Annotated in this window: 58 protein-coding genes, 1 tRNA gene and 1 pseudogene (2 of these 60 only partly in view); 25 read left to right on the top strand and 35 right to left on the bottom strand. The window is 64.5% G+C overall.

Annotated elements, in window-relative coordinates; translation table 11 throughout:
• The 3 genes in view from JQ627_RS23630 to JQ627_RS23620 are tightly spaced (at most 44 nt apart) and all read left to right on the top strand, a layout consistent with a single transcriptional unit that may run on beyond the window.
• Window positions 1-681, top strand: partial view of a bifunctional 3-(3-hydroxy-phenyl)propionate/3-hydroxycinnamic acid hydroxylase gene (locus tag JQ627_RS23630; protein WP_212486498.1) — the 3' end only. Its footprint begins 828 nt before the window's first position; 681 of the gene's 1509 nt are visible here — the last part of the coding sequence; its start codon lies off the left edge, out of view; it ends in the stop codon at window positions 679-681.
• A gap of 22 nt (window positions 682-703) precedes the next feature.
• Window positions 704-1555: a fumarylacetoacetate hydrolase family protein gene (locus tag JQ627_RS23625; RefSeq protein WP_212486497.1), complete on the top strand. Its 852-nt coding sequence runs from the start codon at window positions 704-706 to the stop codon at window positions 1553-1555.
• A gap of 44 nt (window positions 1556-1599) precedes the next feature.
• Window positions 1600-2811, top strand: a complete 1212-nt coding sequence (locus tag JQ627_RS23620; protein ID WP_212486496.1) for an ABC transporter substrate-binding protein — start codon at window positions 1600-1602, stop codon at window positions 2809-2811.
• A 4-nt stretch (window positions 2812-2815) separates the two neighbouring features.
• Here JQ627_RS23620 and JQ627_RS23615 read toward each other — a convergent pair whose 3' ends face one another.
• The 3 genes from JQ627_RS23615 to JQ627_RS23605 form a co-directional block, all read right to left on the bottom strand.
• The gene (locus JQ627_RS23615) at window positions 2816-3658 is read right to left on the bottom strand and encodes a hypothetical protein (protein WP_212486495.1); all 843 of its coding nucleotides are present in this window, start codon (window positions 3656-3658) and stop codon (window positions 2816-2818) included.
• 206 nt (window positions 3659-3864) lie between these two features.
• Window positions 3865-4356 carry an SRPBCC family protein gene (locus JQ627_RS23610; protein ID WP_212486494.1) on the bottom strand — a complete coding sequence of 164 codons (492 nt, stop codon included), beginning with the start codon at window positions 4354-4356 and terminating at the stop codon, window positions 3865-3867.
• Window positions 4356-4745, bottom strand: a complete 390-nt coding sequence (locus tag JQ627_RS23605) for a helix-turn-helix transcriptional regulator (protein ID WP_212486493.1) — start codon at window positions 4743-4745, stop codon at window positions 4356-4358. Before JQ627_RS23605 ends, JQ627_RS23610 begins: the two co-directional genes overlap by 1 nt.
• Window positions 4746-5022: 277 nt before the next feature.
• Here JQ627_RS23605 and JQ627_RS23600 point away from each other — a divergent pair, with 277 nt between their 5' ends.
• A complete protein-coding gene (locus tag JQ627_RS23600) occupies window positions 5023-6078 on the top strand; it encodes a serine hydrolase (protein WP_212486492.1) in 1056 nt (351 codons plus the stop codon).
• Window positions 6079-6146: 68 nt separating this feature from the next.
• Here JQ627_RS23600 and JQ627_RS23595 read toward each other — a convergent pair whose 3' ends face one another.
• Both JQ627_RS23595 and JQ627_RS23590 read right to left on the bottom strand, forming a co-directional pair.
• Complete coding sequence (locus tag JQ627_RS23595; protein ID WP_212486491.1) at window positions 6147-6980, bottom strand: outer membrane protein; 834 nt, start codon at window positions 6978-6980, stop codon at window positions 6147-6149.
• 278 nt (window positions 6981-7258) lie between these two features.
• Entirely contained in the window at window positions 7259-7963 is a 705-nt protein-coding gene (locus tag JQ627_RS23590) for an SDR family oxidoreductase (protein ID WP_212486490.1), read from the bottom strand.
• Window positions 7964-8075: 112 nt separating this feature from the next.
• On the opposite strand from JQ627_RS23590, the gene JQ627_RS23585 reads away from it, so the two are divergent.
• Window positions 8076-8918, top strand: coding sequence for a GNAT family N-acetyltransferase (locus JQ627_RS23585; RefSeq protein WP_212486489.1), 843 nt, complete (start codon window positions 8076-8078; stop codon window positions 8916-8918).
• Between the two features lie 66 nt (window positions 8919-8984).
• On the opposite strand, the gene JQ627_RS23580 is transcribed toward JQ627_RS23585, so the two are convergent.
• The gene (locus tag JQ627_RS23580; RefSeq protein WP_212486488.1) at window positions 8985-9458 is read right to left on the bottom strand and encodes a hypothetical protein; all 474 of its coding nucleotides are present in this window, start codon (window positions 9456-9458) and stop codon (window positions 8985-8987) included.
• Between the two features lie 232 nt (window positions 9459-9690).
• On the opposite strand from JQ627_RS23580, the pseudogene JQ627_RS39800 reads away from it, so the two are divergent.
• Both JQ627_RS39800 and JQ627_RS23575 read left to right on the top strand, forming a co-directional pair.
• Window positions 9691-9873: pseudogene (locus tag JQ627_RS39800) on the top strand (hypothetical protein); the annotation flags it as partial.
• Between the two features lie 305 nt (window positions 9874-10178).
• The gene (locus JQ627_RS23575; protein WP_212486487.1) at window positions 10179-12035 is read left to right on the top strand and encodes an alkaline phosphatase family protein; all 1857 of its coding nucleotides are present in this window, start codon (window positions 10179-10181) and stop codon (window positions 12033-12035) included.
• Window positions 12036-12146: 111 nt separating this feature from the next.
• Here JQ627_RS23575 and JQ627_RS23570 read toward each other — a convergent pair whose 3' ends face one another.
• Window positions 12147-12719, bottom strand: a complete 573-nt coding sequence (locus JQ627_RS23570; protein ID WP_212486486.1) for a hypothetical protein — start codon at window positions 12717-12719, stop codon at window positions 12147-12149.
• A gap of 381 nt (window positions 12720-13100) precedes the next feature.
• Between JQ627_RS23570 and JQ627_RS23565 the strand changes: the two genes are divergently transcribed.
• Window positions 13101-13760, top strand: a complete 660-nt coding sequence (locus JQ627_RS23565) for a peroxiredoxin (RefSeq protein WP_212486485.1) — start codon at window positions 13101-13103, stop codon at window positions 13758-13760.
• A gap of 134 nt (window positions 13761-13894) precedes the next feature.
• Here the strand turns inward: JQ627_RS23565 and JQ627_RS23560 are convergent, their stop codons facing one another.
• A complete protein-coding gene (locus JQ627_RS23560) occupies window positions 13895-15625 on the bottom strand; it encodes a methyl-accepting chemotaxis protein (protein ID WP_212486484.1) in 1731 nt (576 codons plus the stop codon).
• A gap of 114 nt (window positions 15626-15739) precedes the next feature.
• Here JQ627_RS23560 and JQ627_RS23555 point away from each other — a divergent pair, with 114 nt between their 5' ends.
• Window positions 15740-17185, top strand: coding sequence for a deoxyribodipyrimidine photo-lyase (locus JQ627_RS23555; RefSeq protein ID WP_212486547.1), 1446 nt, complete (start codon window positions 15740-15742; stop codon window positions 17183-17185).
• A 66-nt stretch (window positions 17186-17251) separates the two neighbouring features.
• Window positions 17252-17557 carry a histone gene (locus tag JQ627_RS23550; protein ID WP_212486483.1) on the top strand — a complete coding sequence of 102 codons (306 nt, stop codon included), beginning with the start codon at window positions 17252-17254 and terminating at the stop codon, window positions 17555-17557.
• Window positions 17558-17613: 56 nt separating this feature from the next.
• Here JQ627_RS23550 and JQ627_RS23545 read toward each other — a convergent pair whose 3' ends face one another.
• The 3 genes from JQ627_RS23545 to JQ627_RS23535 form a co-directional block, all read right to left on the bottom strand.
• The gene (locus JQ627_RS23545; protein WP_212486482.1) at window positions 17614-18360 is read right to left on the bottom strand and encodes a hypothetical protein; all 747 of its coding nucleotides are present in this window, start codon (window positions 18358-18360) and stop codon (window positions 17614-17616) included.
• A gap of 97 nt (window positions 18361-18457) precedes the next feature.
• Window positions 18458-19330 (bottom strand): DMT family transporter, encoded by an 873-nt coding sequence (locus tag JQ627_RS23540; RefSeq protein WP_212486481.1) that lies wholly within the window; start codon window positions 19328-19330, stop codon window positions 18458-18460.
• 119 nt (window positions 19331-19449) lie between these two features.
• A complete protein-coding gene (locus JQ627_RS23535) occupies window positions 19450-19896 on the bottom strand; it encodes a hypothetical protein (RefSeq protein ID WP_212486480.1) in 447 nt (148 codons plus the stop codon).
• Between the two features lie 300 nt (window positions 19897-20196).
• On the opposite strand from JQ627_RS23535, the gene JQ627_RS23530 reads away from it, so the two are divergent.
• On the top strand, window positions 20197-20460 hold the full coding sequence (locus JQ627_RS23530; protein WP_212486479.1) for a hypothetical protein: 264 nt from the start codon (window positions 20197-20199) through the stop codon (window positions 20458-20460).
• 30 nt (window positions 20461-20490) lie between these two features.
• Here JQ627_RS23530 and JQ627_RS23525 read toward each other — a convergent pair whose 3' ends face one another.
• Entirely contained in the window at window positions 20491-20952 is a 462-nt protein-coding gene (locus tag JQ627_RS23525) for a host attachment protein (RefSeq protein ID WP_212486478.1), read from the bottom strand.
• A gap of 314 nt (window positions 20953-21266) precedes the next feature.
• On the opposite strand from JQ627_RS23525, the gene JQ627_RS23520 reads away from it, so the two are divergent.
• The 4 genes from JQ627_RS23520 (at window position 21267) to JQ627_RS23510 (ending at window position 23327) form a co-directional block, all read left to right on the top strand.
• Window positions 21267-21545, top strand: coding sequence for a hypothetical protein (locus JQ627_RS23520; protein WP_212486477.1), 279 nt, complete (start codon window positions 21267-21269; stop codon window positions 21543-21545).
• A gap of 141 nt (window positions 21546-21686) precedes the next feature.
• Window positions 21687-21875, top strand: coding sequence for a hypothetical protein (locus tag JQ627_RS39135; RefSeq protein ID WP_249143306.1), 189 nt, complete (start codon window positions 21687-21689; stop codon window positions 21873-21875).
• A gap of 145 nt (window positions 21876-22020) precedes the next feature.
• Window positions 22021-22986: an AraC family transcriptional regulator gene (locus JQ627_RS23515; protein ID WP_212486476.1), complete on the top strand. Its 966-nt coding sequence runs from the start codon at window positions 22021-22023 to the stop codon at window positions 22984-22986.
• A gap of 188 nt (window positions 22987-23174) precedes the next feature.
• Window positions 23175-23327: a hypothetical protein gene (locus JQ627_RS23510; protein WP_167768065.1), complete on the top strand. Its 153-nt coding sequence runs from the start codon at window positions 23175-23177 to the stop codon at window positions 23325-23327.
• Between the two features lie 50 nt (window positions 23328-23377).
• On the opposite strand, the gene JQ627_RS23505 is transcribed toward JQ627_RS23510, so the two are convergent.
• The 3 genes from JQ627_RS23505 to JQ627_RS23495 all read right to left on the bottom strand — a co-directional run bounded on the left by JQ627_RS23505 (window position 23378) and on the right by JQ627_RS23495 (window position 24829).
• A tRNA-Arg gene (locus tag JQ627_RS23505) sits at window positions 23378-23454 on the bottom strand.
• A gap of 152 nt (window positions 23455-23606) precedes the next feature.
• Complete coding sequence (locus tag JQ627_RS23500) at window positions 23607-24095, bottom strand: hypothetical protein (protein WP_212486475.1); 489 nt, start codon at window positions 24093-24095, stop codon at window positions 23607-23609.
• Window positions 24096-24256: 161 nt separating this feature from the next.
• Complete coding sequence (locus JQ627_RS23495; RefSeq protein ID WP_212486474.1) at window positions 24257-24829, bottom strand: hypothetical protein; 573 nt, start codon at window positions 24827-24829, stop codon at window positions 24257-24259.
• 177 nt (window positions 24830-25006) lie between these two features.
• On the opposite strand from JQ627_RS23495, the gene JQ627_RS23490 reads away from it, so the two are divergent.
• A complete protein-coding gene (locus tag JQ627_RS23490) occupies window positions 25007-25390 on the top strand; it encodes a VOC family protein (protein WP_212486473.1) in 384 nt (127 codons plus the stop codon).
• Between the two features lie 49 nt (window positions 25391-25439).
• Here JQ627_RS23490 and JQ627_RS23485 read toward each other — a convergent pair whose 3' ends face one another.
• Window positions 25440-25934, bottom strand: a complete 495-nt coding sequence (locus JQ627_RS23485; RefSeq protein WP_212486472.1) for a hypothetical protein — start codon at window positions 25932-25934, stop codon at window positions 25440-25442.
• Between the two features lie 259 nt (window positions 25935-26193).
• Between JQ627_RS23485 and JQ627_RS23480 the strand changes: the two genes are divergently transcribed.
• Window positions 26194-26547, top strand: coding sequence for a GrlR family regulatory protein (locus JQ627_RS23480; protein WP_212486471.1), 354 nt, complete (start codon window positions 26194-26196; stop codon window positions 26545-26547).
• Window positions 26548-26555: 8 nt separating this feature from the next.
• On the opposite strand, the gene JQ627_RS23475 is transcribed toward JQ627_RS23480, so the two are convergent.
• From JQ627_RS23475 to JQ627_RS23435, 9 genes are all read right to left on the bottom strand, one after another.
• Complete coding sequence (locus tag JQ627_RS23475) at window positions 26556-29243, bottom strand: PAS domain S-box protein (RefSeq protein ID WP_212486470.1); 2688 nt, start codon at window positions 29241-29243, stop codon at window positions 26556-26558.
• A gap of 123 nt (window positions 29244-29366) precedes the next feature.
• The gene (locus JQ627_RS23470) at window positions 29367-30281 is read right to left on the bottom strand and encodes a DMT family transporter (RefSeq protein WP_212486469.1); all 915 of its coding nucleotides are present in this window, start codon (window positions 30279-30281) and stop codon (window positions 29367-29369) included.
• 81 nt (window positions 30282-30362) lie between these two features.
• Window positions 30363-31157, bottom strand: coding sequence for an NUDIX hydrolase (locus JQ627_RS23465; RefSeq protein ID WP_212486468.1), 795 nt, complete (start codon window positions 31155-31157; stop codon window positions 30363-30365).
• A gap of 4 nt (window positions 31158-31161) precedes the next feature.
• The gene (locus tag JQ627_RS23460; protein ID WP_145660294.1) at window positions 31162-32115 is read right to left on the bottom strand and encodes a dihydrodipicolinate synthase family protein; all 954 of its coding nucleotides are present in this window, start codon (window positions 32113-32115) and stop codon (window positions 31162-31164) included.
• 145 nt (window positions 32116-32260) lie between these two features.
• A complete protein-coding gene (locus JQ627_RS23455) occupies window positions 32261-33139 on the bottom strand; it encodes an SDR family oxidoreductase (RefSeq protein ID WP_212486467.1) in 879 nt (292 codons plus the stop codon).
• 162 nt (window positions 33140-33301) lie between these two features.
• Window positions 33302-34162, bottom strand: coding sequence for a MaoC family dehydratase (locus tag JQ627_RS23450; protein ID WP_212486466.1), 861 nt, complete (start codon window positions 34160-34162; stop codon window positions 33302-33304).
• A gap of 254 nt (window positions 34163-34416) precedes the next feature.
• On the bottom strand, window positions 34417-34806 hold the full coding sequence (locus tag JQ627_RS23445) for a Zn-ribbon domain-containing OB-fold protein (RefSeq protein WP_028154920.1): 390 nt from the start codon (window positions 34804-34806) through the stop codon (window positions 34417-34419).
• Entirely contained in the window at window positions 34806-35963 is a 1158-nt protein-coding gene (locus tag JQ627_RS23440) for a thiolase domain-containing protein (protein WP_039147548.1), read from the bottom strand. The genes JQ627_RS23445 and JQ627_RS23440 overlap by 1 nt, the downstream gene beginning before the upstream one ends.
• A 479-nt stretch (window positions 35964-36442) precedes the next feature.
• On the bottom strand, window positions 36443-39934 hold the full coding sequence (locus tag JQ627_RS23435) for an indolepyruvate ferredoxin oxidoreductase family protein (protein ID WP_212486465.1): 3492 nt from the start codon (window positions 39932-39934) through the stop codon (window positions 36443-36445).
• A 271-nt stretch (window positions 39935-40205) separates the two neighbouring features.
• Between JQ627_RS23435 and JQ627_RS23430 the strand changes: the two genes are divergently transcribed.
• On the top strand, window positions 40206-41414 hold the full coding sequence (locus JQ627_RS23430) for a cytochrome c (RefSeq protein ID WP_212486464.1): 1209 nt from the start codon (window positions 40206-40208) through the stop codon (window positions 41412-41414).
• A gap of 124 nt (window positions 41415-41538) precedes the next feature.
• On the opposite strand, the gene JQ627_RS23425 is transcribed toward JQ627_RS23430, so the two are convergent.
• Window positions 41539-42183 (bottom strand): trimeric intracellular cation channel family protein, encoded by a 645-nt coding sequence (locus tag JQ627_RS23425; RefSeq protein WP_212486463.1) that lies wholly within the window; start codon window positions 42181-42183, stop codon window positions 41539-41541.
• A gap of 165 nt (window positions 42184-42348) precedes the next feature.
• On the opposite strand from JQ627_RS23425, the gene JQ627_RS23420 reads away from it, so the two are divergent.
• Complete coding sequence (locus JQ627_RS23420) at window positions 42349-42741, top strand: hypothetical protein (protein ID WP_212486462.1); 393 nt, start codon at window positions 42349-42351, stop codon at window positions 42739-42741.
• Between the two features lie 166 nt (window positions 42742-42907).
• On the opposite strand, the gene JQ627_RS23415 is transcribed toward JQ627_RS23420, so the two are convergent.
• From JQ627_RS23415 to JQ627_RS23405, 3 genes are read right to left on the bottom strand one after another with little or no spacing between them, the layout of a single operon-like run.
• Window positions 42908-43717 carry an oxaloacetate decarboxylase gene (locus JQ627_RS23415; RefSeq protein WP_212486461.1) on the bottom strand — a complete coding sequence of 270 codons (810 nt, stop codon included), beginning with the start codon at window positions 43715-43717 and terminating at the stop codon, window positions 42908-42910.
• 51 nt (window positions 43718-43768) lie between these two features.
• Window positions 43769-44119: an antibiotic biosynthesis monooxygenase gene (locus JQ627_RS23410; RefSeq protein ID WP_212486460.1), complete on the bottom strand. Its 351-nt coding sequence runs from the start codon at window positions 44117-44119 to the stop codon at window positions 43769-43771.
• Between the two features lie 23 nt (window positions 44120-44142).
• Window positions 44143-44451 (bottom strand): NIPSNAP family protein, encoded by a 309-nt coding sequence (locus tag JQ627_RS23405; RefSeq protein WP_018647290.1) that lies wholly within the window; start codon window positions 44449-44451, stop codon window positions 44143-44145.
• A 150-nt stretch (window positions 44452-44601) separates the two neighbouring features.
• On the opposite strand from JQ627_RS23405, the gene JQ627_RS23400 reads away from it, so the two are divergent.
• The 3 genes from JQ627_RS23400 to JQ627_RS23390 all read left to right on the top strand — a co-directional run bounded on the left by JQ627_RS23400 (window position 44602) and on the right by JQ627_RS23390 (window position 47047).
• Window positions 44602-45300, top strand: a complete 699-nt coding sequence (locus tag JQ627_RS23400; RefSeq protein WP_212486459.1) for a helix-turn-helix transcriptional regulator — start codon at window positions 44602-44604, stop codon at window positions 45298-45300.
• A gap of 180 nt (window positions 45301-45480) precedes the next feature.
• Window positions 45481-46491, top strand: coding sequence for an alpha/beta fold hydrolase (locus JQ627_RS23395; RefSeq protein WP_212486458.1), 1011 nt, complete (start codon window positions 45481-45483; stop codon window positions 46489-46491).
• 304 nt (window positions 46492-46795) lie between these two features.
• Window positions 46796-47047, top strand: a complete 252-nt coding sequence (locus tag JQ627_RS23390) for a GCG_CRPN prefix-to-repeats domain-containing protein (protein WP_212486457.1) — start codon at window positions 46796-46798, stop codon at window positions 47045-47047.
• A 151-nt stretch (window positions 47048-47198) separates the two neighbouring features.
• Here the strand turns inward: JQ627_RS23390 and JQ627_RS23385 are convergent, their stop codons facing one another.
• Complete coding sequence (locus JQ627_RS23385; RefSeq protein ID WP_212486456.1) at window positions 47199-47489, bottom strand: twin-arginine translocation signal domain-containing protein; 291 nt, start codon at window positions 47487-47489, stop codon at window positions 47199-47201.
• A gap of 134 nt (window positions 47490-47623) precedes the next feature.
• Window positions 47624-47953 (bottom strand): hypothetical protein, encoded by a 330-nt coding sequence (locus JQ627_RS23380; RefSeq protein WP_038956409.1) that lies wholly within the window; start codon window positions 47951-47953, stop codon window positions 47624-47626.
• A gap of 106 nt (window positions 47954-48059) precedes the next feature.
• On the opposite strand from JQ627_RS23380, the gene JQ627_RS23375 reads away from it, so the two are divergent.
• The gene (locus JQ627_RS23375; RefSeq protein WP_212486455.1) at window positions 48060-50018 is read left to right on the top strand and encodes an alpha/beta hydrolase domain-containing protein; all 1959 of its coding nucleotides are present in this window, start codon (window positions 48060-48062) and stop codon (window positions 50016-50018) included.
• A gap of 189 nt (window positions 50019-50207) precedes the next feature.
• Window positions 50208-50855, top strand: coding sequence for a glutathione S-transferase family protein (locus JQ627_RS23370; RefSeq protein WP_212486454.1), 648 nt, complete (start codon window positions 50208-50210; stop codon window positions 50853-50855).
• Between the two features lie 142 nt (window positions 50856-50997).
• On the opposite strand, the gene JQ627_RS23365 is transcribed toward JQ627_RS23370, so the two are convergent.
• From JQ627_RS23365 to JQ627_RS23350, 4 genes are all read right to left on the bottom strand, one after another.
• Complete coding sequence (locus JQ627_RS23365; RefSeq protein ID WP_212486453.1) at window positions 50998-51750, bottom strand: protein-L-isoaspartate(D-aspartate) O-methyltransferase; 753 nt, start codon at window positions 51748-51750, stop codon at window positions 50998-51000.
• Between the two features lie 85 nt (window positions 51751-51835).
• On the bottom strand, window positions 51836-52321 hold the full coding sequence (locus JQ627_RS23360; RefSeq protein WP_212486452.1) for an adenosine-specific kinase: 486 nt from the start codon (window positions 52319-52321) through the stop codon (window positions 51836-51838).
• A gap of 163 nt (window positions 52322-52484) precedes the next feature.
• On the bottom strand, window positions 52485-52832 hold the full coding sequence (locus JQ627_RS23355; protein ID WP_212486451.1) for a hypothetical protein: 348 nt from the start codon (window positions 52830-52832) through the stop codon (window positions 52485-52487).
• A gap of 119 nt (window positions 52833-52951) precedes the next feature.
• Window positions 52952-54484 carry an acyl-CoA carboxylase subunit beta gene (locus JQ627_RS23350; protein ID WP_212486450.1) on the bottom strand — a complete coding sequence of 511 codons (1533 nt, stop codon included), beginning with the start codon at window positions 54482-54484 and terminating at the stop codon, window positions 52952-52954.
• 149 nt (window positions 54485-54633) lie between these two features.
• On the opposite strand from JQ627_RS23350, the gene JQ627_RS23345 reads away from it, so the two are divergent.
• Window positions 54634-54750: the beginning of a DUF4260 domain-containing protein gene (locus JQ627_RS23345; protein WP_212486449.1), read on the top strand. The gene runs 288 nt beyond the window's last position; only the first 117 of its 405 coding nucleotides appear in the window; its start codon is at window positions 54634-54636; its stop codon lies beyond the right edge, outside the window.

The following is a 54750-nucleotide window of genomic DNA, read 5'->3' as shown; positions in this document are numbered from 1 at the left end:
CATTCCGTCATTGCACAGCAATGGCGGAACGGACGGCTGCTGCTCGCGGGCGACTCCGCGCACCAGACCCCACCCTTCCTCGGCCAGGGCATGTGTGCCGGCATCCGCGATGCCGCAAACCTCGCCTGGAAGCTTGCTGCGGTCATACGCGAGGGCGTCGCGCCCGATCTGCTCGACACCTATCAGACCGAGCGCCAGCCGCATGTGCGCGAGTTCATCGAGCTTGCCATTCGCCTCGGCGGCGTCATCAACACCAAGGCGATCGAAGCGGGCCTTGCCGCCGGGCAAGCGCGTGAGAATGCGCCGGTCAAGCTCGAGGTGAAAAAGCCCCTGCTCGGCCCGGGGCTCGCGCTCGGCGATCTGCCTATTGCCGGACATCTCGCACCGCAATTCATACTCGGCGATGGCGCCCGCTCCGACGATCAGATCGGCTACAGCCATGTGTTGCTCGTCGAAAGCGCTGCCACCCTCCCGCCGCATCTGGCTCATTCGCAGGCAGGGCTCAATATCCTGACCAGCGATGATGCAGAAGGCATTGGCCCGTGGCTCCGCGAGCACGGCGTCATCGCCGCGCTCGTTCGCCCCGACCGCTACATCCGCGGCACCGCCCGCAACGAGACTGAACTTGGCCGGCTCATCGCCGCCATCACGCCTCCAACCCACGTGCCGTCCGCGGCCTGACCGAACCTCTCAAGGACATCCTATGAAGCTGCTCTCTTTCGTCGCCAATGGCCGCACCTCCTTCGGGGCCGTCAAGGACAACGGCGTCGTCGATCTCGGCGCGCGCATGTCGCCCTGCACCACGCTGCGACAGTTGCTCGAAGCTGGCCGCGTCGCCGAGGCGGCCAAGCTAGTGGCATCCACTGCGCCGGATCATCCGCTCGGCAGCATTGCCTTCGCTCCCGTGATCCCCGATCCCGGCAAGATCATCTGCGTCGGCCTCAATTATCGCGATCATGTCGCCGAGACCGGCCGCACCGTCACCGAGAAGCCGGCGCTGTTCGTCCGCTTCCCCTGCAGCCAGGTCGGCCATCTCCAGCCCATCGTGAAGCCGAAAGTGAGCGACGATTTCGACTATGAGGGCGAGCTCGCGCTGGTCATCGGCAAGGAGGGCCGGCATATCCCCGCAGGCCGCGCGCTCGATCATATCGCCGGCTATTCCTGCTACAATGAAGGCAGCATCCGCGACTGGCAACGCCACACCAGCCAATTCCTCTCCGGCAAGACCTTTGCCGAGAGCGGCAGCTTTGGTCCGTGGCTGGTGACGGCAGACGAGATTCCCGATCCGTCCAAACTGACCTTGCAGACACGGCTGAACGGCACCGTCGTGCAGGACACCACGACCGATCTGCTAATCACAGGCATCCCCGAGCTGATCGCCTACATCTCGACGATCTGTCCGCTCGTCCCCGGCGACGTCATCGTGACGGGCACGCCGGGCGGCGTCGGCGCCAAGCGCACGCCGCCGCTGTGGATGCGCCCCGGCGACACCGTCGAGGTCGAAATCTCCGGCATCGGCACCTTGCGCAACAAGGTCATCGCCGAACCGGCCTGACCGCCGACGCCGATCAATCAAACATAACAACATCAGGAAACGCCATGGTCCCCCTTCGCACGACATCCGCCGTCACTCTGCTCATTGCGCTGGCGCTCGCAGGCCCCACCGCGCGCGCCGAGATCAAGGGCGACGCCATCCGCATCGGCGTCCTCACCGACATGAACGGCATTTTCGCGACCGCCATGGGCCCAGGCTCGGTCGAGGCGGCGCGGATGGCGGCGGAGGAGTTCGGCGGCAGGATCAATGGCAAGCCGATCGAGATCCTGCAGGCCGATCACCAGAACAAGCCGGACCTTGCGGCCTCGCTCGCCCGCAAATGGTTCAGCGACGGTGTGCAGGCGATCGCAGACGGCGGCAGTTCCGGTGCGGCGCTCGCGGTGCAGGAGCTGGTGCGTGGCAACGGCAAGATCTTCCTGGTCTCCGGCGCCGGTGCCAACCAGCTCACCGACGAGGCCTGCGCACCGACCAGCGTGCAATGGACCCAGGACGCCTACTCCACCGCGACCGCCGTGGTCTCGGGCATCATGCAGACCAGCAAGGAGCCGTGGTTCTTCATCACCGGCGACTATGCTTTCGGCCATTCGATCGAGGCGACCGCGCGCGACCGCATCGCCGCGCTCGGCGGCAAGGTTGCCGGCAGCGTGAAAGCCCAGCTCGGCACGCCCGACTACTCGTCGTTCCTGCTTCAGGCCCAGTCGTCCGGCGCAAAAATCCTCGCGATCAACGTCGCCGGCGACAACGCCACCGCGATCAAGCAGGCGGAGGAATTCGGGCTCGCAGACCAGGGCATGAAGATCGTGCCGATGTCGTTCCAGAACGTCGACATCGAGGCGGTCGGCCTGAAGGCGACGCGCGGCGATCTCATCGTCACCTCGTTCTTCGAGGACGTCTCGACGGCCGCCCGGAAATTCTCGGACGCGTTCTATGCCCGCCGCAAGGCGATGCCGTCACAGATCCAGGCCGGCGTCTATTCCGCCGTGCGTCACTATCTGCAAGCCGTCAAGGACAGCGATACGGACGACAGCGCGGCCGTGATGGCCAAGATGAAAGCGACGCCGGTGTCGGATGCATATACGCCAAACGGTCGCATTCGCGAGGATCAGCGCATGGTGCACGATCTCTATCTGGTGCAGGTCAAGACGCCCGAGGAGTCCAAGGGCCCCTGGGACTTCGTCAAGCTGGTCGCGACCATCCCGCCCGACCAGGCTTTCCGCCCGCTCGACCGCAGCAAGTGCAGCCTGGTCGGTAAATAGCCGATTAGGCCAGATACCGCGTGAGATAGCCTTCCATCGCGTAGAGCGCGCAGAGCGCGAGGCTCGACCACACCGCTGCGCTGAAATACAGGAACATCCAGGTCAGCTCGCCCTTCCAGTGCGCGATGTCGTGGGTCACCACCCAGCGTGTCGAGACATCATGCAGGCCTTCGAGGAAGCCCAAGAACCGACTGCCCTCGGCATGCCCTGCCCGCCAGCGGCTGAGATACATCGGCACGTCGACGGTGATGAGGAAGGCGAGGAAGCAGGCGATGCCGACGATGCCTGACATCAGCGCCCAGCGCACCGGTCCCTGGAATTCCGGCATGAGGCGACACAGCGCGATGCCCGCGAGGAAGAAGGTCACCGCCCACAGCGAATTCTCGATCGCGTTGAAGAGGAAGTTGGTCGTCACCACCGCGTACCAGGAGAAGCACTCGGCGATGATGATGATCGGCACGATCACGAGCGCGATGTTCACCGCGGTCTCCGCCCCTGTCATCTGACCCAGCTGATGCAGGATGATCGCCCATTGCGCGACGAAGCACAGCTCGGCCACGGTCGCGACGGTGCGGCCGACGAAGACGCTGGAGAGCCAGGTATCGAACAGGCAGATGCGCTGCACGTCGGCGCGCGGCAGGAACGAGCGGAAGGCGCAGCCGAACACATAGCCGGCGCAGAGCAGGAACATCAGCCCGATGTCGGAGCCACCGCCGAGACTGCCGGCAGGCGTCGTATAGAATTCGCGGTACAGCATGAACCAGACGAGAATGTTGGCCGCACTGACAAGCGTCAGGGAGCCCCACCACCACGCGAGGGGATTTGACCGCGCCTGCCACTGCAACATGAATCGCTCCGCCGTAACCGATATGACATTTAGCGGTAGCAATTCTGTCATAAATCAGCGGCGCGACGCGACAAAAATCTACGTTATGGCGTTGTCATAATTGACCTGCGCGCTGTCATATTCGCGAAGGCGACCGTTCTCCCCATGCGTTTCCGAGCTTATTCCGGGGCGCCTCTTCGAGGCCCCCGGAATAACGCGGGGGGACTCTATCTCTTCATCCCACCCACATACGCCGCGAGCTTGTCCAGCGTCTGGTAGCCGTATTCGACGGCGCCGAAGCCGATCATGCCGTCGCGCTGCTCGGTGCTCGAGGCCAGCTGCCGCATCATCAGCACGGTCTTGCCGTTGCTCTGCTCGGCAAAGGTGACGGTGAAGCGGAACATGCCGGGATCGTCATCCTGGTCGGTGCCGTGATCCATCTCCATCAACGAGGGCCGCTCGATGCGGCGGAAGCGCATGCGGTTCGGATAGACGGTGCCATCAGGGCCGATCATGTTGAAGCGCCAGACGCCGCCGACGCGCACGTCGATTTCGAAGGTTTCGACCTTGAAGCCCTTCGGCCCGAACCATTGCGGCAGATGCTTCGGGTCGGACCACGCCTCGAACACCAGATCACGCGGCGCGTCGATCACGCGCGACATCACGATCTCGCGGTCGAGCGACCATTGCGACAGGGCAGCATTGGCAGAATTCGTCATCACTCGGAACCTTTCCGTTTGGTTGTACGGGACGGCCGTTTCGCAACCGCCCGCTCCTTCTCTTTCTTCAGCTTCATCACGTAGGCCTCGAACCGGTCGAGCCGGGCCTCCCAGATCGCGCGCTGCTGCTGGAACCAGTCCTCAGCGCCAACGAGCGCGTCGGGGCTGAGGCGACAGGTGCGCACGCGGCCGGACTTCTCCGACAGGACGAGCCCGCTCATCTCCAGCACATGGATGTGTTTCATGAAGCTCGGCAGCGCCATCTCGAACGGATCGGCGAGCTCGCCGACCGACGCCTCGCCGGCGCAGAGCCGCATCACGATCGCCCGCCTAGTAGGATCGGCAAGGGCTGCGAAGATCTGGTCGAGCTGGGATAATTGGTTAGCCATGAAGCTAACTATAGAGTCATCGTCGCCTGACGTCAACGATTGTTAGCCAAAAAGCTAAGTAATTTCGGCACGGTCCAATGGGAACCCACAACGCGGAATCGTGAATTGGGGTGCGGGGCCCTCCCCGCTAAAAGAATCTTGGGGGCGCATCGCATCATGCGTCAGAGCCGTGCCGACTGTTGTCACCTCATCGCACCTCACCCGGCGGGCCCTCGCGCGGGCTGCGCTTGTTCCCCTCGCGCTTGCCTGGCCGCGCCGCGCATCGGCGGATTCCGACATGATCGCGCAGATGCGTGACATCGTTGCGGGTGAGCTGGCCCCGACCATGACACCGGACCAGCCGGGCGGCCTCGCTGCCGCGCTCTACGCCGGCGGACATGTCGAATTCTTCAACTATGGCCTTGCCGACGACGCCACGCGAAGGCCCGTCACACCGGATACGTTGTTCAACCTCGGTTCCCTGAGAAAGCCCTTCGAGGCAACGCTTGTGGCGCTGGGCTCGCTCCGCGGCGAATTGCGGCTCGACGACGCGTTGCCAAAATATCTGCCCGAGCTGACCGGCGACTATGTCCGCCGCGTCACCGTCGGCCAGCTCGCCACGCACACGTCGGGCATGCTGTTGCCGACCGACCATCCGCCCTGGCCGAACGACTCTTTTTCGCGGGCGCAATTCATCGAGATGTTCAACGCCTGGAAGCCGCAGGCCGGCGAAGCGCCCGGCAAGCAGCGCATCTACAGCCATGCCTGTTACGTGCTGATTCAGCTCGTGCTCGAGCGCTGCTACGGCGCCCCGATCGCAACACTGTTCGATCAGCGGATCCTCAAACCGCTTGGCATGAATGCGACCTCCGTGCCCGAACGCGGCGAGGACGACCGCGCCGTCATGGATGCGGCTTGGATGCAGCGCGTGGTCCAGGGCTATTCGGATCAGGGCATGCCGATCGGGCCACCCGGCAACCAGCAAAGCTATTTTGACTTTCCCGGCACGGGCCAGATGTTCTCTTCGGCCCGCGATCTCGCGGCATTCGTCGCCGCCAACGTCGACGGCCGCTCGATCGATCCGCATTTGCGCGAGGCGTTGCGGCTGGCTCAACGCGAAGTTTTCCGGGTTGACGACAAGTTCGGTGAGGCGATGGCCTGGGAGAATGTGCGCCTTCCCGGCGTCACCATCGTCGACAAGCCGGGCGGCCTCAACAACGCCTCCGGCTATCTCGGTCTTGTGCCGGCGCGACGGATCGCCATGGTCCTGCTCGCCAATCGCGGCGAATATCCGCATGAGATCGTTCGCTACAAGATCCTGCCTGCATTGGCCAAGCTCGTGGCCTCGCGCTGAACATGCCCGCAGAAACAGAAAGCCCCGGCAGAGCCGGGGCTTTCCACGCCAGGATCGGAACGGGATGCTCAGTACCTGGCGACGACCGGTCCGCCGAACTTGTAGTTCACGCCGACGCGCACGATGTTCGACTTGAGATCGACCGAGTGGGTGTAGACATTGCTCGGAAATGGCGTCGTTCCGGCAAAGCCGACCAGATTGGTGCTGGTCGCCGTGGCGCGGCCGAGATCGACGTAGAGATATTCGGCCTTGAGCGACCAGCCGCCGCCGAAGGCATATTCGGTGCCGACGCCTGCGGTCCAGCCGAGGCGCGTGTCGCGGATCGTGGCGGACTCGGTCGCGGCTGAGAACGTGTCGGTGAAATTGAAATTGCCCTTCACCTCGGAGATCGCCGCGCCGCCCGTCGCATAGAGCAGCCAGGTCGGAGCCGCGAGGAAGCCGATGCGGCCGCGGATGGTGGCGAGCCAATCGGCCGAGACCGACGACGACACGGTAAAGCCTGTCGGGGCGCAGCAGGGATAGAGCGCAGAGCCCGTCGCGCTGCCCTTGAAACCGAAATAGTTGATGTCACCTTCGAGGCCGAGCACGGCGTGGTTGACCTGCCAGTTGTAGCCCGCGGTAAAGCCGCCGGTCACGCTGGAGCTGTTGACGCCCTGGGCGCCGACCGTGTTGATGGCGGGGACGCTGCTCGCCGCAAAATAGCCGGTCGGAGAGAACACCGTCGAGGTGTTCAGATCAGAGTCGCCCCACTGCCCGCCGACATTGCCGCCGACGTAGAAACCCGTCCAGTTGTAGACAGGCGCCATGATCGGCGCCTTGGTGTATTGCGCCGCGAGGTCGGCCGCCTGCACGGATGCGGTGCCGAGCACAATCGAAGCGACCGCCAGCAAAAGCTTCTTCATTCCAATCTCCATTCCCCCACGCGCTTGATCTCACGTTTTCGATGCGCGCTGGTGGGAGCCTTACCGCGCGGTTTGGGAATAGGCGGAGGACGTCCGTTCGTCTCGGCCTGCGGCGCAGTTCGTATGGACTGTGACGTAGTCGGTGACTTATCGCGCAAGACCAGTGGTGAGTGTGACCCAAACGCCACGCGCCGCCTCGCCGCAGCGGCGCACCGCGCAGGCCGCGCGTCGCGTTACGACAAGTGCACCAGAATGGCGGAGCGAAGCCGCGCGCCGACTCACACCGATCGCGTCAGTCCGCCGTCGACGCGGATATTCTGGCCGGTGATGTAGGCCGCACCGTCAGATGCCAGGAACGCGACCGTCGCCGCGATCTCCTCGACCTTGCCGTAGCGCTTCATCGGCACACTGTCGCGCCGCGCGTCGGTCTGCGGCAGGCTGTCGATCCAGCCCGGCAGAACGTTGTTCATGCGGATGTTGTCGGCGGCATGGGTGTCGGTGAAGATCTTGGTGAAGGCGGCAAGGCCGGCGCGGAACACCGCAGAGGTCGGAAACATTGCGCTCGGCTCGAATGCCCAGGCGGTCGAGATGTTGATGATGGCGCCGCTCTTCTGCGCCTGCATCACCGGCGTCACCAGCCGGGTCGGCCGGATCACGTTGAGGAGATACGTGTCGAGGCCGGTGTGCCACTGCTCGTCGGTGATCTCCGTGATCGCCGCGCGCGGCCCGTGGCCGGCGCTGTTGACGAGCACGTCGATGCGTCCCCATTTGGCCATCGCCCCGTCGACGAGCCGCTTCAGATCATCGTTCGACTTGTTGGAGCCGGTGACGCCGAGGCCGCCGAGCTCGACTGCCAGCGCCTCGCCCTTGCCGGAGGACGACAGGATCCCGACGCGAAAGCCGTCGGCCGCGAGCCGCCGCGCAACCCCTGCGCCCATGCCGCTGCCACCGGCGGTGACCAGTGCGACCTTCTCTGCTGCCATGACGGATCATCCCTGTGTTGAGGCGAGCCCCGAGCCCGGCCTATCATGAGGCCTTCTACCGCCGGACCTGCCGCCAGGTCCACCGCCCAAGGCATCCGTCAAGGCATCCGTCATGAGCGATCTGCAGATCCGCAACTTGCGCCCCGAGGAGATCGCCATCGCCGTCGACTGGGCCGCGGCCGAGGGCTGGAATCCGGGCCTGTCGGACGCCACCTGTTTCGCGATCCCGGATGCAAAGGGTTTCTTCGTCGGCGAGATCGACGGCGAGCCGGTCGCGACCGTCTCCTGCGTCAATTACGATGATCGCTTCGCCTTCCTCGGCTTCTACATCGTGCGCGCAGGCTTTCGCGGCGCGGGCCACGGCCTGCGCATCTGGAACGCGGCGATCGCGCATGCGGGCACACGCGTGATCGGGCTCGACGGCGTCGTGGCGCAGCAGGACAACTACAAAAAGTCCGGCTTCCAGCTTGCCTACGCCAATATCCGCTACGGCGGCATCGTCGCCGCGCCACTGAGGCCGCCCGCCAATATAGTCACGCTCGACAATATCCCATTCGCGCTCGTTGAAGCCGACGACGCGACCGTCTTCCCAGCGCCGCGCAGCGCCTTCCTGCGCGCCTGGATCAAGGCATCAGGCCATCTCGGCCGCGCGCTGCTGCGCGACGGCAAGCTCGCCGCATGGGGCGTGATCCGGCCCTGCCGGACCGGCCACAAGATCGGCCCGCTCGTCGCCGACGACCGTGGGGCGGCGGACGCGATCGTGCAGGCCCTGCTGGCAAGCACAGGCGGCGGCGAAGTCTTCCTCGACGTCCCCGCCGTCAATCGCGAGGCGATCGCGCTCGCGGAATCGCTCGGGCTCAAGCCGGTGTTCGAGACGGCGCGGATGTACACGGGCGCAATCACGCCGCTGCGGATCGACCGCGTCTTCGGCGTGACCAGTTTTGAGCTGGGCTAGAGCATGATCCGGAAAAGTGTGAAGCGGTTTTCCGAAGCGATCATGCTCAAAAAGCGACTACGCCGCTCAGTAGCAGCGCATGATATTGACGGTGTGCTCGCCGCCACCACGGCCGGGCACCGTCACCTGCTCCGTCGGGCAGCTCGGCACGTAAGGCCGGTCGGACGGCACGACGTTCGGCGGGAAGCGATGCGTCCAGTCCCAGGGAACGTCATAGGTGTAGGTGTAGCGCACGTCGGTGGAGACGGGCTGGCCGGCATCGACGAAGGGCTGGCTGTAACCAGGGTTGTCGTAGAAGAAGCCGCCGCCGCCCGGCCAATAGACCCAGGGTGTATTACGCCCGCGGAACCGGGCGCCCGGCGCCATCGGCGGCCGCGCCATCGGGCCGGATGGCGCAACGCCTGTCACGCCATGCGGCGCGGCGCCGCCGGGCCGTGCAAAACTGTCGCTGGGGGCAAGGAGCAGCGCGGCTGCGCTGAGCGAGGCGAACAAGGCCCCAAGTGATCTGCCAAGTGATCTGCCGTGTGATCTGGACATCATGATACGCACCAACTCGTTTGGCTTCGGCCGCTCCCCACCGCACGCTAGGCCGGGCTGTCACCCACCCGCAAACGTATAATTAATTGTTGGTTAAGGCACGGGATTACCAGGAAACGGGGTGCGGCAGAACGCCCGGAATTTCCCGTTGATTTCAGGCACTTCGCTCCAGAAGCGATACTTCATAACCAGTTGATCGGAGTTGATGGCGCGGATCCGAATGCGTCCGGAACGCTCCCCATCGCATGAGCCGGTTCGGCCGCGCGCGTATTATCGCGATGCGGCCGGATCGTACGGTGCGCTGAACGGCTCCGACCATCCGACACCGAGTTCAACTCAGGGCGATGTCGGACCGGAAGGAAACAACAACGGCACGCTGACGGGCGTCTATCGCAGCTGGTGGCGCGAATTTTGTTGAAGGACCCGCCGCTTGATCGAGCGGCGGGTCTTTCTTTTGCGGCGTGCGCATTGCCAGTTGCGAAACGCCACCGTCGCCTCGAACCTCCGTCATTGCGAGCGCAGCGGAGCAATCCAGAATGCCTCCGCGGAAAGACTCTGGATTGCTTCGCTGCGCTCGCAATGACGAGTCCGTGACAATGAGGCCCCTCCCCAGCCCTCTTGCATGCGCAGCGGGCCTTGTAACAAAACTGTCATACAGCAAAACTAAACGATTGCCGGGGGCCGCGGTCGGCGGCCAAGCCGCCTCACCGCTAGGAGATTTTGATGCGCCGTTCACTGGTGTTGCTGTCCGCCGGACTGACAGTGCTGTCCACCGGATTTGCCTCCGCCCAGAACAACACGCCCCGTAACCTGATCCTGTTCATTCCCGACGGTCTGCGCGCGCTGAAGGTCACTCCTGAAACGGCGCCGGCGATGGCCGAGGTCCGCGACAAGGGCGTCAACTTCAAGAACCCGCACTCCCTCTTCCCGACCTTCACCATGGCCAACGGCTCGGCGATGTCGACCGGCCATTATCTCGGCGATACCGGCGTATTCTCCAACACGATCTGGACCAACTACACGTCCGTCCCCGCTGGCGACACCGTGGTCCCCTTCATCGAGAACGACGCCGTGCTGGGCGACATCGACGAGCATTTCAAGGGCGACTATCTCAACGAAGAGACCATTTTGAAGATGGCCCGCGACAAGGGCCTCAGCACCGCGGCGATCGGCAAGGTCGGCCCGACCTATCAGTTCGACCACACCGACAAGCCCGAAAAGCCCGGCCTGCATTCGGTCGTGTTCGACGACTCCACAGGCGGCAAGAACGGCGTGGCGCTGTCGGACGAGGTGAGGGCGGCGCTGACCAAGGCCGGCCTGCCCCTCGCAACGCCCCCGCGCGGCGACAACAGCAAGGCCGGCGATGCCAAGACGCCCGGCACCATTGTCGCCAACGTCGCACAGCAGGCCTATTTCGCCGACGTCGCCACCAAGGTGGTGCTGCCGATGTTCAAGGCCCGCAACAAGCCCTTCGTGCTGGTGTTCTGGTCGCGCGATCCCGACGGCAGCCAGCACAACACCGGCGACAGCCTCAACCAGATCAAGCCCGGCATCAACGGGCCGACCTCGATGGCTGGCATCAAGAACGCCGACGACAACCTCGCCCAGTTGCGCAGGGCGCTGGACGAGCTCGGACTCGCCGCCAACACCAACATCATGGTCCAGGCCGACCACGGCTTCTCGACCATCTCCAAGGAAAGCAAGACCAGTCCCTCGGCCAAGCTCAGCTATGACGATACGCCGAAGGACTTCCTGCCGATGGGCTTTCTGGCGATCGACCTTGCGAAAGCGCTCGATCTGCCGCTGTTCGATCCCAACGACAAGAATGCGAAGGTTGAAGGCAACAAGCATCCGAAGGCCGGCAATGGCGTGCTCGGCAAGGATCCGGCCAAGCCCGACGTCGTCGTCGCCACCAATGGCGGTTCGGACCTCATCTATCTGCCGAGCAAGGACAAGAAGCTGGCGGCGAAAACGATCAAGGCGCTGCTCGAGCAGGACTACGTCTCCGGCCTGTTCGTCGAGGACTCACTCGGCCGGTTCCCGGGCACGCTGCCACTGTCGAGCCTCAATCTGCGCGGCAAGTCGGCGACGCCGACGCCGTCGATCGTCGTCAACTTCCGCTCCTATGCCAGCGATTGCGGCGAAGCACCGACCAACTGCTCGGTGCAGGTCGCCGACACCGTGCTGCGCCAGGGCCAGGGTATGCATGGCAGCTTCAGCCGCGGCGACACCATGAACTTCATGGCCGCGATCGGTCCGGACTTCAAAGCCGGCTATGTCAGCGAGATCCCGGTCAGCAACGCCGACGTCGGCATGACGTCCGCCCATCTCCTCGGTTTGCGCGGTTCGCAGAACGGCGGCCTCGTCGGCCGCGTGATGTCGGAGGCGCTGCCCAACGGCATCGTGCCGAAGGCGTACAAGAGCGTGGAGAGGTCGAAGAAGAAGTCGGAGAACGGTCTTGAGACCGTGCTCAACGTCCAGCGCGTCGGCAGCCAGCGTTATTTCGACGCCGCCGGCTTCCCGGGCCGTACGCTCGGGCTCGACCCGGACGCCGGCAAACAAAAAACGGCGGGGAAATAACCCCGCCGCTTGCTCTGGCGCCCCGCAAGGGGCGCGACGATCTGATTCTTATTTTAATGCGTTTTCTTCACGCGAGCCGGTATTCCAATTCGCTCGAAAACGCTTTCGTTCTTACATGCCGATGTCGAACACGTTCGGCAATTGGCCTGCCAGAGGCAGCGCGGTGGCGCCAAGGAAAGTCGCCACCATCGCCATCAGACGACGGTTGTTCTGGCGCTTGCCGCGCATCTGGCCGGCGATCCATTCCAGCATTTCGCTGTTGACCTTCGACGCGTAGGACGGCGCCCAGCTCTCGATGTCGGACTCTGCCGACAGCGCGACGCTGCGCGGCGGCACCTTCAAACCCGAGGCGCTCGCGGCATAATGGGCGACGGCCTTGGCCAGCAAATCGTCGAACCGGCCAGCATCGGTGCGCTCGGTCGCGGCTTCGTTGATCTCGAACAGGGCTTCGGCTTCAGCACGGCTGACCGGCTGGTCGTTGACCGCGGTGGCGGTGAGGATGCGCGCGCACCAGGCGGTGTCATCGGCATCGAGCGAGCGGGAAAAGTGGACCCGGCCCTTGGTGGTCGGGCCTTCGCCCGTGATCACGCCGTCGCGCACGACGGTCAATGCATGAGCCGCGGTATCGCGGCAGGACGGTTCGAGGGACGGCGAGTCAACGGACTTAGGCGCAGCGGCAGACATAGTTCACTTCCAGATTTCTTCTGATCGACCAGCATTTTCATGCCGGCGTAAAGGGGTGGTTAATGATTCGATACGGGGATCGCGACTTTTCTCAATGGTTGCCGATTAGTCGCCACGAGGACCATTTCGGTTCCGGAGAGCGTCGGGCGAGCGTGATGCGAGTCATAAAAGGCATTATCTGGGCAATCGAGACCGTGCGGCTCCGGTGGAGATGTTTCGCCGCAGGCGCCCCTGTAACAGAAAGGTGCTAGGAAATCGGCCGTTCAAAGAAGGAATTCACATTTTACTTGAAGCGGTTCACTTAGGGTCGCTGAGACCCTATACTGACCGCGACGACAAAAGATGAATTACCAAGTAAATTCAATGAGATGAGGTAGAACCATGACACTCCCGATCGGCACCACCGCGCCCGACTTCGAAGCCGAGACCACCGAAGGGAAGATCAAGTTCCACGACTGGATCGGCAATAGCTGGGCCCTCCTGTTCTCGCATCCCAAGGACTTCACGCCGGTTTGTACGACCGAGCTCGGCGCGCTTGCGAAGCTGAAGCCGGAATTCGACAAGCGCGGCGTCAAGCTGATGGGCCTCTCGGTCGATCCGGTCGACCGCCATTCCAAATGGTCGGAGGACATCAAGGAGACGCAAGGCGAGGCTCCCAACTATCCGATGATCGGCGACACCGACTTCAACGTCTCGAAGCTCTACGAGATGCTGCCGGCCTCGACCTCGGGCGATCCCCTCACCCGCACGCCGGCTGACAACCAGACCGTCCGCAACGTCTTCATCATCGGCCCCGACAAGAAGATCAAGCTGGTGCTGGTCTATCCGATGACCACGGGGCGGAATTTTCAGGAGATCCTGCGCGTCATCGACTCGCTCCAGCTCACCGCCAAGCATCGCGTCGCAACGCCGGCCGACTGGTCGCAGGGCGAGGACGTCATCATCGCCGGCTCGGTCTCCAACGACGAGGCCAAGACGATCTATCCGCAGGGTTGGAAGGAACCGAAGCCCTACATCCGGATCGTACCGCAGCCGAAGTGACTTTTGGCGGTTGCGCCTGGCAACCGCAAAAGTCATCCCGGTTCGCGCGAAAGCGCGAACCGGGGATCTCGAAATTCCCCAATGTGCAATTGCGCATTGGGGCCGGTCCTTCGACCGCCAGGACTAATCGCCCCTCAGGCCGCGTGCACGCGCTCGAGGAAGCCGTCGACCTCGGCCTTGAGATGCAGGCTCTCGCCTGACAGCGCCTGGGCGGAAGCAAACATCCGACTCGAGGTCTCGCCTGTCTCGCTCGCACCCTTGGCGGCATGACGGACATTGATCGCGACGTCGGCAGTGCCGGAGGCCGCAGCGCGGACGCTGGCCGCGATGTTGTGGGTCGCGCTCCGCTGCTGCTCGACCGCAGCCGAGATCGAGCTCGCGATGCCGCTGATGCGTTCGATGATCTGGCCGATCCCCTTCACGGCAGCTACCGACTCCTCGGTCGCAAGCTGCATGCTGGCGATCTGGTTCGAGATCTCGTCGGTCGCCTTGGCCGTCTGGCCGGCAAGCGTCTTGACCTCCTGAGCCACCACGGCGAAACCACGGCCCGCATCGCCCGCGCGCGCGGCCTCGATGGTGGCGTTCAGCGCCAGCAAGTTGGTCTGTTCGGCGATCGAGGTGATCAGCTTGACGACGTCGCCGATGCGCGCGCCCGCCTCGGAGAGCTGCGCGATGCGCTGGTCGGTCGCCTCGGCCTGCCGCACCGCTTCGGCAGAGATCTCGTTGGACTCCTGCACCCGGCGGGTGATCTCGGAGATCGACTGGGACAGCTCGTCGGAGGCTGAGGCCGCCGTGCGGACGTGCTCGGAGGCGTTCTCGGATGCGCCGGCCGACTGCGCCGACAGGTCGGCCGTGGAGCGCGCAGTGTCGGTGAGTTGCCGCGCCGCCCGTTCGAACTCACCGGAGGAGCTCAGCACCTTGTCGAGGATGCCGCCGACGCTGCCGCGGAATTCCTCAACGAAGTTGCGCAGGTCGGATTTGCGCTGCTCGACAGCGGCAGCCGAAGCCGCCGCCTGCTCGCTGCGCAGGCGCGCCCGCTCCAGCGAGTTGCTCTTGAACACGGCGACCGTGCGGGCGATCTCGCCGATCTCGTCGGCGCGATCCTCGCAATCGATCTCCACGTCGCTCTGGCCTTCGGCGAGCGCCGTCAGCGAGCGCGTGACCGAGGTGAGCGGCTTGGTGACGCGGCGGACGACCAGCAAGGTGAGGACCAGGACCAGGAGCGCGGCAAGGCCCGCGGCGGCCCCCATGCTCGATATCGCCTGGGTCAGCATGCTCTCGAACTGCGCCATCGGGATGCCGACATAGAGAATGCCGACGACCTTGCCGGTTGCATCCGCGACCGGGAAATAGGCGGTCATGAAGGTTTTGCCGAACAGCGTGGCCGGGCCCTTGTACGCCTCGCCGCGGCGCAGAACGGCCTGCCCGGGATGATCGGCGGCAAGCTGGGTCCCGACAGCGCGGTCGCCATTCTCCTTCTTCACGTTGGTCGAGCGGCGGACGAACTGCCCGCTCGCATCGTCGAACACGAACAGGGTCGCATTGCCGCCGACATAGGACACCGCGCGATCGACGATGGCGTGATCCTTGAAATCGGGCATCTTGGGGATCTCGGCGCGCGCCACCGCGCCATCCCGCATCGTGATCTTCGCGTCGGGAACGGTCTCGGCAAAGGCCAGCGCCAGCGTGCGCAGATTGACCTCGATGTCGCGCAGCGCGCGATCGTTGAAGGCGGAGGTGAGCGACCAGTAGCCGGCGCCGACCACGAGCGCCGTATTTACGGCGATCAGCAGCACGGCGCACAGGACGGACTTGGTACCCAGCTTGAATTGCGGCAGGAACTTCGCCGTCGAACGGTTAGACATGAATGGAACAACCCCCGTAATTCCTGCATATTCCTGCATCCGGCTTACGGTCGCATTAACGACGGTTCACACCGAGCCGCGCGGCATGGTTGCCAAATTGTAAACGAGGACACCCTGACTACGCCAAGCGCGCCGCCCATCATCGTCTGGTTCCGCGACGACCTTCGGCTGTCCGACCACCCCGCCCTCCACGCCGCCTCCAAGAACGGCACGCCGGTGATCTGCCTCTATGTGCTGGATGACGCGGCCGGGCGAGCAGCAGGCGCCGCGGCGCGCTGGTGGCTGGCGCAGTCGCTGCGGGCCCTCGGCACCGAGATCTCCGCGCGCGGCGGATCGCTGATCCTGCGCAAGGGACCGGCGGCCAGGGTGATCACTGAACTGGCGCGCGAGAGCGGAGCGAGCGCCGTCTACTGGAACGGGATCGCGCAGTCGCCGCATCAGGCGGCTGAGAGGCAGCTCGAAGCGGCGCTGGCAAAGCTCGGCGTGGACTCGCGGAGCTTCCCCGGCGACTTGCTCGTCCCGCCCTCGGCGATCCGCAACAAGGAAGGCCGGGGTCTTCGCGTGTTCACGCCGTTCTGGCGGCGGGTGCTGTCGCTGGGCGATCCGCCCAAGCCTCTGCCCGCACCGAGGGAGCTACGCCCTGCGCCGCAGCTCGCCAGCGACGCGCTGGAGAGCTGGAAGCTCGAGCCGGCAAAGCCCGACTGGGCTGGCGGCCTGCGCGAGAGCTGGACGCCGGGCGAAGCCTCGGCCCGCGAGCGCCTGCGCGACTTCCTCGAGCACACCGCGCGCTTCTATGTCGGCGACCGCGACCGCCCGGACCGCGAGGGCACTTCAGGTCTGTCGCCTCACTTGAGGTTCGGCGAGATCAGCCCGCGCCAGGTCTGGCACGCCGCGCGCTTTGCCGCGGCGGAGAATCCTGCGATCGGGCCCGGCGTCGAAAAGTTCCTGAGCGAGCTCGGCTGGCGCGAGTTCTGCCGCCATCTCCTCCACGATCATCCCGGCCTTGCCACGGAAAACCTGCAAACGAATTTCGATGGCTTCCCCTGGAAGGGCGACAAGAAAGCGCTCGCCGCCTGGCAGCGCGGACGCACGGGCTATCCCATTGTCGATGCCGGCCTGCGCGAGCTCTGGCACACTGGCGTGATGCACAACCGGGTGCGGATGGTGGTGGCGTCCTTCCTGGTCAAGCATCTGCTGATCGACTGGCGCGACGGCGAGAGCTGGTTCTGGGACACGCTGGTTGATGCGGATGCCGGCAGCAATCCGGCCAACTGGCAATGGGTCGCCGGCTGCGGCGCCGACGCCGCGCCGTATTTCCGCGTGTTCAATCCAACTCTCCAGGGCGAGAAGTTCGATCCTGATGGGGCCTACGTCCGGCGCTGGGTGCCGGAGTTGAAAGACGTGCCGGCCAAGCTGATCCATCAGCCCTGGCAGGCAACACCGATCGAGCTCGCGAGTGCGGGCGTCACGCTCGGCAAGACCTATCCGCAGCCGATCGTCGACCACGCGAAGGGGCGCGAGCGCGCGCTCGCCGCCTACGCAAAGATCCGCAAAGGTTGAGCGTTGCTTTGACACAATCTTGAAACCCGCTATCGTCATCGCTCCATACAAACCGTGGGGGACGATATGGACGACGAGAAGCCGATCACCGAACAGGCGATGGACACGATCACCACCGCCGTGGAAGCGACCGGGGAAGCCGCAGTCACGGCCGTCAAGAAGGTCGGGAAAGCCGCCAAGAAGGTCGCGAAGAAAGTAGCGCCGAAGAAGGCTTCCAAGAAGAAAACCAAGAAGGCGTCCAAGAAATCTGCGAAGAAGGCAAAAAAGTCGTCGAAGAAAGCGGCCAAGAAGGCTGCAAAGAAGGCCACCAGGAAGTCCGCGAAGAAGTCTGCCAAGAAGACCGCCAAGTCGAAAAAGAAGGCCAAGCGCTGATCGCCACGCTCGAGCAGGTCTCCGGGTGCGGGGGCGCCCGGAGACCTCTCTTATCCCTACCCTCGCCGCTTGGCTGCGCGCCGGCCCGGGTGATGCTCTCCCTTCGGATCGCGAAATTCGCTACGATGGCCGCGCCGGTCCTCCTTCGCGAAGCGCCTCCTCTTCTCGGGTGAGCCAAACTGCTTGATCACCTTCCGGCCGTTGACCTTCTTGATGACATAGCCGCCTTCCGTCATCGAGAACGGCGCCTTGAGCGATCCCATATGGTCGAATTTGGTGCCGCGGGGATGCTCGAACGGCTCGAACCAGGAGGGATAGACGAAGTTCGACATCGGAAAGCCGTTGACGAGAAAAGACTCCTCTTCCACGGCGTCGCAGACCTCGTAGGCATATTGGGTGTGCCGGGTCTTGTCGGCCCACAGATTGGCCATGGGATCGAGAACCATCTCGAACAGTTCGTGTGATGCCGCCAGGCTGACCGGATCGTCCTCGCCGAGTGCCTTCAGAAAGATCTTTGAGATCGGCTGGCCACGATGCGTTAGCTCGTGCCGCCCGAGGAAGTTCTTGTGGGTAGCGTCGTCAAAGTAGAGCAGCTGCCAGTCCGTCGGCTTCGGCTTTCGGGTGACGTCGAGGTCGATGGGATAACCCCAGACCGGTAGGAAATGCTCGTCGTAGCATTTCTGGAGCGCCGCCGTGAGCCTTCCCATCATCCGTTCGCTCATCATCTCCTCTGCGTAGTTGATGCAGGCAATCCGGACCGGCCTCAAGGATCTGCCGAGCAGTGCGCGCCGCGCTTTTTTCATGGAAATCACCGTGTGAAAGGGAAGCTGAAATCAGTCCAGCCTAACACGAGCGCGCGCCGCACGTCAGGGATGTATTCCGACGTACTAGCCTGCCTGCCTAGAAGCGCCGGTTGACCACGAACACCGCTGCCGCGCACATCGCCATGCCGGCAATCGCCAGCGCATCGAGCTTCTCGCCGAACAGCAGATAGGCCATCAGCGCCGTGACGGCGGGCACCAGGTAGAACAGGCTTGCAACCGAGGTCGCCGCAGCGTGCCGGATCAGCCAGTACAACAGCCCGATCGATCCGATCGAGAGCGCCACGGCGAGCCAGCCGAGCGCGAGCACGAACTCCCGCGTCCAGTGCACCACGCGGTCTTCGAACAGGAAGGCGCCGACCGCAAAGAAGACGGTGACGGCCACATATTGCACGAGATTGCCGGCGCGCCAGTCGATGTGGTTGCAGTAGCGGCGCTGATAGAGCGTGCCGAGCGTGATGCTGATCAGCGAGACCACCGAGGCGAGCCAGCCGAGCCCGGCTTCGCCGGTCATGGGGCGGCCGTGCAGGATCAGCATCACGCCGCCGAGGCCAAGCACGAGCCCCGCCCATTGCACCGGCGTCACGCGTTCGCCGAGCCAGCGGTTGGCGATGGTCGAGGTCAGGATCGGCTGAAGGCCCGGAATCAGCGCCGAGAGTCCGGCCGGGATCGAATGCGCGATCGCAATCGCCGTGCCGCCGAGATAGAAGCCGTGGACGAGAATGCCGGCAACAGCGCTATGCGCGACGTCGACACGGTCCGGCCATTTCGGTCGCGCAATGCTTGCGATGATCGCCATCAGGCCGACCACGATCGCCATGCGGATGGCGAGATAGGTCAAGGGATCGGCATTGTTGATGACGTATTTGGTGCCGATGAATCCGGTGCTCCAGAGCACGACGAACAGGATCGGCGCGGCGCGGGCGGTCAGGGCTTCTTGATTATGGTTCATTGCCGCCCTCATTGCCCGACCGGGGCCTGCGCGGCAATGCGAATTTCGGGGACCTGCGGCGGGTTTTCGTTCTTCGCGATGCTGCGCTGCGACGAACCGCGGCGGTTCAGCTCAGCCGCTCACCATTCTTCCGGACAGGGGTCGATGATCTTCCAGAGCTCGACCCCGTTCTTGATCTTCTTCATGTCGGTGGTGAGCCCGCCATTGCGGCGGATCCAGTCCTTCACCGCGCTGGGGTAGTAGGACATCAGGTCGGACGTCCCCTCCGCGCTGGTGACCTTGATGCCGAAGGTGAAGGCCTTGTCGTAATAGGCCTGGTGGAAGCCGAGGCTGGCGCGCGGCGTCACGCAGATCTTGTTCATTGGCACGATGCCGAGCACCAGGGTGCAAGCCGAATTGCAGATGCCGTCGATGATGACGCGCTCACCCTTCTCGCGGACGCGCTTGTACTTGGCCTTGTACTCCTCGACGTAGCCGCCGTGGTCGCGGGTGATATGCAACTCGGCGCGCGCCGGCGTGGCGGCGGCGATGGAGAGCAACAGCAGGCTCAAAAGCGTGATGCGCATGGTTGTGACGGCGAAAGCCTTCAGGAATGGACCGGCCTCGAAGGACCCGCGAGATGATCCCTGGGACCGGCGACAGGATTCTTAAGCGAATTCTCTTTGGTCATACTTGTGTGGGAATTTCGTTAAGCATCCCGAAAAGGCCAAAAATGGGCAGCCTTCGCCCCGGCTTCCGGCAATTCTGTCACACCTGCCCGGGAATCTGCGGGATTAGCCCCCATTTCCGGGCGCCGGACGGGTGTCCCGGCGGCCCGAAATGGCTATAAACAGCTAATCTATTCGCGCGGGTTCCGGAGAATCGAGATGAGCACGTTGAAGCTTGTTGCCGCGGTTGCTGCCCTGTCGGCCGCAATCCTCGCCCCCAGCCTCGCGGAGGCGCGGGGGCACCACCGGTACCACCGCTACTACACCAACCCGCTGCCCTACCCGATCAGCTATCTGCACAATTACGGACCCGGCCTGACCCCCGGCACCTTCGCCTTTTATGACGGTCCGTCGACCAACCACTGCTACCAGGGCGCGGCCGCCTATGTCGGCCAGGACCGCCGCCGGCACCCCTGCTTCTGAGGGGCGCTGGCGCGTCCTCTGCGGGTGCCGCTATTTAGCGGCGCCCGACAGCAGCAATTGCTTCTCGATCTCATAGACCGGCAGCTTGACGAGGTCCTTGCCGACCTCGCCCTGAAGCGCCTTGCGCACCACGGCCGAATAGTCGGCGCGGATCATGCCGAGCGCGCGTGGCGAGGCCACCATGGTCAGGGCCGAGGTCTCGCCCGCGCTGACAGCGGCATCGAGCCGGCCGGCCAGGCTCCGCAGGAAGGCGCGCTCAACCTCATCGTGCCAATCGGTCTGCTCGACCGAACTGCGCGCACCGCCGACGGCGGCGTTCAGCCGGCCCGGCGCGTCGGTCCCTTGCGCACTGGTCGAGGGATTGGGCTGCTCGTGCACCTCCCGGGTGTGGAGGTTTGGAAACATCTCGTCGCCGAGGTTTTCCAGAATGAGCGCCTTGCGCCCGTCGCACACGACCAGCCAGTCACCCTTGTCTATTCTCATCTTGTCCATTGCACAGCTCCAAGCAACCTCGCGAGCCTGCTCTTCGAATTGCTCGAAAGGCTGACTGCAGCGGCAAGACTAGGGACGAAGCCGTGCCGGCGAATTGCGCAGGATCAACGATGGCGGCGATGTCCTGCCGGACAGCGCCAACGCAAGCGCTGCATTGGTCATGCGCTCGAACCTGGGATGGTTTGGCCGAGCTAAAGGTCAGGCCTGCGGCGAACGAGCTGAAGATTTGTTCATCAGCATTACATTTCGGTTCTGCCACACTTTGATCAGAACAACTTCGATATCCTGCATTGCGTAAGCGGAAGGAAGACATCATGAATCTGAAGATTGGCCTCGTCGCCGGATCACTGTTCGGTGCCATCATGGCATCGCCGGCGGCGTCCGCCATGCCCATCGCGCCAGCACCTGCGACGCCGCAGGTCTCCGACGCCGAGCAGGTCCGCATGGTCTGCGACGCCTGGGGACGCTGCTTCTGGCGCCCGAACTATTATGGGTATTACGGCCCGCGGCCGTATTATGGCCCCCGATATTATGGGTATGGGCCGCGCTACTATGGGCCTCGCTATTATGGACCACGCTATCGCCGCTGGTGATCTCTGAAGGGGCCCCTCGGGCCCCTTCGCTTTTGCGAGTTCACGTATTGCCGTCCATTCGCGAGCTCGCGGTTTGCGTGGAGCGATTCCAAAACTGATCTAGATCAAAGATGAAATTCGCCGTGCCGTCATTCTACGTCGATGGCGGATTTCATCGTTTTCCGATGCCCCCAGACGGGCATGAATGTGCAAACGCATCTCGAGAAGCAGCCAAGGCTTGAGGGGCGGAGGCTCGAGGGGCGGAGCTTCGAGTCCTTCGCCTGTCCCGCCTGCACGCGCCTCCATTTCATCGACCTCGCCTCAGGCCAACCGATGAACCGAGACCGTTGACGGTGACATCGACCTGCCGCGCCGCGTGGCATGATGTCCGCAATACTACGGCCCGGAATCCAGTTTACTGAATCGTCATGTTTCGCCATTGATTGCGATGTATCGAATTTTATTTTTTGTCACATTGCAGCATCCGGCCAGACGCATGTTCTTCGACGCTCTCGCCCCATCCTCCGCCCTCCAATTGGTTCGATTCACCGATGTCGATGCGTTTCGGCCGGCCGAGTCGCTGGAAGATGCCCGGAGCATTCCTCTCGACGTCGCCAATTTCGCAGCGGCGCGCGCGATCGTGAACCTTCCGGACTGCCGGATCATCGTGGCAAGGTCCTTTGCGCGCATCCTCGATACCGCCTATCGCGCGCCGGGCGGCATGGTGATCCTCCCGATGACCGACGACTTGCGAGCCAGCTCGAGCGGGATGGATATCGACTCGCGCTTCTTCATAGCCCTACGCGGCAAGCACGAGTGCCATTTCGTCGAACCCCAGATCAATCATCATGCGCTGATCATGTTCTCGCCCTCACTCAGGGATCGCGGCTGGTTCAATCGCGCGGACGCATTGTGGGTTCGCGTCGCAGACCCGGCAGCGCATCTCTACGCGCGGCAGCTTGTGCAAGACATTCTGCGTACCGCGTCGGTCGAGCCGCACATGTTCGAAACCACAGAGGTCGCCGCGCATCTCCAGGAAGGCCTGCTGCTCGCCTTCGACGACCTGTTTCAAATCGACCCGTCGTCTGATCGCACCGCCCCGAATGCAGGTGCGCGATCGGCCAGGCTCGTGCAGCAGATCGACGATTACGTCGCAGCCTATCCGACCGCTCCGATCTACACGGCCAATCTCGCCGGAGAATTCGGTGTCTCGGTCCGAACGCTCGGCGGCGCGGTGAGCAAGGTGCGCGGCATGAGTCTGCATCAATACATCCGCCTGAAGCGGCTGTGGGCCACGCGCTCGCGGCTCCTCAAGGGCGGCGGCGCGACGGTCGCTACATGCGCTCGCGCCCAGGGATTTCATCACCTCGGCGAGTTTGCCGCGGCCTACCGCGCGGCGTTCCACGAAGCGCCCTCCGACACGCTGGCACGGGCCCGGCACACCTGCTTTTCCGCACGCTGACATCACAGCCGTAGCGCCGATTGCCCGCCCTGGGCTCGCGCGTTGGGTCGCCAGGGAACCAGTTCCTTCGAACCACGTTAGCAAGTCCGAGCAGTGTGCCGCGGCCAGCCCCGGGGCGCACCGAAGCACCCCGCGCCTCCCACACGCGGGGTTTTTCTCGCCGCCAACCAAGTGGTTCAGGGAAAAGAATGTCCATCAGCCGCAATCTGTTATTTCTGATCATCGGCGCTCTGGTCGTCACGGCAGCCGTGCTCGGCTACAATCTCTACCAGGCGAAAAAGCAGCCCGACGGCCTGCAGATTAATGTCGGGCCCAACGGGCTGAAGATCCAGGGTAAGTAAGGGAACCTGCGGATCGAGCCAGCCGGGCCTCGAGGCTCCGGCCTGGCAAGTGGCGCGCTCGGAGAGATTCGAACTCCCGACCCTCGGAATCGAAATCCGATGCTCTATCCAGCTGAGCTACGAGCGCCCTGGCCCGTGTATGGGGCCGCAACCGAGAAGCGTGGACCGCGGCTGGCATGCCAGCACATCGGGGCGCCGTTCGGACGGGTTCGAATTAGCAGAGAGACTGACCAATAAAAAGCCCTACCCGTCTCATTTCGAGACGGGCCAGAGGCGCCCTCACCAGGTCGTATTGAAGAGACCGAAATGGGGCTGCTGCGCCACCATCATCGGCCGGCCATACTGTGGCACACCATATTGATATTGCGGGGCTGGATGCGCTCTGGCGACCTTACGCTTGGGCTGAGCCTGGGCCTGCGGCTTCTTGGCGGCGTCGGCCTTCGAACCAGGCGTAAACTGGGCAAAGGTCTCGCGCACCCGCGCCTTGGCCGACATCTCTGCGAGGGCCGCTGCCGACGCGGTATCCGGCGGCTGAGGCGCAACGACGGCAGCGGTCTTCACCGCAGGCGGGGCGATCGTCGGCTGGCTGGTGTCGAACACGACACGCTCGGGCAGATGGCGATCGGACCGGATCCGGATCGACGGCTGGTCGTTGCTTGCGGTCGCGACGGCTGGCGCCAAGGGCGAGGCCGGCACGACGAAGTTCACCGCAAACAGCAGTGCGAGCAACGCTCCGCCGACAAACATGAAATACCGAAAGATGGGCATTGGCCGCACTCCGCCCCCCGCAATCCCCGCGTGGGCTCTCCGCCTTAACAGGCGATACTCTGATTGGTTCCTGAACCCGGCCCTTGGTTCAAATGGCAACGTCAAGTTTTTTGGCCAAGACGTGCGGACAGTAACTTTTCCGCTACCGGAACTGCCGGCCGTTACGCGCGCCGCGCTGCGACCAGCGAACACTTCGCCTGATCGGCATTAACGTTGATGAAGCCGACAGGAATACGCGCAAAGGTCTTGCGGCTCTTCATCATTACCGTGTCGGCCAGCATGCGGCTTCGATCGGTGAGATGACTGCCATCGCGCCGGGTGAACGCGCAGACGATCTCCAGATCCCTTACGGCATAGTCATTGTCGTTTCGCAGCGTGAACGTCACCAGCGCCTTCGAGCCGAGTCCACCACGGCGCCAGGTCTGCGATGAAATCTTGAGGCGATCGAGTTCTGCCGCAATGGGAGCCTGAGCTTCGGCAATCGGCGGGACCGCCGCTGCCGTACTGCCCGGAGGCGCCGGTTCGACCGCTGCCACGTCAGGCTTCACCGGCTCGGTGCTGTTGCCTTTGGAGAGCGGCAGCATCATCCACACACCGCAGCCGACGATGATCGCCGCCAGTAGCCAGAGCAGGCTTCGCCCAAACGTGACGCTCGCGATCGTCACAGCCCGCGCCAGGCGCTCGCCGCTCCCGGCGAAACGTCCCCACCCGATCCGGTCAAACCTGGCGTTCATGGTTGCGCACCGACGGCGGCAAAAGCTCGTTCGACGACGGCCTCGACCACTGCTTACCCTAATCCGGGAGACGAACTAAGGTTCCCGCAGTTGCGAATCGGCGAGGACGGTGGCGATCACCGGCCGGGGCCGCTAACATGCATTGCAACATCGAACACCCCGTTGGGAGAAAATGAAATGCCAGTCGTCACTTGGGATCACGTCCATCTGCGCAGCCCCGATCCGGAGGCCACGGCGGCCTGGCTGCGGGACATCCTCGGCGGCGAGGTCGTGCACGCACCGGGACGGATCGACGTGAACCTCGGCGGCGCCAAAATCTTCATCGCGCCGCTCGAGGGCGACAATGCCGTCAACCCACCGCCGCCGCACCCCCATCAAGGCCTCGACCATTTCGGTCTCACCGTGAAGGACATCGACGCTGTCGCGGCCGAGATCAAGGCCAAGGGCGTCACCTTCACGCGCGAGCCGACCACGATCCGGCCCGGCGTGCGCATCTGCTTCATCCGCGGTCCCGAAGGCATCTCGATCGAGCTGCTCGAGCGCGACAAGAAATACACCTGACGCGGCGCCGCATCTGATGTCGACGAAGTTGGGCGTGCCTGTCGCCCGGCTAAGTCATGCTGCCGGGCATAAAGCAGCGGATGGCGACGCCCATGTAGCCGTAGATCGGCCACACCATGGTGCGCCCGACCCGGTTCGGCTCCGAGATGACGGCCTCTTCGGGCACGTCAACCCAGATGAGCTCCTGCTGCTGGCCGTCGAGCACGTGGCCCAGGCGCGGGACGCGGACGCGATAGTGTCCGTCCTTGCTCTCCCAGTCGGTGTCCGAGAGCGCCGAGCCGTCGGCATCGGAGCAGCAAGGCCCCTTGCCGCTGCGCAGGCCGTCGAACCACGCCTTCAATTCGGCATTGGTGTTGACGAACTGGCCGCGGTCGCGCGCATGCCCCAAGGGGGCTGCGAGTGCGATCAAGGCCAAGGCGCAGGCAAGGCTCGCCACGCTTCGCCAGCGAGGCGCGCCGCCAGTCGACCGCTGTGTTTCGCAAACTGTGGGACGCACACTGTAGAGACGCGGCTCATCGCCGCCGGAATCGATCCAGTTGCTCACGTTTGTCTTGCTCCAGCACCCCGCGGCCAGTGCAACAATGGTTATGCATTTCGCGGGCCAACTTGATTCGCAACGACTGGCCTCGCGTCATGATCAGACCGTCATGGTGGTGTCATAGACAAGCCGGACAACTACGGCTTGCGGCGGCAAGATCGCACCGCCGGCCGGCAAACTGCCGCGTTGCGCGTGGGAACGCGCTTTGGCATAAAAGCTCTACCGGTTACGCCATTGGGCGATGGCGGCCGGCCCGTGGGACGTGATGAAGAACGGCCTCTATTCGATTCACGTGAACCTGCTCGATGGTCGAGTCGGCAAGGGCAGCGGCGTGATTCTTTTTCGCGACGGCAAAATTCTTGGTGGCGATGCCTACCTCTATTACACCGGCAGCTACGTGGTGAAGGACAACAACACCTTCAAAGGCGAGGTGCTTGTGCAACGGCACACCTCGCCTCGCGGCGATGACAATCCGCTGTTCGGCGGTCCGGCGCCGGTCGGCATCGGCGTCAGCGGGACCTACACGGACACCGGCGCTGAGATGACGGGCACGGCGCTCGTCGGCAAGGCCAGCCTGATTTTCGGCGCCACCCTGCACAAGCTCGCAGAGGCGGATTAGGGACACGCCTATTCCGCGGCCTGCTCGAGCGGCGCCGTGCGCGGCAGGATGATCTGGATGCGCGTCCCCTCGCCCGGCTCGGAATCGAGATCGAGCCGCCCGCCGAGGCGATTGGTGACGATGCTATAGACGATGTGCAGTCCGAGACCGGTGCCGCCCTGGTCGCGCCGCGTCGTGAAGAATGGATCAAAGGCGCGGCGGCGGACGTCAAGCGACATGCCGCAGCCGTTGTCGGCAAAGAGTATCTCGACATTGTCCTTGCCGGACTCGCGCACCTGGATGTCGATGGTCCCCGGCCGACCGTCCGGGAAAGCGTGCGCCACCGAGTTGAGGAACAGATTGGTCAGCACCTGCCCGTACGGGCCGGGATAGCTGTTCATGGTGAGGTCCGGCTGGCACTCGACGTTGAGCGTCAGATTGTGTTTGCGTAGGCCCGGCCGCAGGCTCATCACCACCTGCTCGGTGAGATCGCCGAGATCGAAGTTGCGCTGGTCCGAATAATTGCGGTCGGCGGCGACCTGCTTGAACGACTGGATCAGCTCGGCGGCGCGGTTGAGGTTGGAGACGAGCTGCGAGGACGCGTCGCGGCTGGTGTTGAGGAAGTCGTTGAGCGTGGAGCGACGGAGCTCGCCGCGCTCGACTTCGGAGGAGAACATCGCGGTCTTGCGTTCCAGCGCGGATGCGACCGTGAGGCTGATACCGACGGGATTGTTGACCTCGTGGGCGACGCCGGCAACGAGCCGTCCGAGCGCGGCGAGCTTCTCCGCCTCGATCAGCGAGGCCTGGGTCTCGCGCAGGTTTCGCAACGCCGTCTCGGCGGATTCCTTGGCTTTGCGCATCTCCTGCTCGCCGCGCTTGCGCTCGCCGATGTCGAGCGCCACGGTGACGATCCGCTCGATCTCGCCGTCGGCATCGAGCAGCGGCAGCTTGTTGACCAGCCATTGCCGCATGTTGCCGGAGGCGTCCTTGTACTCTTCTTCGTAGAAGCCGAGACCTTTTCGAAGCCTGAGCACCCGCTTGTCGTTCTCGTCGGTCTTGGCCGCGCCGTAGCGCGACATCAGATCCGCGGTGGTGCGGCCGAGCGCATCGGCAGGCTCGATGCCGAAGATGCCGGCCATGTAGCGGTTCATCAGCACGTAGCGCAGGTCGCGGTCCTTGACGTTGATGACCGCGGGCACGGTGTCGATGACCTGCTGGAGCAGGCGCCGGCCTTCGGCGATGGCGTCTTCCGCCCGCTTCTGGTCGGTGATGTCGCGCAGTGTGCCCTCGTAGCGGACGATGTTGCCGGCCTCGTCGCGCACGCCGGTGGCGCTGTCGGAGAGCCACAGGATGTTGCCGCTGCGCTGGCGCACCTGGTACTCGAACTCGCGCACCATGCCGTCGCGCGCCATCAGCCGCTGGTATTCGTCGCGCGCCTCGGGATGGACGTAGATGGTGTGGGCGATGTCGTTGATGCTGTCGATGAGCTGCTGCGGGCTGTCATAGCCCATCATCCGCGCCAGTGCCGGATTGGCGTTGAGGAGATCACCGGCCGGCGTCGTGACATAGATGCCGTCGACCGAGCCCTCGAACAGTTTGCGGTAGCTCTCCTCGGCGAGGCGCTGCTCGGTCAGCGCGCGAACCGCCGCCTCGCGCGCCGTGTCGGCCTCCTCCAGCGCGCGGCGGAACACTTCGGCCGCGCGCGCGATGTCGCCGATCTCGTTGTCGAGGTCGGCCGACGGGATCGAGGTGTTCTTCTCGCCCGCTGCGAGCGCGCGGATCGACCTTGCGATCTGGGCGAGCGGGCGGACGGTCCGCCGCACCACGAAGCCCGCCGCGAGAATGCCGATCAGCACGCCGATGGAGCCGAGCACGATGCTCTGCCAGCGCGCCTCCGTCAGCGTGCGGGCGAAGTCGCGCGACAGCACGTGGCCGCGCCTGGCGCTGACCTCGCGCAGCAGTTCCGTGACGCGGCCGATCAGGCGGCCCTCGGTGCCCAGCACCTCACGGTCGATATCGGCGATCTGCCGCTCCCGGACCGCCACCGCGATGATGGCCTCGGCGTAGTCGTTCACGGCCGTCTTCAGCCTGGCGTCCGCGATGTCCATCGCCCGCATCCCCTGCGCGGCCTGCTCGGCGGCGGATGGGTTGCGCGCGAGCAGCCCGAGTGCGATCTGGCTCTGCGCCTCCGACAAACGGGCGGCGAGCTCGCGGTCCGCCGCGGCTCCGACGGCCACATCGAACCGGTCGCGCAGCGGCGGCAGGCCGCCGAGCAGCTGGGCGCGGCGATCGATCAGGGTCGAGATCCGCTCGAGGCCATTGCGATAGGTCGCAAGGCGCTCGGTGACCCCGTCGATCATGTCCTGCTGCTCGGGCGCGAGCTCGATGCGGGTCTTCTTCAGGATGTCGCTGAGCGTCGAGGCCGCCTCGCCGACCTGCTTGAACTGGGTCCCGGCGCCGGGATCGGTGACGAAGTCGCGCGCGGCGAGCCGCAACTCGTTCATGCGGCGGTCGATATCCTCGGCGAGATCGCCGACACTCTGGAGCCGCTGCAACTCGGCGAAGGTCGTGTCGATGTGCCGGATCGCGATCACGCTCGCGGTGGAGGTGACGATGATCACCGCCAGCACCAGAAGGAAGCTGCCGAAGGTGAGCTGGCCGATGGAGAGCGAGAAGGTTCGCTTTTTCTCAGGGGTCGGCGTCAATTCGGCGGACATAGGGGCTTTGAGGACCGGGCTACTGGAGGCCCAATATACGATGGTTTGCGGCCCCGGGGGAACATGCCTCTCGCCGCCGAATATCCTTAATATCGCGGGCCCGCCGCCCTTCACCCCTCCCGATCATGACGTTTTGACGCTGGCCGGCCGCCGGGCCGGGATCGTCATGGCGGCAACGCCGAGGACGACGCAGGCCAAGCCGATCCAGGCCGTCTGGCTCAGGCTTTCGCCGAGGAAGGCGACGCTGATGGCGACCCCGATAGGGACGCGCAGATAAGCCTGCGCGGTGGTGCCGACCGAGCCAAGGGTCTGGATCAGGCGGAAGTAGATCGCGAACGCCGCGGCGGTCGAGAAAGTCGCCAGCGCGAGCAGCGCCAGCACGGAACTCAGCGAGGGCGATAGCGTCCAGGGCCGCTCGACCACAAGCGAGGCCGGGATCAGCGCCGCCGCCCCCGCCAGCAGCGAGCCGGCGGCCGGTGCCATCGGATCGAGGCCTTTAAAGCCGCGGCCGAAAATCGCGGCGCAGGCGTAGCAGATCGTGGCGGCGACGATGGCGACCTCCGCGACGAGGCCACTGCCGATGTCGTGGAAAGCGTCGACGCCGACGATCAGCAGGATGCCCGCCATGCCGGCGACCACGCCAAACAGCTTTCGTGGCGTCGTCGCCTCGTGGCGCGTGACGACGGCCGTGAGCAGGAAGGTGAAGATCGGCCCGGCCGAGTTGAGGATGGTGGCGAGCGCGGCATCGACGTGACGCTCGCCCCAGGCGATCAGCGTCCAGGGGATGACGCTGTTGAGCACGGCCTGGAACGCGAAGCGCTGCCAGGTCGGCCGGTCCGTCGGCATCCTGATGCCCCGCGCCCACATGACGACGAGCAGCAGCAGGCCCGCAATCGTGGTGCGCGCCGCGATCAGCGTGATCGGCGGGATGGTGGCGACGCCAAGCTTGATGAAGGTGTAGGAGCCGCCCCAGAGCGCTGCGAGGGCGACCAGCAGCGCCAGCTCGACGGCGATGTTGGTGTCCTGTCCCTTATCCATTTCGCACGTCCCGTCCATTCGCGATGGACAGAACCTTAGCGCGTCGCTGGCCTCCAATACTTCGTCTGGTATCGAAGTATCCTAGCCGACCGCACCGACCTCGAACACCTCGCCGTCATAGCCGGCTTCGCGGGGAATCCGGAGTTGGCGGCCGGTCTCGGTCTTGGTCATGACTGGCATCACCGTGACGACCGACATGCCGCGGGCGTGCTCCAGCGCGGCGCTCACGTTTGGCTGCTTGGCGAGCCGGATCAGGTTGCGCGTGGTCGGGAACGGCAGCTTGAAGCGGCCGCTCTCGCCGCCCTCCACCGCTTCGCGCGCCGACAGCCAGATCGAGTCGGTGGACTCGCGGCCATCGTGCGCACCGAGCTGGTCGGGTGGTGCCGCCGCGAGGAAGAACCAGGTGTCGAACCGCTTCGGCATGCCTTCCGGCGTGATCCAGTGCGCGTAAGGCACCAGCGTGTCGAGCGCGAGCTGGAGGCCGTTGTCGGCGAGAATGCTCAGGAAGCTGATCTTGTGCTCGTTGAGCGCAACGCGATGCGCATCGGCGATTTCGCCGGCGCGCTTCGCATCAACCGGCGCACCCGAGTCCTTCGATCGCGCCAGCAAGATGCCGCTCTCCTCAAAGGTCTCGCGGATCGCGGCGATCCGAAAACCGCGGTCCGCTTCACTCAAGGCTTCGCCGCCCGAGTACAGATCGGACCGCTTGACGATCTCCTGATCGCCGGCATCGACGCTGCCGCCCGGAAACACCAGCGCGCCCGAGTTGAACTCGATCTGATGATGGCGAACCATCATGAAGATCTCGACCTCCTTTGCGCCGTCACGGAGCAGGAGGATGGTCGAAGCCGGGCGTGATGCTGATGTCTCAGGCATTGACTTAACCTGCAGCGCTGGATTGCGGGCCGAGATTGGCGCGCTTGTCGAAACGGGCGACGCGCGACAGCAGGTAATCGACCTCGGCCTTCGCTGTCGCCGTCATCGTCGCGCCCGGCTTGCGCTGGGCGCTGGAGGCGATGATGCCGCGCTTCTGCAGCACGTATTTGCGCACGGTCAGGCCGACGCCGGGCTGCTGCTCGTAGCGGATCAGCGGCAGATGCGCGTCGAACAGATCATGCGCGGCATCACGCTTGCCGGCCTTGGAGAGGTTCACGACGTCGATCAGAAGCTCAGGGAAGGCATAGCCGGTCATGGCGCCGTCGGCGCCGCGCTCCATCTCGAAATCCAGGAACGTGCCGCCATTACCGCAGAGGATCGAGAGCGGACGGAGCGAGCCGTCCTTCTGGAAGCCGCGCAGGGTCGAGATCTTTTCGAGGCCCGGCCAGTCCTCGTGCTTGAGCATCACGCAGTTCGGATTGTCCATGACGATCTTGCGGATCACAGCCGGCGTGAACACCACCGACAGCGTCAGCGGATAGTCCTGCAGCACCCAGGGAATGTCGGGACCAATGGCCTCGGCCGCCTGCTTGAAATAGCCGGTGATCTGGTCGTCGGTGCGAAGCGATGGCGGCGGCGCGATCATGACGCCGGCCGCGCCGGCATCCATCGAGGCCTTGGCCAGCGAGCGCATGGTGGCAAAGCCCGGCGCGGAGACGCCGACGATCACCTGCATCTTCTTGGCGCGCTTGACGTAGCGCACGGCCACCTGCTCGGCCTCGGCGGCATCGAGCTTCGGCGCCTCGCCGAGGATGCCGAGCACCGTAACGCCGTCGCAGCCGACCTCCTCGTAGAAATCGGTCAGGCGGTCGATCGAGCGCTCGTCGATCCGGCCGTCATCGTGGAACGGCGTCGGTGCGATTGCGAAGGTGCCCTTGGCGTCGGCGGTGAGTTTCATCTAGTCCTCGTCTCTCTCTATCTGTCACTCCGGGGCGCGACGCAGTCGCGGCCCGGAATCCTTAACCACGATCCGGAGTATGGATCCTCAGATGCACAATTGCGCATCATAGCTCACGCTTCGCGTGCCCCGGGATGACGGCCTTCTAAAACCTCCGCGCCCCCATCTTGATCTGCTCCTCGGAGAAGAAGATCTCCTTGGCATGCTCAACGACGTCCTGGGCCTTCCAGCCCGAGTGCGGCGGTTTCCAGCCTTCCATTTCCATCATCCGCATTTCGCGCACGCCGCGGGGCCCGGACACCCCCAGCACCTTGCCGGTCTGGTCGCCCGACAAGTCGCTGACCATATATAGCACGGCCGGCGCGATGCCGTCCGGCCCCAGCGCCGCCGAGGGGTTCTCCTTATAGCGGGGCAGGTCTGCGGTCATGCGGGTCAGGGCGCCCGGGGCCAGCGTCCAGATCCGGATGTTGTACTTCCGGCCCTCGATCGCCAGCACGTTGGACAGGCCCCAGATGCCGCCCTTGGCCGCGCCGTAATTGGTCTGGCCGAAATTGCCGATCAGGCCCGAGGTCGAGGAGGTGTTGACGATGACGCCGCCACCGTTTTCCCGCATCCAGCGAAATACCGGCATGGTGCAACAAAAGGTACCCTTCAAATGCACCTTGATCACCTTGTCCCAGTCGGATTCGGAGGCCTTGGCGAAGGTCTGGTCGCGCAAGATGCCGGCATTGTTGACGAGGATGTCGGCGCGGCCGAAATGCTTGATGGCGTCGTCGAACACCGACTGGCCGCCCTCCATCGTGGAGATGTCGGCACCGTTGGCGACCGCCTTGCCGCCCTCGGCCTTGATGGCGTCCACCACGAGCTGCGCCATCGACTTGTCCGCGCCGGAGCCGTCACGGGGCCCGCCGAGATCGTTGACGACGACCGAGGCCCCTTCCCGCGCGAACAGCTTTGCGTAGGCCTCACCGAGCCCCCCGCCCGCGCCGGTGATCAGCGCAACCTTGCCGTCGAGTAGTCCCATGGTGGCTTCTCCCTGTTTTTGTTTTTCGTATCCCGGACGCGATGCAGCGTGAAACGCTGCGTCGCAGAGCCGGGACCCATTCTTCGTTCGACATTCTCTGGGCCCCGGCTCTGCAGCGCACCGCTAAGGAGCGCTGCGCTGCGTCCGGGGAACGAGATCGCCCTAACCCAGCACCGTCTTGCCGTTCTTGATCACGGTGACGCCGCGCGACTTCACCTTGGCTTCGAACGAGATCACGTTGCCGTCCTTCCAGAGGTCCATGGTCACGGTCTCGCCGGGATAGACGGGCGATGAGAACCGCGCGACGTGCTGGCGGAAGGCGCTTGCGTCATAGTCGGCGTAGGTCTGGAGCACGCCGCGGCAGGTGATGCCGTAGGTGCACATGCCGTGCAGGATCGGGCGCGGGAAGCCGGCTTTCTTGGCAAACTCGGGATCGCTGTGCAGCGGGTTGCGGTCGCCGCAGAGGCGATAGACCAGCGCCTGGTCGGGACGCGTGACGATGTCGATGGTCTTGTCGGGGCTCCGCGTGGGGATCTTGTGCGGATCGGGCTGGGTCAGGTTCGGCCCGCCAAAGCCGCCGTCACCGCGGGCAAAGCGCGAGGCGACCAGCGTTGCCAGCTTCTCGCCCTTCTCGTTCTTCAGCACGGTCTGGTGGCTGATGACGACGCCCTTGTCCTTGCCCTTGTCGTAGACCTCGACGACGGAGGAGTCGGCCGTGATGTTCGCGGCCACCGGCAGCGGCTGATGGAAGGTGATGTCGCGCTCGCCGTCGACCACCATCACGCGGTTGAGGTTCATCTCGCCGGGCCCCGAGCCCCACGCGGCGACGGACGCAAAGGTCGGCACCACCTTGAGCGGCCGCGGCGTCAGCGTACCCTCGTTGACGAAGGCGAGCTCGTTCTCGTCCATCGGATCGGCGCCAAGCCCGATGCCATAGGCGTAGAGCATGACCTCGCGATCGCCATAGGCGTATTTCTGGCCGATGTTCTTGAGGCCTTTGAGTTCTTCGTATCTGGCGGACATTTTTCTGATTTCCTCTCCGGACTTTTATGCGCCGCTGCCAGTCGAAGTGCCCTCTCCCCTGCGGGAGAGGGCTGCGAGAGCCGTGCGGCAAACTCGTTTGGGTGAGGGGTTGGCTCCGCAGTGAAAGTCTTTCCGCGGAGCGATACCCCTCATCCGGCGCCGTAGCCGAAGCTTCGCTTCGGCGTCCATTTTTAGAACGGCCGCCGGAGGCGGCCTATGCCACCTTCCCCCACAAGGGGGAAGGAAGTAAGAGACTACGCCGGCGTGAAGAACGGCAGCGGTGCGCCATCCGTCGGCTTGAACACCACCTTCACCTTCTGGCCGATCTTGAGCTTCTCGAGATCGCAATCGACGAAATTGGTCTGCACCGACGGACCTTCCTTCAACGTGACGTAGCCGATGGCGTAAGGGCCGGTCGGTGACTTCCGCATCAGGCTCCAGGTGTAGATCGTGCCCTCGCCAGAAGCTTCCTCCCACACCGTCTTGTCGGAGTAGCAGAACGGGCAGATCGAGCGCGGAAAGTAATGCGCTTCGCCGCAGGCGGTGCAGCGCTTGATCATGAACTTGCCCTGCTTGGCCGCGTCCCAGAACGCAGCGGTCTCCGGATTGGTCACCGGGGCCGGATATTTCTTGGCTTCACTCATCACACGCGCTCCAGAATGGCCGTCGAGGCAGCGTGGCGAACACCCAGGAGGCCGCCGGTGCCGTGGGCGATGGCGAGATCGCAGTTCTTGACCTGCACCTTGGGATGCGCCTCGCCGCGCAGCTGCCGGACGGCCTCGATGATCTTGGTCATGCCGCCGCGATTGACGGGATGGTTGCTGCAGAGGCCGCCGCCATCGGTGTTGAACGGAAGCTTGCCGACGCCCGAGATCAGGTTGCCGTCGGCAACGAACTTGCCGCCCTCGCCCTTCTTGCAGAAGCCGAGGTCCTCGAGCTGCATCAGCACGGTGATGGTGAAGCTGTCGTAGATCGAGGCGTATTTGATGTCCTTCGGCGTGATGCCGGCTTCCTCGAACGCGCGCGGGCCGGACCAGATGCCGGCGGAGTAAGTCAGATCGAGATCCTTGCCGCCGCGCGGGCCCTTCATCGCCTCGCCATGGCCGATCAGCTTGACCAGCGGCTTCTTCAGGCTCTTCGCAATCTCCGGCGTCGTCACGATCAGCGCGCCGCCGCCATCGGAGACGACGCAGCAATCCATGCGATGCAGGGGATCGGAGATCATCGGCGAGTTCAAGACGTCCTCGACGGTGACGACGTCCTTGAGCATCGCATGCGGATTGTATTGCGCGTGATGGGACGCTGCGACCTTGATCCAGGCGAGCTGCTCGCTCGTGGTGCCATAGTCGTGCATATGACGCATGGCACACATGCCATAGGCATTGTGCGTGGTCGCACCGTAAGCGGACTCGAAATCGGCTTCCGCGCCGGCCGCACGCGGCGGCATCACGCCGGTGCGCGGCTTGCCGGCGAGCGTGATCAGCGCAATCGAGCACTTGCCCGCCGCGATGGCTTCAGCGGCGTGGCCGAGATGAATGATGTAGGAACAGCCGCCGGTCTCGGTGGAATCGACGTGGCGGAGCTTTTTGGTGTTCAAGCCGAGATAATCGACCATCGGCCAGGCGCCGCCGGGCGCGTCGCCCGCGCAGAAATAGCCGTCGACATCGTCCTTGCTGATCCCGGCATCCTCGATCGCGCCCTTGGCGACCTCGGCATGGAGCTGGGCGGTGGATTTGTCCGGCGCATGCCGGGTCGGGTGTTCGTAGATCCCGGCAATGTAGGCCTTGCCCTTGATGGTCAAAACAGAGGTCTCCGCGCTCGCGTTTCTTCTTGCTCCGTTTTTCTGAACCGCGGGGGCCAGCTTGGCAAGCGCGGAAATATTCCGTCGGGCGAGAGGGCAGCGGGTTGGCGCTAGTGGCGACGGTCATGGAACGCCCGTCTGCCTCCTCATCGTCATTGCGAGCGTAGCGAAGCAATCCAGGAGTCTTTCCGCGGATGCATTTCTGGATTGCTTCGCTGCGCTCGCAATGACAAGCGCGACAGGCAAAATCCTAAAGGTGTTTTGCCCGACGGCACAAGCGATTTTCTTTTTTCGCGAAAACAACCCCATGCACAGTAGGACGGCGGCTGATTTCAAAGAGGAAATCGCAGGGTGGGCGAAACGACTTGTCCGCCGTAGCTCGAAGAGCGGAGGCGGAAGCGTGCCCACGCATTCTGCAGCTATCCTGGCGAGACGGTGGGCACGGCGCTTTGCGCCTGTGCCCATCCTACGGGACTGCCCTACTCCGCCGCGATCTGCCTTGGCGCGGGCGGCGGGCTTGCGAGGTCGGCGGCGAGCTGGGCGTAGCGGGTCTTGGCCTCAATGACCGCCTTCTCCTTCACCGGGCCGTAGCCCCGGATGCGGTCGGGCAGTGACAAGAGCTCGACGGCGGTGTCGACCGTGACCGGCGACAACAGGCCGAGCACGGTGGCAACGTCCTTTTCGTAGCCGGCGATCAAATCGCGCTCGAGCTTGCGGTCGGCGCTGCCGCCGAAAATGTCGAGCGGTGTGCCGCGCAGGAACTTGAATTTCGCCAGCACGCGGAAGACGTTCAGCATCCACGGGCCGAAGGCGCGCTTCTTCGGACGTCCGAGCGCATCGACGCCACGGCTGAGGATTGGCGGGGCAAGGTTGAAGTTGAACTTGAAGTCGCCCTCGAACTGGTCGCGGAGCTGCTGCTCGAAAGCGCCGTCGGTGTAGAGGCGCGCGACTTCGTATTCGTCCTTGTACGCCAGCAGCTTGGCGTAGTTCACCGCGACCGCGCGCGGCAGCGCGTCGTCATAACCGCCCTGCTTGGCGGCATCGCGAACCTGATCGACCAGCTTGCGATAGCGTTTTGCCAGCCGGCCGTTCTGGTAGGCGGTCAGGTGCTTGGCGCGATGCTCGATGACCTCATCCAGCGTCATTGCGTCCAGCGTCTTCGGCGCAACCACCTCGTCCGTTCCCTTCAGCATGTCGGCAAGGCGCGCGGGGTCTGCGACCGCGAGGCGACCGAGGCGGAAGGCCTCCTTGTTCATCTTGATCGAGACGCCGTTGACCTCGATCGCCTGCTCGATCGCTTCCGCCGACAGCGGCAACAGGCCCTTCTGATAGGCATAGCCCATCATCATCATATTGGTGGCGATGCTGTCGCCAAGCAGTTGCTCGGCCGGCTTGGTGAAGTCGAAGAACACAGAGTCCTTGTGCAGCGCCGTCTCCAGGAGCCCATTCAACTTGCGGGTCTGGAAGTTGAAGTCGCGGTTGAGAACGAAGTCGGCGGTCGGAATGACGTGGCTGTTGATGATGCCGCGGGTGCGGCTGGTGTCGCAGAGCGAGATCGTGTCCTTGGCGACCGCGACAACCTCGTCGGCGGCGAGCACCACATCAGCCGTGCCGGTGACGATGCGCGAGCAGGTCACCTCGGCCGGATGATCGGACAGGCGGACGTGGCTGAGCACCGCGCCACCTTTCTGCGCGAGGCCGGACATGTCGAGGATCATCGAGGCCTTGCCCTCGATATGCGCGGCCATGCCGAGCAGCGCGCCGATGGTGAGCACGCCGGTGCCGCCGACGCCGCCGACCGCGATGTTGTAGGGCTTATCAAGCGTCGGTCGCGAGGCGGGCTCGGGGAGCGTTCCGATGTCAGAGAGATCGGCGGGCGCGCGGTGGCGCGGCTTGCCGCCGTCGACGGTGACGAAGGACGGACAAAAACCCTTCAGACATGAATAGTCCTTGTTGCAGGACGACTGGTTGATGGCGCGCTTGCGGCCGAACTCTGTCTCCAGCGGCTCGACCGAGATGCAGTTCGACTGCACCGAGCAGTCGCCGCAGCCTTCGCAGACCGCCGGGTTGATCATGACGCGGCGTGCGGGATCCTCCATCAGGCCGCGCTTGCGGCGGCGGCGCTTTTCGGCGGCGCAGGTCTGCACGAAGACGATCGCCGAGGTGCCCTTGTACTCGCGGCACATCTTCATGACGTTGTCGAGTTCGTCGCGGTGATACTTCTTCACACCGGGCGCAATGGTGTCGGCCGGATAGGCGTCGGGCGCCTCCGAGACCAGATAGATCTCGCGGATGCCCTCGGCGTGGAGCTGGAAGGTGATCTGCTGCGGCGAGAGATCGCCGTCATGGCGCTGGCCGCCGGTCATGGCGACGGCGTCGTTGTAGAGGATCTTGTAGGTGATGTTGGTCTTGGAAGCGACCGCCTGCCGGATCGCCAGAAGCCCGGAGTGGAAATAGGTGCCGTCGCCGAGATTGGCGAAGATGTGGTTCTCGTTGGTGAACGGCGCGATGCCGACCCACGGCACGCCCTCGCCGCCCATATGCGTGAAGGTCTCGGTCGAGCGGTCCATCCACAGCGCCATGAAGTGGCAGCCGATGCCGGCGAGCGCACGGCTGCCTTCGGGGACCTTTGTCGACGTGTTGTGGGGGCAGCCGGAGCAGAAATACGGGGTGCGGGAGACAGGTGCGACCGCCTGCATTTGCGTGGCCTGGCGACCGTTGAACCAGTCGGCCTTGGCGCGGAGCATCTCCGCGATCTCGGGGTTGAGATTAAGTCGAAGCAGTCGCTCGGTCAGCGAGGTGGCAAGCGAGGCGACACTGAGCTCGGCCGAGAAGGTCAGGAAGCGCTTGTCGTGCTCGTCCATCTTGCCGACGATGCGCGGGCGGACGTCGTCGCGCCAGTTGAACAGCTCCTGCTTGACCTGGTTCTCGACGATCTCGCGCCGTTCCTCGATGATGAAGATTTCTTCAAGCCCGACCGCGAACTGGCGTACGCCTTCCGGCTCCAGCGGCCAGGGCATGCCGATCTTGTAGAGACGAAGGCCGATCTTGGCGGCGACTTCCTCGGTGATCCCGAGCTCGCGCAGCGCCTGGCGGACGTCCTCATAGCTTTTGCCCGACGCCATGATGCCGAAGCGGGCGTTCGGGGAATCCATGGTGATGCGGTTGACCTTGTTGGCGCGCGCAAAGGCGATCGCGGCAAAGCCCTTGTAGTCCTGGAGGCGCCGGTCCTGCTCGAAGCGGTCGTCGGGCCAGCGCAGATTGAGGCCACCCGGCGGCAGCTCGAAATCCGGGGGGATGATGAACGGCTTCATCTCGTCGGTGAGGTCGATCTCGGCGGTGGTCTCCACCGTCTCCGTGATCACCTTCATGCCGACCCAGCAACCCGAATAGCGCGACATCGCGATGCCGAGCAGACCCATCTCGATCATCTCGTGGATGCTGGACGGATAAAGATACGGCATCAGCGCCGACATGAAGGCATGGTCGGACTGATGCGGGACGGTGGAGGATTTTGCACCGTGGTCGTCGCCGGCCAGACACAGCACGCCGCCGTTCTTGGCCGAGCCGGCGGCATTGCCGTGGCGGAACACGTCGCCGCAGCGATCGACGCCGGGGCCCTTGCCGTACCAGATGCCGACGACGCCATCATATTTGGCGCCGGGCGAGAGGTTGAGCTGCTGCGAGCCCCACACCGCGGTCGCCGCCAAATCCTCGTTCACGCCGGGCTGGAACTTGATGTTGTACTGCTCGAGATGTTTTCGGGCGGCGAAGAGCTGCTGGTCATAGCCGCCGAGCGGCGAGCCGCGGTAACCGGAGATGAAGCCCGCAGTGTTCAGGCCATTGGCGCGGTCGCGCCGGATCTGGGCCATCGGCAACCGGACCAGGGCCTGGATGCCCGTGGTGAAGACGTGTCCGGTTTCCTGGGTGTATTTCTGGTCGAGACTGATCGGACCCTGGTTGATGCCCATTCTTGTCCTCTTCCGCCCATTTGAGCGTTTGGCCACTTAAGCCGTTGCCTGCCCGTTGTTTTTAGCTAGGGCGCGCCGACCACCTCTGCCACTCTATGTCGGATATTTAACGCTCCGCATCACAAATCTGGACCAAAGGAAGCGCCGGGTAAAAATCGCAATTTCGTGGCTGCAAAGGCATCACGCATTTTCAATTTGTGTCACCATACCCCCGCCGTCGCGAAACGACGTGAGGCTCCTGTCCGGGCGATTGGTCGCAGGGAGGCTTTCGATGCGGATGATTCTGGCTGCTGTCGCGTTGTGCAGTGCAGTTGCGGGCGCGGCCCGCGCCGCCGAGCCATCGCCGGAGCTGATCGCCTACGGCAAGGCGCTGGTCGAAGCCGGCGGCTGCGCGGGCTGTCACACCGCCGATCCGGCAAAACCATTCGCGGGCGGAAAGCGCATCGATACGCCCTTCGGCGCGGTCTACGCGCCGAACCTGACGCCCGACCGCGACACCGGGATCGGCGCCTGGACCGACGCCGATTTCACCCGCGCGGTGCGCACCGGCGTCGCGCCCGACGGCTCGAACTACTATCCGGCGTTCCCCTACCCCTACTTCACGAAGATGACCAAGGACGACACGCTGGCGATCCGGGCCTATCTCGGAACGCTGGCGCCTGTGGCGAGCCGCAACAAGCCGCCGGAGCTGCGCTGGCCGTTCGGTTATCGCGGCCTCATGCGGGTCTGGAACTATTTCTACTTCAAGCCCGGCCTGTTCGAACCGGACCAGGGCCAGAGCGCGGCGTGGAACAGAGGCGGCTATCTCGTCACCGGGCTCGGACATTGCGGCGCCTGCCACACGCCGAAGAACTATTTTGGCGCTGACAAGCAGGCGCAGGCGCTCTCGGGCGGCGAGGTCGGCGGCTGGTTCGCGCCGCGGCTCGACGGCGCCGCCCGAACCGGGCTGAAGTCGTGGAGCGTCGAAGACATCACCGAGTATCTGCAAAGCGGGCGCAACGTCAAAAGCCATGCCGGCGGGCCGATGGCCGAGGTGGTCGTCAACTCGACCTCGAAGATGAGCGATGCCGACGTGCGCGCGATCGCAGTTTACTTGAAGAGCCTGCCGCCGTCGCGGCGCGAGTCGATCGTGACGCCGCCCGACGATGCCGAGATGAAGGCCGGCCAGGCCGTCTACGCGAAACTCTGCATCGCCTGCCATGAAGCCGACGGCTCCGGCGCGCCGCGCATCTATCCGCCGCTGCCCGGCAACGCGCTGCTGCAATCGGTCAATCCGTCCTCCAGCTTGCGCATCATCCTCGACGGCGCCCACACCGTAACGACGCCGCGGGCGCCCAACACCGGCGAGATGCCGGGCTATGCCAAGCAATTGTCCGACGAAGAGATCGCCGCAGTGACAAACTACATGCGCAATTCCTGGGGCAACGCCGCGCCGCTGGTGACCGCGGCGCAGGTGGCGAAGGCGCGGAAGGAGCAGTAGTTCCCGCTGCCTCCTCCGTCATTGCGAGCGCAGCGAAGCAATCCAGAGTCCCTCCGCGAAAGATGCTGGATTGCTTCGCTGCGCTCGCAATGACGACGTAGATGGAACAGTGACTGAAAGAGCCCTACCGCTCCTCGCCTTCCGTGAACACGAATTTCGGCATCTCCCATTTGTAGCGCACAGCCAGCAGGCGGAAGCTGATGCCGAGGACAAACGTCAGGATGGTCCAGAGCTCGGCGTTGAGATTCAAGCCGAACGCGGTGGCGTAGAACAACCCCGTCACCACCGAAACGCTGGCGTACAGCTCGGAGCGGAACAGCAGCGGCACGTCGTTGCAGAGCACGTCGCGCAGCACCCCGCCCGCGCAGCCGGTCACCATGCCGGAGACGATGACGATCGGCAGCGTGGCATCCATCTGCCAGGCGACGTCGCAGCCGGTCATGGTGAAGACGACGAGGCCGATGGCGTCGAGCACGATGAAGGCCACCTTCAGCCGGTGCACGAGCCGCGCGACCAGGATGGTGAGGAAGGCGGCGCCGCCGGCCAGCGCGAGGTAGATGGGATTAGCGACCCAGGCCAGCGGATAGTGCCCGAGGAAGAGATCGCGCAAGGTGCCGCCGCCGAGCGCGGTGATACAGCCGAGGAAGCAGACGCCGAGCCAGTCCATGCTCCGGCGTCCCGCTGCAAGCGCCGCGGTCATGCCTTGCGCCGCGACCGCGACCAGCGACAACAGATGCAGCACGCTATCGCTTGGCGGCAGGCTCCACATCGCTTCTGTTCCTTCCCTTCGATGGAACCGACGCGCACGGTTCCAAAATGAACAGGTTCCCGATTCCTCGGGTAAGGGCAACATCCGACGAAAGCACTAAGGAGGGCGGAACGGAATCTCGCATCTAAGGGTTGTCCCGTCGCAATAATCGAGGAGACCCAATCGATGGCTGACGACCGTTTTCCCAACGATCCGTACCGCCCGAATCTCGCCGATGATGAGTATGTCCGTGCGGCGCGACGGGATGCCGAGCTCCAGGCCGATCCCGAGCTTGGCGAAGGCCCCGCCTCCAGCGGCAAGGTAGCCCTGTTCGCGGTGGCGATCGCCTTGGTCCTGGGTGCAGTGTTCTACGGACTGAACAATACAAGCACCAGCAACCAGGCGAGCAACACGCCGGCGACGCAAACCGCCCAGCAGGCTCCGTCTGCGAATCCGGCCGCGCCTCCCGGCATGCGTGACGTGACGCCGCGCAACAACGCCGAACCCGGCGTGACCACGGGTGCTGCCCCGAGCAAGCCGGCTCCGGATACGCAGAAGCCGTCTGACGGCGCGAAGTAACAAAACGCGATAGCTGTCGTCGCCCGGCTGGACCGGGCGGCCCGGTCATCCAGCCAGCCAGCGGCAGGGATTGAACGGAAGGCCGCGGCGTGGATGCCCCGCTTGCGCGGGGCATGACCTGAGAGGATGAGAAAGCGGCGGGACCTCACATCCCGCCGCTTTTCGTTTAGCTGAACATCTTGTTGAGCTCGCCGCCGGAATAGCCACCGCCGAGCTCGGTAAACGTCCCCTTCTCCGCCATCTCCTTCGCGGCGCGCATGAAGCCGCCCCAAGCGGCCCGGGCGAGCGAGCCGCCGACGCTGATGCGGCGCACGCCGAGGTCGTTGGCCTCCTGCAAGGACAGGCCGGACGCGCCGATCAGCAGGTTGAACGGCTTTGGTGCGACAGCCTTCACCACGGCGGCGATGTCCTCGCGCGTCTTCAGGCCCGGCGCATAGAGGCAATCGGCGCCTGCCTCCGCATAGGCCGTGAGCCGGTCGATGACGAGCTTGAGGTCGGTCACGCCCCACAAATACGCCTCGCACCGGCCGACCAGCAGCGTGCCGCTGTCGCCGATCGCCTTGCGCGAGGCTTTGATGCGCTCGACCGCGAGCGCGCGCTCGTAGAGCGGCTTGTCCTTGTCGCCGGTGGAATCCTCGATCGAGAGGCCGGCGACGCCGGTGCGCACACCGCGCTCGACATTGTCCGCGACCTTGTCCGGCTCGACGGCAAAGCCGCCCTCGAAATCCGCATTCACGGGGATGTCGACGGCCGAGCACAATGCTGCCAGATGCTGACAGACGTCGTCGACCGTGACGTGGTTGTCGGCCTTGCCGATGGTCCAGGCAAAGCCCGCGCTCGATGAGGCCAGAGCCTTGAAACCGAGATGCTGCAACGCCTTGGCGCTGCCGACGTCGACCGGATTGGGCAGGATGAAGCAGCCGCTCTCGTGCATCTTCTTGAAAGTCGCGCGCTTCTCGGCGGTCGTCACGTGCATGTTTCTCTCCCTTGTTGGCCGCGCAGACATAGGCACGCGTTTTCAAGTGCGCTAGTGCGCGTCGTGCACGGCGCGGCTGTCCTTCGGTGCCTGCTCGCGATCATTCATGCCGTAGTCGCGGATGACGCTAGCGATGCGCAAATGATAATCGGCAAAGATCTTTGCCCTGCCCTTCGCCTGGGTGCGCCGGTGTTCCATCGTGTTGCGCCAGGCCTGGACTGCTGCCTCGTCGCGCCAGAACGACACCGACAGGATCTTGCCCTTCTCGGTCAGGCTCTCGAACCGCTCGACCGAGATGAAGCCGTCGATGGTTTGCAGGATCGGCTTCAGGTCGGCCGCGAGGTCGAAGTAGTCCTGGCGATGTTCCGGCTTGGGCCAGACGTCGAAAATCACGGCGATCATGGGCGTCTCCTGTCGTTGATGGCCTACAATACCACCTTGCGCAGGAAGGTGCGCTCTTCCGCGAGGATGAATTTGTGCTCCTCGGCAAAATGGAAGTTGGCCATACCCTCTGCGTCCTGCCGCAGCCGGGCGCGATAGGCTTCATAGGCGGCCAGGCTTTCGAACGTGATCAGGGCGAAGGCGATGTTGTTGGTGCCTTCATGCGGCATGAAATAGCCGATCAGGTCGCCGCCGCATTTCGGGATGATGGTGAGCCAGCGCTTCGAATATTCCTCGAACTGCGCGCGCTTGAAGGGATCGAGCTGGTAGCGGATGAAGACGGTGACGGACATGGTCTGGCTCCCTGATTTTTCATTGCGGCAAGCGCGAGCAACACCGTCGCCGCTGAAGCAACTGGTTTGCTTCGCGTCGCTCGCAATGACATGTTTGCAGGGACAGACTACGTCCTTGCCCGGCCGCAATGCTTCGGCTACCATCGAAGCATGAAATCAGGTCCTGACATCGCCATGATTGCCTCGCTGGTCGGCGACCCCGCCCGCGCCAACATGCTCACCGCGCTGATGAACGGCCGCGCACTGACCGCGAGCGAGCTCGCGCAGGAGGCCGGCATCACGCCGCAGACCGCGAGCTCGCATCTCTCGAAGCTCGAGGCCGGCGGGCTGGTCGAGCCGGAGAAGCAGGGCCGCCACCGCTACTACCGCCTCACCGACGATGACGTCGCCGGTGTGCTCGAAGGTCTTGCGGGGCTTGCCGCACGCACCGGCCACATGCGCGTGCGCACCGGACCGAAAGATCCGGCGCTGCGGCGCGCCCGGATCTGCTACGACCATCTCGCCGGCGATCTCGGCGTGCAGATGCTCGACACCATGCGCACGCGAAACCTGGTCAGGCAGAAGAAGCAGGACATCGAGCTGACGACTGAAGGCGAGCGCTTTCTCGCAAAGCATTTGCAGATCTCGCCCGACATGCTCACCCATCCGCGCCGTCCGGTGTGCAAGGCCTGCCTGGACTGGAGCGAGCGGCGCCATCATCTCGCCGGCACGCTGGGCGCCGCCATGATGCAGCGTTTCGCCGAGCTGAAATGGGCCGCGCGCGACGCCACGCCCGGCAGCCGCGTGGTGAATTTCACCCGCACCGGCGAGAAGCAGTTTGCGGCGCTGTTCGGGGGCGAGAAGGACTGATCACGCCGGGTGCGTGAGATCGCACGTTTGCGTGTGAACGAGCACCATCGTCATGGCCGGGCTTGACCCTGCCATCCACGCCTTTAGTGCAGTTCTCGCCGAACCACGTGGATGCCCGGGACAGGCCCGGGCATGGCGGAGGTCGTGTCTCCCAGCTTCAACCATTACCCTGAGCCCTCCATGAGCTATATCCTTCGCGCGACTCTCGCGGCCGCCCTCCTCGCTTCTCCATTCACCTCCGCACGCGCCGCCGACAGCGCCCCGCGCGAGCCCTACGGCATCGCGCTCGAGGGCTTTGCCTATCCCTATCCCGTGCACCTGCTCCCCGTGGTCAATGACGGCGAGCAGCTCAGCATGGCCTATATGGACGTCGCCGCCGAGCGGCCGAACGGCCGCACCGTGGTGCTGCTGCACGGGCGCAATTTTCCGTCGAGCTACTGGGCGCCCGTCATCAAGATGCTCAGCGAGGCCGGCTATCGCGTCGTGGTGCCGGACCAGATCGGCTTCGGCAAATCCTCCAAGCCGCAAGGCGAGCTGCATTTCGACACGCTGGCGCGCAACACCATCGCCCTGCTCGATCACTTAGAGATCAAGAAGGCCGAAATCGTCGCGCATTCGCTCGGCGGCATGCTGGGTGTGCGCATCGCCCGCGCCTATCCGGACCGCGTCGCCCATCTGGTGCTGACCGCGCCGATCGGGCTGGAAGACTACCGCCTCTACGTGCCGCCGACCCCGACCGAGAAGATCATCGAGAGCGAGGACAAGCTCACCGCCGATGGCTATCGCAAGCAGCTCCAGACCAATTACGCGATCAAGCTGCCGCCTGAGGCGATCACGCCGTTCGTCGACGCCCGCTTCAACATCAAGGGCAGCCCGGACTATCCGCGCTGGCTGCGCGCCTTCGTCAGCTCCGGCCAGATGATCTATCGCGAGCCGGTCGCGCACGAGGTCGCGCTTGTTTCCGAGCCGACGCTGTTCATCATGGGCGCCGACGACCACAACGCGCCTGGGCGGCCACTCGCACCGGAGGCGCTACGCGCGAAAATGGGGCAGAATGCCGAGTTGGCGAAGGCGCTTGCCGCGAAGATGCCGAATGCGCGGGCCGAGGTGATCCCGGACACCGGGCATCTCGTCTTTCTGGAAGCACCCGAGAAGTACAAGGAATTGGTGCTGGGCTTTCTCGGCCGCTAGAGCGTTTTCTAGCGAAGCGAGTACCAGTTCGCGTCAAGAAAACGCGTCAGAATAAAGAACCTGGAGCCCCGTTCCGATTCCATCGGGACAGCGCTCCAGCACCATTGCTGTCGCCGGAAGCCGCATGCGAAGAATGTTCATGCCGCATTCAGGTCATGATTGGCAGGTTTGGATCGCGACGTGTCGGCATGTTGCAAAATTTAACATGTCGAATCGTGTCTTTTGATTCATTGTGCGCCGCGAGCGCCAGTCCCCCAAGAATCTGCCCTAAGAATCTGCCCCCAAGGACGAGAAGGAAGATCAAATGAAATACCTGTTTGCCGCCGTCATGCTTGCCAGCGCGGTCGTCGGTTTCAGCGAGGCGGCCAGCGCCGCGCAGGGTTGTGGCCCTGGCTGGTATCGTGGCCCCTATGGCGGCTGCCGCCCGATGCGCGGTGCGGTCGTTGTGCGTCCCGCCCCCGTGGTGGTTGCCCCGGCGCCGGTCGTCGTCGTGCCCCGCGCCCGCGTCTGCCCGTACGGCTTCCGTTGGTGGGGTGGCCGCTGCCGCCCGATCTGATCTCGTCCTTTCGCGCTACAAAGTGGCCGCGCGGCGAAAGCCTGCGCGGCCATTTTCTTTTGAACGCCTGACATCTCATGGTCGAGGGACCGCGCCGAATCGAAACGGGGACCGCACTCGCGGTCCCCGTCCAGACTCGGCCGATGCGAACTTACCAGTGATGTCGGTGCCAGTGATGTCGGTGCCAGCGTCGGCGATGCCAGCCCCAATGACGGCGACCCCAGCCCCGGTGGTGGCCATGCCAGTGCACCTGTTCGGGGGTCAGCTTGGCGGCTTCCTCACTGGTGGTGACGGCGGGATGAGCGTCGGGATTGCCTTGCGGCGTGCGCGCGGGGTCACCAAGCGGCTGCGGCGCCAACGGCGCAGCTCGTGCGCTCGCGGTCAACGTCGCGGCTCCAGCCGCGACGCCGAATGCAAGTTTCAAAAAGTTCCGGCGCTCCATGACATGTCCTCTAGGCTATCAAGCAAGTGATGCAGAGGGAGTGTCGCGGTCACGACATGAACGGAAGCTGAATCGCATCTTCAGATTCATGACATGGGTGTCAGGGACAAGCGGGCTGCGGGATTTGGTGCGGGCTACGCTCCGGCGTCCTGCTTCGCAAACTCCTGCGCCAGCACCAGCGTCTCGCGCGTGCGCTTCACGTCGGGCCAGTCGCGGTTGAAATCGGCGACGAGCTGCTTCAAGGCATCGCCCTTCAGCATAGCAGCCAACTTGGCCTCGTCATCGAACTGATACATGGCCTGATGCAGCGAGGGATCGTCCAGGCTCCAGAACCGCCAGGCCTTAGCTACGCCGAACGCCTTCACCGCGTCGGGCACATGCTCGGTCTCGTACCACGTATCGAAGGCGGCGCGCTTGCTGGCGTCGGTGACGGTGGCGCGGACGACGAAGTAGGCAGCGGGCATGTGTTTCCTCCTGTTGTTTGGCCGCAGCATAGACGGTTATAGTGGCGACAACAAAAAGCCCGCGCGACGGAACATCCGGATCGCGCCGACAAGGGAAGGAACGGCCATGCGCAGGATCATCACAGGCCTCGTTGCGATCGCCTGCCTTTGGCCCACGGCCTCGCTCGCCGAAATCGTCCGCTTCGACATCCTCGCGCGCGAGCCCGCCTTTGCCGGGCGCAGCTTTGGCGATGTCGGCACCTATGAGCGCATCACCGCGCGCGCGACCTTCGCGCTCAACCCGTCTGACGATCGCAACGCCGTCATCACCGACCTCGCGCTCGCGCCACGTAGCTCCGACGGCAAGGTGGCAGCCACCGCAGACGTGGTGATCCTGCGACCTACCGATTCCACCCACGGCAACGGCACGCTGCTGCTCGAGGTGCCCAATCGCGGCCGCAAGCTGGCGCCGCAATTGTTCGACGATGCCGCCCAACCTGGCGCCAACAATGCCGACAAGGCGGAGGATGCCGGCATCGGCTTCCTGCATCGCCAGGGCTTTACGATGGTCTGGGTCGGCTGGCAGGGCGACATCCCCTCCAAGCCCGGACAACTCGCGATGACCGCGCCGGTGCTCAAGAGCATCACCGGACCCGCGCGCGAAGAAGTCGTCTTCGACAACACGACCAATCCGGCGCGCGCGACGCTGACCTGGCCGGCGACTGACCCCGCCGACCTCAAGGTCTCCGTTCGCGCCGCCTGGGCCGATGCGCGGCAAACGCCTTCCGGCCTCCTTGCAAAGCTCGTCGATCCCGTGACGGTAGAGATCACCCGGCCCGACGGTTTTGATGCCGGCGCGCTCTACGAGATCGCCTACACCGCGCGCGATCCGGTGCCGCTCGGCATGGGCTATGCCGCCGTGCGCGACGTCGTCAGCTTCCTTCGCCACGACGAGACCCAGGCGAACCCGCTGCTGAACGGCCTGCATCCCTCCGTCAGCCGCGCCATCGGCTTCGGCGTGTCGCAATCCGGCCGCTTCCTGCGCGACTTCCTCTATCTCGGCTTTAACGAGGATCTCCAGGGCCGCACCGTGTTCGACGGGTTGATGCCGCATGTCGCGGGCACGCGGCGAATGGCAACAAACGTCCGCTTCGGCCAGCCCGGCCGCAACCCACGCCATCCGCAGGATCCGGCGTGGCAGGCCGATCTGTTCCCGTTCACCTATGCGAGCCTCAGCGATCCCTATTCCGGCAAGACCGACGGCCTGCTTCGCCGCTGCGCGCTCTCGGCGACGTGCCCGAAGGTGATGCAGACCGACAGCGAGCACGAATGGTGGGCCTCGCACGCCTCGTTGCTGGTCACCGACCTCGCCGGCAACCAACTCGACCTCCCCGACAACGTCCGCGCCTACATGATCGCAGGCACGCCGCATTTCGCCGAGGCCTCCGACGTGATGCGCAAGGGCGTGCCGGCAATGTCGCTGCCGCAGAACCCGATGCATGCGGGCGGCCCTATGCGCGCGCTGCTCACCGACCTCAACGCCTGGATCAGCGACGGCATCAAACCGCCCGCAAGCCGCGTCCCCATGCGCGCCCACGGCACGCTCGTGCCGGCGCAAGGCGCGGTGCCGATGGATATCCCCGGCCTGCCCTATGCAGGCATCCACACGCTGGCCGCCTTCTCCGACCAGAGCGTGCTGCCGCCCAAGGAGATCGGCCGCTATCCCGTGTTCGTGCCGAAGGCGGACAATGACGGCATGGCCATCGCAGGTATCCGCCAGCTCGCCCTCGCCGTTCCCCGCGCGACCTACACCGCATGGAATCCGCGCGCGCAGGGCTTTGGCCCAACGGCGCTCTATCCACTGCAAGGCGCCGTGGTGCCGTTCGCACCGACGGAAGCCGCACGGAAGGAAGTGCACGATCCCAGGCTGTCGATCGCGGAGCGATATGCGGATGACGGGGCGTATGTGGCCGCGGTGAAGCGCGAGGCGGCCCGGCAGGTGGCCGAGCGGACCCTGCTGCCGGAGGACGCGGAGCGCGCGGTGGAAGCGGCGAAGCAAGGCAAGCTGGCGAAGCTTGGGCAGTGAGCGAAGCCCACCGGCCCAGTAGGGTGGGCAAAGCGGAGCGTGCCCACGACTCCTGTCGACCGCCAAAAGATCGTGGGCACGCTCCGCTTTGCCCACCCTACGGCCTCCGCGCTTAGAGAAAAACATCGCTCCCCTGTCGGAACGACCGCCCCTCATCCGTCCTCTGCCCAGACAGCACGGAGACACTGCATGGCCAAACTCACGCTCACCACCTTCGACTGGGTTCCCGAGATGCCGCGGGGTTTCGTGCGCGACCTCCGTGTGCGCTGGGCGCTCGAAGAAGCCGCCCTGCCCTATCGCGTCGCCAGCGTGCCATTTGGCCCGCGGGACGCCGCGCATTTCGCGCACCAGCCGTTCGGCCAGGTGCCGTGGCTGACCGATGGCGACCTCTCGATCTTCGAGAGCGGCGCGATCCTGCTGCATCTCGGTGAACTCAGCGCCAGGCTAATGCCGACCGATCCGCGCGGCCGCAGCGACACGGTCGAATGGGTGTTCGCGGCGCTCAATTCGGTGGAGATGCCGGCGCTGCCCTGGACGATGTTCAAGTTCACCGGCAGCGACGATGGCTCGCCTGCCGTGAAGTTCGTCGATGACTTCCTGATGCTCCGCCTCAAGCACATGGAGACGGTGCTGGCCGGCCGCGAATGGCTGGCCGGCTCCTTCTCCGTCGCCGACATCCTGATGTCGGACGTACTGCGCGTCGTCGATAAGTTCGACGGCCTGACAGAGCATCCGGCCTGCCGCAACTACGTCGCGCGTGCCACCGCTCGCCCGGCCTTCGCCAAGGCCCACGCCGACCAGATGGCGCATTTCGCAGCGGCAGATGCGGCGCGTTAACGCAGACCGTGGGACGGATTAGCGAAGCGCAATCCGCCAATGTCCGCCTCAACAAAGTTGGTGGGTTACGCCCAGCGAACTGCGCCTCGCGCAGTCGCAAGGCTAACCCACCTTACGCGCTCAACCTATTCCACCCCAGCTTCTAGTTTTGCGAACGCGTAAAGGGGACAAAACGCACGAGAGCGACGCCGCGCGTCGTCGTCTTGCTGGGCGCGATTTTTTCGACGACTGTGAGCTGCTGAGTGGTGTAAGCGGGTCCCACCGGCATGACGAGACGGCCGCCCACTTTGAGCTGCTCAGTCAGCGGCGGCGGTGGCTGCCCGAGCGCAGCAGTCACGACGATGGCGTCAAAAGGACCGCATTCGGGCCAGCCGTCGTAGCCGTCGCCAAGCCTGACGCTCACGTTGTCATACGCGAGGTCTCTCAGTCTTTTCGCGGCGGTCTCGGCCAATTGCGGGATGATCTCGATGCTGCAGACCTTTCGCGCGAGCTGCGCAAGGATGGCGGCCTGGTAGCCCGAACCGGTACCGACTTCGAGCACAACGTGATCGGGCGCGACCTCGGCCAACTGGGTCATCAAGGCCACAATGTACGGCTGCGATATGGTCTGGCCGAGGCCGATCGGTATCGGTCTATCGGCGTATCCGATAGAGCAAGATTGCTCAGGGATGAACAGGTGGCGTTTCGTTTGCGCCATGGCCTCAAGGACCCTCTCCGACAGACCTTGCTGTCCCAAAACCCTGACTGCGGGCCGGGCGTAGGCCCGGATGGTCTCGACCATGGCGGCGCGCTCGCGGACGCATTGTGTGTCCTGTGCGGTCGCTTCCCGCGCGACGACAGCCATGGCAAGCACGAGCAGGACAACCATGGCAAACACGAGCAGCAAGGCCTTCATGATCGTGCGCTCTCCAAGACGTACACAATTCACGTCGACCGCTGAGCGTAACGAATGGATTCGGCCAATCACCGGAATCCAGCCGCTACAGCTTGTAGCCGATCTTTCGCAGCAGGTCTTTCCGCCACGCAATGTCCTCGTCGGTTTCGACACCCAGTGGTGAGGCGCCATCCACCACCCCGAGCACCCCACGGCCCTGCTCCGTTTGCGCGACGATCACTTGTGTGGGGTTGGCCGTCGCGCAGTAGATGCGGCAGACCTCCGGCGCCGCGCGCACCGCAGCCAGCACGTTGACTGGAAAGAATCCGTCGCCCAGGAAGATCAGGAATGTATGGCCGGCGCCGATGGCCATTGCGTTGTCGCGTGCAAGCGCGATCGCGGCTTCGTCGTTCCCCGACCAGCGCACCAGCCGCTTGCCGGAGGCCTCGCAGAAGGCCAGCCCGAAGCGGATGCCCGGAACCGCGCCAACCAGCGCCTCATGGAGGTCTTCCACAGTCTTGATGAAATGCGATTGGCCGAAGATGAAGTTGGTTGCGTCCGGCTTGACGATCGGCACCACGGTGAGTTCCATGGCTGCGCTCCTTCAAGGTCCCAACGCCGTTCATGGTAGGCCACCAGAAGGCAATTGCAAGCGGTCAAAGACATCCGATTTCGCGCCGGAAGCCGCTGGCAACGAAGCAAGGGAAGCCGGGCGAAGCTGGGGCAGTGAACAGAGGTGCCGAACGGCCGGCGCGTCACATCAACTTCATCGGCGCATCGGCGACCACGCGAAGGTCGATCGTGCCGATCAACGCTGCACGACGCGCCTCCGCAGCGCTGATGGCGTCGTCCGTCTGTCGCAACGTACTGACGTTCGATCCGAGCGACACGATTCCGCCCAGCACCAGCGCGATCGATCCGAGCGCCGCAGTCACACCTGCTCCGAACAGGCCGAGGATCGTGATCAGCAGCAGCGCACCACCGCCGCCGATGGCGATCTTGGACGCCAGAATGTATTTCCGGCATCGCTCGGCGATCTCGGCAAGCCGCTCGATCCGGTCTTCGATCTGTGAAATCTCGTCGGTCGGATCGTCTTCGGTCATCGGATTTTGATCGAGGATGCCAAGTCAGAAACGAAACCAGTAGCCCGCGTGAGTGCAGCGACGTGCGGGACTTGGATAAGAACCCGGATTTCGCTACGCTCCATCCGGGCTACGAGGCCTCACAACGGCAAATTGTCGTGCTTCTTCGCCGGCGTTTCCACCTTCTTGTCCTTCAGCATCGACAGCGCCCGCGCGATCCGCTTGCGGGTCGAGTGCGGCATGATCACGTCGTCGATGTAGCCGCGCTCCGCTGCAATGAAGGGCGACAGGAAGCGGTCTTCATATTCCTTCGTTCTCGCCGCGATCTTGTCGGGGTCGCCGATATCGCTGCGGAAGATGATCTCGACCGCGCCCTTGGCACCCATCACCGCGATCTGGGCGGTCGGCCAGGCGTAGTTCATGTCGGCGCCGATCTCCTTGGAGGCCATGACGTCGAAGGCGCCGCCATAGGCCTTGCGGGTGATGATGGTGACCAGCGGCACGGTGCACTGCGAGTAGGCGAACAGCAGTTTGGCGCCGTGCTTGATCAGGCCGCCATATTCCTGCGCGGTGCCCGGCAGGAAGCCCGGCACGTCCACGAAGGTGACGATCGGGATGTTGAAGGCATCGCAGAAACGGACGAAGCGCGCGGCCTTGCGCGAGGCATCGCTGTCGAGCACGCCCGCCAGCACCATCGGCTGGTTGGCGACGAAGCCGACGGTGCGGCCCGCGATGCGGCCGAAGCCCGTGACGATGTTCTTCGCAAACATGTCGGCGATCTCGAAAAAATCGCCCTCGTCCACGACCTTCAGGATCAGCTCCTTCATGTCGTAGGGCTTGTTCGGATTGTCGGGGATCAGCGTGTCGAGCGACATGTCGACCCGGCCGATGTCGTCAAAGCTCGGCCATTCCGGTACGCCGTCGGTGTTGTTGGACGGCAGGAAATCGATCAGGCGACGCATCTGGAGCAGCGTCTCGACGTCGTTCTCGAAGGCGCCGTCCGCGATCGAGGAGCGCGTGGCATGCACCGAGGCGCCGCCGAGCTCTTCCGCGGTCACGACCTCGTTGGTGACGGTCTTCACCACGTCGGGGCCGGTGACGAACATGTAGCTGGTGTTCTTCACCATGAAGATGAAGTCGGTCATCGCCGGCGAATAGACGTCGCCGCCGGCGCAGGGGCCCATGATGACGGAGATCTGCGGGATCACGCCCGAGGCGAGCACGTTGCGGCGGAACACGTAGGAATAGCCGGCGAGCGCCGCGACGCCCTCCTGGATGCGGGCGCCGCCCGCGTCATAGAGGCCGATGATGGGCGACCGCGCCTTCATCGCCATGTCCTGGAGCTTTGTGATCTTCAGCGCGTGGGTCTCGGACAGCGAGCCGCCGAACACCGTGAAATCCTTGGCGAACACAAACGTCTTGCGGCCGTTGACGGTGCCCCAGCCGGTGACGACGCCGTCGCCCGGCACCTTGGTCTTCTCCATGCCGAACTCGGTGGAGCGGTGCTCGACGAACATGTCGAACTCCTCGAACGATCCCTTGTCGAGCAGGAGCTCGATGCGCTCGCGCGCGGTCAGCTTGCCGCGGGCGTGCTGCGCCTCGATGCGCTTCTCCCCGCCGCCGAGCTTTGCGCCGGCGCGACGATCTTCAAGGGCGTCCAGGATATTCTTCATTTGCTCCCGCCAGTTCTTAGCCTAAATGCGATTGCCGGGGGTTCTAACACGGCATTTTGCGGGCCGGGAAGCGGCTTTCGGTGTCGCAGGGCTGCCCTGCCGCAGCGGGAAAGCGCAAGGAATTACAAAGTATTGCCTGGGAGACGACGATGGATGAGGTAACGGCCGAGACGGGCGCGGCGACCGGCGGCGTCAAGATCCTGCTGCGGCTGGAGGGCCTGACCCTGTTCGCAGGGATGGTGATGCTCTACGCGTCTTGGGACGGC

Origin of the sequence: Bradyrhizobium liaoningense, from assembly GCF_018130785.1 — a bacterium.
Taxonomy (GTDB): domain Bacteria; phylum Pseudomonadota; class Alphaproteobacteria; order Rhizobiales; family Xanthobacteraceae; genus Bradyrhizobium; species Bradyrhizobium liaoningense_A.
This window is presented reverse-complemented; position numbering and strand designations above follow the sequence as displayed.

Coding starts and splice junctions, on each gene's coding strand:
- JQ627_RS23565 (WP_212486485.1), top strand. CDS start 13,101: ATGACACTCCCGATCGGCACCACCGCGCCCGACTTCGAAGCCGAGACC.
- JQ627_RS23390 (WP_212486457.1), top strand. CDS start 46,796: ATGAAATACCTGTTTGCCGCCGTCATGCTTGCCAGCGCGGTCGTCGGT.
- JQ627_RS23510 (WP_167768065.1), top strand. CDS start 23,175: ATGTCCATCAGCCGCAATCTGTTATTTCTGATCATCGGCGCTCTGGTC.
- JQ627_RS23405 (WP_018647290.1), bottom strand. CDS start 44,451: ATGTCCGTCACCGTCTTCATCCGCTACCAGCTCGATCCCTTCAAGCGC.
- JQ627_RS23490 (WP_212486473.1), top strand. CDS start 25,007: ATGCCAGTCGTCACTTGGGATCACGTCCATCTGCGCAGCCCCGATCCG.
- JQ627_RS23480 (WP_212486471.1), top strand. CDS start 26,194: ATGAAGAACGGCCTCTATTCGATTCACGTGAACCTGCTCGATGGTCGA.
- JQ627_RS23570 (WP_212486486.1), bottom strand. CDS start 12,719: ATGTCTGCCGCTGCGCCTAAGTCCGTTGACTCGCCGTCCCTCGAACCG.
- JQ627_RS23585 (WP_212486489.1), top strand. CDS start 8,076: ATGAGCGATCTGCAGATCCGCAACTTGCGCCCCGAGGAGATCGCCATC.
- JQ627_RS23365 (WP_212486453.1), bottom strand. CDS start 51,750: ATGAAGGCCTTGCTGCTCGTGTTTGCCATGGTTGTCCTGCTCGTGCTT.
- JQ627_RS23470 (WP_212486469.1), bottom strand. CDS start 30,281: ATGGATAAGGGACAGGACACCAACATCGCCGTCGAGCTGGCGCTGCTG.
- JQ627_RS23355 (WP_212486451.1), bottom strand. CDS start 52,832: ATGACCGAAGACGATCCGACCGACGAGATTTCACAGATCGAAGACCGG.
- JQ627_RS23455 (WP_212486467.1), bottom strand. CDS start 33,139: ATGGGACTACTCGACGGCAAGGTTGCGCTGATCACCGGCGCGGGCGGG.
- JQ627_RS23525 (WP_212486478.1), bottom strand. CDS start 20,952: ATGGACAAGATGAGAATAGACAAGGGTGACTGGCTGGTCGTGTGCGAC.
- JQ627_RS23515 (WP_212486476.1), top strand. CDS start 22,021: ATGTTCTTCGACGCTCTCGCCCCATCCTCCGCCCTCCAATTGGTTCGA.
- JQ627_RS23535 (WP_212486480.1), bottom strand. CDS start 19,896: ATGCGCATCACGCTTTTGAGCCTGCTGTTGCTCTCCATCGCCGCCGCC.
- JQ627_RS23530 (WP_212486479.1), top strand. CDS start 20,197: ATGAGCACGTTGAAGCTTGTTGCCGCGGTTGCTGCCCTGTCGGCCGCA.
- JQ627_RS23610 (WP_212486494.1), bottom strand. CDS start 4,356: ATGACGAATTCTGCCAATGCTGCCCTGTCGCAATGGTCGCTCGACCGC.
- JQ627_RS23545 (WP_212486482.1), bottom strand. CDS start 18,360: ATGAAAAAAGCGCGGCGCGCACTGCTCGGCAGATCCTTGAGGCCGGTC.
- JQ627_RS23400 (WP_212486459.1), top strand. CDS start 44,602: ATGAAATCAGGTCCTGACATCGCCATGATTGCCTCGCTGGTCGGCGAC.
- JQ627_RS23350 (WP_212486450.1), bottom strand. CDS start 54,484: ATGAAGAATATCCTGGACGCCCTTGAAGATCGTCGCGCCGGCGCAAAG.
- JQ627_RS39135 (WP_249143306.1), top strand. CDS start 21,687: ATGGCGGATTTCATCGTTTTCCGATGCCCCCAGACGGGCATGAATGTG.
- JQ627_RS23380 (WP_038956409.1), bottom strand. CDS start 47,953: ATGCCCGCTGCCTACTTCGTCGTCCGCGCCACCGTCACCGACGCCAGC.
- JQ627_RS23445 (WP_028154920.1), bottom strand. CDS start 34,806: ATGAGTGAAGCCAAGAAATATCCGGCCCCGGTGACCAATCCGGAGACC.
- JQ627_RS23575 (WP_212486487.1), top strand. CDS start 10,179: ATGCGCCGTTCACTGGTGTTGCTGTCCGCCGGACTGACAGTGCTGTCC.
- JQ627_RS23370 (WP_212486454.1), top strand. CDS start 50,208: ATGGCCAAACTCACGCTCACCACCTTCGACTGGGTTCCCGAGATGCCG.
- JQ627_RS23590 (WP_212486490.1), bottom strand. CDS start 7,963: ATGGCAGCAGAGAAGGTCGCACTGGTCACCGCCGGTGGCAGCGGCATG.
- JQ627_RS23420 (WP_212486462.1), top strand. CDS start 42,349: ATGGCTGACGACCGTTTTCCCAACGATCCGTACCGCCCGAATCTCGCC.
- JQ627_RS23540 (WP_212486481.1), bottom strand. CDS start 19,330: ATGAACCATAATCAAGAAGCCCTGACCGCCCGCGCCGCGCCGATCCTG.
- JQ627_RS23415 (WP_212486461.1), bottom strand. CDS start 43,717: ATGCACGTGACGACCGCCGAGAAGCGCGCGACTTTCAAGAAGATGCAC.
- JQ627_RS23625 (WP_212486497.1), top strand. CDS start 704: ATGAAGCTGCTCTCTTTCGTCGCCAATGGCCGCACCTCCTTCGGGGCC.
- JQ627_RS23475 (WP_212486470.1), bottom strand. CDS start 29,243: ATGTCCGCCGAATTGACGCCGACCCCTGAGAAAAAGCGAACCTTCTCG.
- JQ627_RS23385 (WP_212486456.1), bottom strand. CDS start 47,489: ATGGAGCGCCGGAACTTTTTGAAACTTGCATTCGGCGTCGCGGCTGGA.
- JQ627_RS23520 (WP_212486477.1), top strand. CDS start 21,267: ATGAATCTGAAGATTGGCCTCGTCGCCGGATCACTGTTCGGTGCCATC.
- JQ627_RS23550 (WP_212486483.1), top strand. CDS start 17,252: ATGGACGACGAGAAGCCGATCACCGAACAGGCGATGGACACGATCACC.
- JQ627_RS23500 (WP_212486475.1), bottom strand. CDS start 24,095: ATGCCCATCTTTCGGTATTTCATGTTTGTCGGCGGAGCGTTGCTCGCA.
- JQ627_RS23425 (WP_212486463.1), bottom strand. CDS start 42,183: ATGTGGAGCCTGCCGCCAAGCGATAGCGTGCTGCATCTGTTGTCGCTG.
- JQ627_RS23580 (WP_212486488.1), bottom strand. CDS start 9,458: ATGATGTCCAGATCACACGGCAGATCACTTGGCAGATCACTTGGGGCC.
- JQ627_RS23360 (WP_212486452.1), bottom strand. CDS start 52,321: ATGGAACTCACCGTGGTGCCGATCGTCAAGCCGGACGCAACCAACTTC.
- JQ627_RS23605 (WP_212486493.1), bottom strand. CDS start 4,745: ATGGCTAACCAATTATCCCAGCTCGACCAGATCTTCGCAGCCCTTGCC.
- JQ627_RS23435 (WP_212486465.1), bottom strand. CDS start 39,934: ATGGGCATCAACCAGGGTCCGATCAGTCTCGACCAGAAATACACCCAG.
- JQ627_RS23495 (WP_212486474.1), bottom strand. CDS start 24,829: ATGAACGCCAGGTTTGACCGGATCGGGTGGGGACGTTTCGCCGGGAGC.
- JQ627_RS23560 (WP_212486484.1), bottom strand. CDS start 15,625: ATGTCTAACCGTTCGACGGCGAAGTTCCTGCCGCAATTCAAGCTGGGT.
- JQ627_RS23430 (WP_212486464.1), top strand. CDS start 40,206: ATGCGGATGATTCTGGCTGCTGTCGCGTTGTGCAGTGCAGTTGCGGGC.
- JQ627_RS23620 (WP_212486496.1), top strand. CDS start 1,600: ATGGTCCCCCTTCGCACGACATCCGCCGTCACTCTGCTCATTGCGCTG.
- JQ627_RS23600 (WP_212486492.1), top strand. CDS start 5,023: ATGATCGCGCAGATGCGTGACATCGTTGCGGGTGAGCTGGCCCCGACC.
- JQ627_RS23395 (WP_212486458.1), top strand. CDS start 45,481: ATGAGCTATATCCTTCGCGCGACTCTCGCGGCCGCCCTCCTCGCTTCT.
- JQ627_RS23460 (WP_145660294.1), bottom strand. CDS start 32,115: ATGAAACTCACCGCCGACGCCAAGGGCACCTTCGCAATCGCACCGACG.
- JQ627_RS23375 (WP_212486455.1), top strand. CDS start 48,060: ATGCGCAGGATCATCACAGGCCTCGTTGCGATCGCCTGCCTTTGGCCC.
- JQ627_RS23410 (WP_212486460.1), bottom strand. CDS start 44,119: ATGATCGCCGTGATTTTCGACGTCTGGCCCAAGCCGGAACATCGCCAG.
- JQ627_RS23450 (WP_212486466.1), bottom strand. CDS start 34,162: ATGTCCGCCAGATACGAAGAACTCAAAGGCCTCAAGAACATCGGCCAG.
- JQ627_RS23465 (WP_212486468.1), bottom strand. CDS start 31,157: ATGCCTGAGACATCAGCATCACGCCCGGCTTCGACCATCCTCCTGCTC.
- JQ627_RS23595 (WP_212486491.1), bottom strand. CDS start 6,980: ATGAAGAAGCTTTTGCTGGCGGTCGCTTCGATTGTGCTCGGCACCGCA.
- JQ627_RS23615 (WP_212486495.1), bottom strand. CDS start 3,658: ATGTTGCAGTGGCAGGCGCGGTCAAATCCCCTCGCGTGGTGGTGGGGC.